Source organism: Aquitalea sp. USM4, assembly GCF_004328945.1.
Lineage (GTDB): Bacteria > Pseudomonadota > Gammaproteobacteria > Burkholderiales > Chromobacteriaceae > Aquitalea > Aquitalea pelogenes.
The window spans coordinates 1,607,355-1,662,706 of sequence record NZ_CP029539.1; the positions used below are offsets into that span (position 1 = coordinate 1,607,355).

At 60.7% G+C, this 55,352-nt stretch carries 58 protein-coding genes and 1 riboswitch (2 of these 59 cut by a window edge); of the genes, 36 read left to right on the forward strand and 22 right to left on the reverse strand.

All coding sequences use genetic code 11. The annotated features are described in order from the left end of the window. On the forward strand, positions 1-746 hold the 3' portion of the coding sequence (locus tag DKK66_RS07610) for a cation:proton antiporter (RefSeq protein ID WP_052693845.1). The gene continues 469 nt to the left of window position 1, outside the view; the window shows 746 of its 1,215 coding nt (coding positions 470-1,215); its start codon lies beyond the left edge, outside the window; the stop codon is at positions 744-746. A 30-nt stretch (positions 747-776) separates the two neighbouring features. On the opposite strand, the gene DKK66_RS07615 is transcribed toward DKK66_RS07610, so the two are convergent. The 4 genes from DKK66_RS07615 to DKK66_RS07630 all read right to left on the reverse strand — a co-directional run bounded on the left by DKK66_RS07615 (position 777) and on the right by DKK66_RS07630 (position 4,065). Further along, positions 777-2,096: a hemolysin family protein gene (locus tag DKK66_RS07615; protein ID WP_082086355.1), complete on the reverse strand. Its 1,320-nt coding sequence runs from the start codon at positions 2,094-2,096 to the stop codon at positions 777-779. A gap of 113 nt (positions 2,097-2,209) precedes the next feature. Next, the gene (gene ung / locus DKK66_RS07620; RefSeq protein WP_242673586.1) at positions 2,210-2,938 is read right to left on the reverse strand and encodes a uracil-DNA glycosylase; all 729 of its coding nucleotides are present in this window, start codon (positions 2,936-2,938) and stop codon (positions 2,210-2,212) included. Positions 2,939-3,079: 141 nt separating this feature from the next. Further along, positions 3,080-3,409: a rhodanese-like domain-containing protein gene (locus tag DKK66_RS07625; protein ID WP_370302995.1), complete on the reverse strand. Its 330-nt coding sequence runs from the start codon at positions 3,407-3,409 to the stop codon at positions 3,080-3,082. Then, positions 3,406-4,065 carry a protein-L-isoaspartate O-methyltransferase gene (locus DKK66_RS07630; RefSeq protein ID WP_131356798.1) on the reverse strand — a complete coding sequence of 220 codons (660 nt, stop codon included), beginning with the start codon at positions 4,063-4,065 and terminating at the stop codon, positions 3,406-3,408. Before DKK66_RS07630 ends, DKK66_RS07625 begins: the two co-directional genes overlap by 4 nt. A 118-nt stretch (positions 4,066-4,183) precedes the next feature. Continuing rightward, a riboswitch (TPP riboswitch) is annotated at positions 4,184-4,331 on the forward strand. A gap of 73 nt (positions 4,332-4,404) precedes the next feature. Between DKK66_RS07630 and thiC the strand changes: the two genes are divergently transcribed. The 3 genes from thiC (at position 4,405) to DKK66_RS07645 (ending at position 7,500) form a co-directional block, all read left to right on the forward strand. Beyond that, positions 4,405-6,315, forward strand: coding sequence for a phosphomethylpyrimidine synthase ThiC (gene thiC, locus DKK66_RS07635; protein ID WP_131356801.1), 1,911 nt, complete (start codon positions 4,405-4,407; stop codon positions 6,313-6,315). Positions 6,316-6,673: 358 nt separating this feature from the next. Further along, entirely contained in the window at positions 6,674-7,126 is a 453-nt protein-coding gene (locus tag DKK66_RS07640) for a GNAT family N-acetyltransferase (protein WP_131356804.1), read from the forward strand. Between the two features lie 59 nt (positions 7,127-7,185). After that, positions 7,186-7,500 (forward strand): EthD family reductase, encoded by a 315-nt coding sequence (locus tag DKK66_RS07645; RefSeq protein ID WP_131356807.1) that lies wholly within the window; start codon positions 7,186-7,188, stop codon positions 7,498-7,500. Here the strand turns inward: DKK66_RS07645 and DKK66_RS07650 are convergent. Beyond that, a complete protein-coding gene (locus tag DKK66_RS07650; protein WP_131356810.1) occupies positions 7,497-8,708 on the reverse strand; it encodes a winged helix-turn-helix domain-containing protein in 1,212 nt (403 codons plus the stop codon). The two genes, DKK66_RS07645 and DKK66_RS07650, sit on opposite strands and share 4 nt — an antisense overlap. Positions 8,709-8,911: 203 nt before the next feature. On the opposite strand from DKK66_RS07650, the gene DKK66_RS07655 reads away from it, so the two are divergent. Next, positions 8,912-9,145 carry a DUF2789 domain-containing protein gene (locus DKK66_RS07655; protein WP_045846003.1) on the forward strand — a complete coding sequence of 78 codons (234 nt, stop codon included), beginning with the start codon at positions 8,912-8,914 and terminating at the stop codon, positions 9,143-9,145. 78 nt (positions 9,146-9,223) lie between these two features. Here the strand turns inward: DKK66_RS07655 and DKK66_RS07660 are convergent, their stop codons facing one another. Next, positions 9,224-10,921, reverse strand: coding sequence for a methyl-accepting chemotaxis protein (locus DKK66_RS07660; protein WP_131356813.1), 1,698 nt, complete (start codon positions 10,919-10,921; stop codon positions 9,224-9,226). Between the two features lie 291 nt (positions 10,922-11,212). Between DKK66_RS07660 and DKK66_RS07665 the strand changes: the two genes are divergently transcribed. From DKK66_RS07665 to DKK66_RS07675, 3 genes are read left to right on the forward strand one after another with little or no spacing between them, the layout of a single operon-like run. Continuing rightward, on the forward strand, positions 11,213-13,189 hold the full coding sequence (locus DKK66_RS07665; protein WP_131356816.1) for a U32 family peptidase: 1,977 nt from the start codon (positions 11,213-11,215) through the stop codon (positions 13,187-13,189). A gap of 10 nt (positions 13,190-13,199) precedes the next feature. Beyond that, positions 13,200-13,613: a YkgJ family cysteine cluster protein gene (locus DKK66_RS07670; protein WP_045845938.1), complete on the forward strand. Its 414-nt coding sequence runs from the start codon at positions 13,200-13,202 to the stop codon at positions 13,611-13,613. Between the two features lie 52 nt (positions 13,614-13,665). After that, positions 13,666-14,130: a DMT family transporter gene (locus DKK66_RS07675; RefSeq protein WP_131356819.1), complete on the forward strand. Its 465-nt coding sequence runs from the start codon at positions 13,666-13,668 to the stop codon at positions 14,128-14,130. 71 nt (positions 14,131-14,201) lie between these two features. Here the strand turns inward: DKK66_RS07675 and DKK66_RS07680 are convergent, their stop codons facing one another. The 3 genes from DKK66_RS07680 to DKK66_RS07690 form a co-directional block, all read right to left on the reverse strand. After that, positions 14,202-14,660: a glycine zipper family protein gene (locus DKK66_RS07680; RefSeq protein ID WP_131356822.1), complete on the reverse strand. Its 459-nt coding sequence runs from the start codon at positions 14,658-14,660 to the stop codon at positions 14,202-14,204. Positions 14,661-14,676: 16 nt separating this feature from the next. Continuing rightward, positions 14,677-15,099, reverse strand: coding sequence for a hypothetical protein (locus DKK66_RS07685; protein ID WP_131356825.1), 423 nt, complete (start codon positions 15,097-15,099; stop codon positions 14,677-14,679). An 83-nt stretch (positions 15,100-15,182) separates the two neighbouring features. Then, positions 15,183-15,677, reverse strand: coding sequence for a Spy/CpxP family protein refolding chaperone (locus DKK66_RS07690; protein WP_165494123.1), 495 nt, complete (start codon positions 15,675-15,677; stop codon positions 15,183-15,185). Positions 15,678-15,890: 213 nt separating this feature from the next. Between DKK66_RS07690 and DKK66_RS07695 the strand changes: the two genes are divergently transcribed. The 5 genes from DKK66_RS07695 to DKK66_RS07715 all read left to right on the forward strand — a co-directional run bounded on the left by DKK66_RS07695 (position 15,891) and on the right by DKK66_RS07715 (position 19,072). After that, complete coding sequence (locus tag DKK66_RS07695) at positions 15,891-16,169, forward strand: VF530 family DNA-binding protein (protein ID WP_131356831.1); 279 nt, start codon at positions 15,891-15,893, stop codon at positions 16,167-16,169. Between the two features lie 109 nt (positions 16,170-16,278). Then, entirely contained in the window at positions 16,279-16,890 is a 612-nt protein-coding gene (gene gstA / locus DKK66_RS07700) for a glutathione transferase GstA (RefSeq protein WP_131356833.1), read from the forward strand. Between the two features lie 103 nt (positions 16,891-16,993). Further along, the gene (locus tag DKK66_RS07705; RefSeq protein ID WP_131356836.1) at positions 16,994-17,347 is read left to right on the forward strand and encodes a nucleotide pyrophosphohydrolase; all 354 of its coding nucleotides are present in this window, start codon (positions 16,994-16,996) and stop codon (positions 17,345-17,347) included. 93 nt (positions 17,348-17,440) lie between these two features. Next, complete coding sequence (locus tag DKK66_RS07710) at positions 17,441-18,175, forward strand: NAD-dependent protein deacylase (protein WP_131356839.1); 735 nt, start codon at positions 17,441-17,443, stop codon at positions 18,173-18,175. Between the two features lie 93 nt (positions 18,176-18,268). Further along, positions 18,269-19,072 (forward strand): mechanosensitive ion channel family protein, encoded by an 804-nt coding sequence (locus DKK66_RS07715; RefSeq protein WP_131356842.1) that lies wholly within the window; start codon positions 18,269-18,271, stop codon positions 19,070-19,072. A 226-nt stretch (positions 19,073-19,298) separates the two neighbouring features. Here DKK66_RS07715 and DKK66_RS07720 read toward each other — a convergent pair whose 3' ends face one another. Next, positions 19,299-20,513: an HD-GYP domain-containing protein gene (locus DKK66_RS07720; protein ID WP_131356845.1), complete on the reverse strand. Its 1,215-nt coding sequence runs from the start codon at positions 20,511-20,513 to the stop codon at positions 19,299-19,301. A gap of 168 nt (positions 20,514-20,681) precedes the next feature. On the opposite strand from DKK66_RS07720, the gene DKK66_RS07725 reads away from it, so the two are divergent. From DKK66_RS07725 to pyrI, 4 genes are all read left to right on the forward strand, one after another. Next, positions 20,682-20,936 (forward strand): YkgJ family cysteine cluster protein, encoded by a 255-nt coding sequence (locus DKK66_RS07725; RefSeq protein WP_131356848.1) that lies wholly within the window; start codon positions 20,682-20,684, stop codon positions 20,934-20,936. A gap of 196 nt (positions 20,937-21,132) precedes the next feature. Next, a complete protein-coding gene (locus tag DKK66_RS07730; RefSeq protein ID WP_131356851.1) occupies positions 21,133-23,208 on the forward strand; it encodes a methyl-accepting chemotaxis protein in 2,076 nt (691 codons plus the stop codon). A 362-nt stretch (positions 23,209-23,570) separates the two neighbouring features. Then, on the forward strand, positions 23,571-24,491 hold the full coding sequence (gene pyrB / locus DKK66_RS07735; RefSeq protein WP_131356854.1) for an aspartate carbamoyltransferase: 921 nt from the start codon (positions 23,571-23,573) through the stop codon (positions 24,489-24,491). Positions 24,492-24,509: 18 nt separating this feature from the next. Further along, the gene (pyrI, locus tag DKK66_RS07740; protein WP_045845950.1) at positions 24,510-24,968 is read left to right on the forward strand and encodes an aspartate carbamoyltransferase regulatory subunit; all 459 of its coding nucleotides are present in this window, start codon (positions 24,510-24,512) and stop codon (positions 24,966-24,968) included. Between the two features lie 182 nt (positions 24,969-25,150). Here pyrI and DKK66_RS07745 read toward each other — a convergent pair whose 3' ends face one another. Together DKK66_RS07745 and DKK66_RS07750 are read right to left on the reverse strand one after the other, a co-directional pair. Then, positions 25,151-25,663: a GNAT family N-acetyltransferase gene (locus tag DKK66_RS07745; protein ID WP_045845951.1), complete on the reverse strand. Its 513-nt coding sequence runs from the start codon at positions 25,661-25,663 to the stop codon at positions 25,151-25,153. A 60-nt stretch (positions 25,664-25,723) separates the two neighbouring features. After that, positions 25,724-26,617: an NYN domain-containing protein gene (locus DKK66_RS07750; RefSeq protein ID WP_131356857.1), complete on the reverse strand. Its 894-nt coding sequence runs from the start codon at positions 26,615-26,617 to the stop codon at positions 25,724-25,726. 172 nt (positions 26,618-26,789) lie between these two features. On the opposite strand from DKK66_RS07750, the gene DKK66_RS07755 reads away from it, so the two are divergent. Beyond that, positions 26,790-27,029: a hypothetical protein gene (locus DKK66_RS07755; protein WP_045845953.1), complete on the forward strand. Its 240-nt coding sequence runs from the start codon at positions 26,790-26,792 to the stop codon at positions 27,027-27,029. A gap of 151 nt (positions 27,030-27,180) precedes the next feature. Here the strand turns inward: DKK66_RS07755 and DKK66_RS07760 are convergent, their stop codons facing one another. After that, positions 27,181-30,657 carry an indolepyruvate ferredoxin oxidoreductase family protein gene (locus DKK66_RS07760; protein ID WP_131356860.1) on the reverse strand — a complete coding sequence of 1,159 codons (3,477 nt, stop codon included), beginning with the start codon at positions 30,655-30,657 and terminating at the stop codon, positions 27,181-27,183. A gap of 391 nt (positions 30,658-31,048) precedes the next feature. Here DKK66_RS07760 and rarD point away from each other — a divergent pair, with 391 nt between their 5' ends. The 8 genes from rarD to gmhA all read left to right on the forward strand — a co-directional run bounded on the left by rarD (position 31,049) and on the right by gmhA (position 36,567). Continuing rightward, positions 31,049-31,963 carry an EamA family transporter RarD gene (gene rarD, locus DKK66_RS07765; RefSeq protein ID WP_062788950.1) on the forward strand — a complete coding sequence of 305 codons (915 nt, stop codon included), beginning with the start codon at positions 31,049-31,051 and terminating at the stop codon, positions 31,961-31,963. A 141-nt stretch (positions 31,964-32,104) separates the two neighbouring features. Further along, positions 32,105-32,305: a hypothetical protein gene (locus tag DKK66_RS07770; RefSeq protein WP_131356863.1), complete on the forward strand. Its 201-nt coding sequence runs from the start codon at positions 32,105-32,107 to the stop codon at positions 32,303-32,305. A gap of 165 nt (positions 32,306-32,470) precedes the next feature. Continuing rightward, on the forward strand, positions 32,471-32,935 hold the full coding sequence (locus tag DKK66_RS07775; RefSeq protein WP_131356866.1) for a GNAT family N-acetyltransferase: 465 nt from the start codon (positions 32,471-32,473) through the stop codon (positions 32,933-32,935). A gap of 5 nt (positions 32,936-32,940) precedes the next feature. Beyond that, positions 32,941-33,870, forward strand: a complete 930-nt coding sequence (locus DKK66_RS07780; RefSeq protein ID WP_131356869.1) for a class I SAM-dependent methyltransferase — start codon at positions 32,941-32,943, stop codon at positions 33,868-33,870. After that, complete coding sequence (locus tag DKK66_RS07785; RefSeq protein WP_131356872.1) at positions 33,867-34,520, forward strand: alanyl-tRNA editing protein; 654 nt, start codon at positions 33,867-33,869, stop codon at positions 34,518-34,520. Before DKK66_RS07780 ends, DKK66_RS07785 begins: the two co-directional genes overlap by 4 nt. Next, a complete protein-coding gene (locus tag DKK66_RS07790; protein ID WP_131356875.1) occupies positions 34,514-34,909 on the forward strand; it encodes a GFA family protein in 396 nt (131 codons plus the stop codon). Before DKK66_RS07785 ends, DKK66_RS07790 begins: the two co-directional genes overlap by 7 nt. A gap of 56 nt (positions 34,910-34,965) precedes the next feature. Further along, on the forward strand, positions 34,966-35,853 hold the full coding sequence (locus DKK66_RS07795; RefSeq protein ID WP_062788944.1) for a DMT family transporter: 888 nt from the start codon (positions 34,966-34,968) through the stop codon (positions 35,851-35,853). Positions 35,854-35,982: 129 nt separating this feature from the next. After that, positions 35,983-36,567, forward strand: coding sequence for a D-sedoheptulose 7-phosphate isomerase (gene gmhA / locus DKK66_RS07800; RefSeq protein WP_131356878.1), 585 nt, complete (start codon positions 35,983-35,985; stop codon positions 36,565-36,567). A gap of 50 nt (positions 36,568-36,617) precedes the next feature. Here the strand turns inward: gmhA and DKK66_RS07805 are convergent, their stop codons facing one another. Further along, complete coding sequence (locus tag DKK66_RS07805) at positions 36,618-37,403, reverse strand: inositol monophosphatase family protein (protein WP_045846006.1); 786 nt, start codon at positions 37,401-37,403, stop codon at positions 36,618-36,620. A 272-nt stretch (positions 37,404-37,675) separates the two neighbouring features. On the opposite strand from DKK66_RS07805, the gene DKK66_RS07810 reads away from it, so the two are divergent. Beyond that, positions 37,676-38,404 carry a 16S rRNA (uracil(1498)-N(3))-methyltransferase gene (locus DKK66_RS07810; protein WP_131356881.1) on the forward strand — a complete coding sequence of 243 codons (729 nt, stop codon included), beginning with the start codon at positions 37,676-37,678 and terminating at the stop codon, positions 38,402-38,404. 451 nt (positions 38,405-38,855) lie between these two features. Here DKK66_RS07810 and DKK66_RS07815 read toward each other — a convergent pair whose 3' ends face one another. Both DKK66_RS07815 and DKK66_RS07820 read right to left on the reverse strand, forming a co-directional pair. After that, positions 38,856-39,425 carry a hypothetical protein gene (locus tag DKK66_RS07815; protein ID WP_131356885.1) on the reverse strand — a complete coding sequence of 190 codons (570 nt, stop codon included), beginning with the start codon at positions 39,423-39,425 and terminating at the stop codon, positions 38,856-38,858. 88 nt (positions 39,426-39,513) lie between these two features. Continuing rightward, positions 39,514-40,446 carry a D-hexose-6-phosphate mutarotase gene (locus DKK66_RS07820; RefSeq protein ID WP_242673587.1) on the reverse strand — a complete coding sequence of 311 codons (933 nt, stop codon included), beginning with the start codon at positions 40,444-40,446 and terminating at the stop codon, positions 39,514-39,516. A 96-nt stretch (positions 40,447-40,542) separates the two neighbouring features. Between DKK66_RS07820 and hutC the strand changes: the two genes are divergently transcribed. The 6 genes from hutC (at position 40,543) to hutH (ending at position 48,088) form a co-directional block, all read left to right on the forward strand. Next, entirely contained in the window at positions 40,543-41,259 is a 717-nt protein-coding gene (gene hutC, locus DKK66_RS07825; protein ID WP_231588830.1) for a histidine utilization repressor, read from the forward strand. 123 nt (positions 41,260-41,382) lie between these two features. After that, entirely contained in the window at positions 41,383-42,207 is an 825-nt protein-coding gene (locus DKK66_RS07830; protein WP_045845965.1) for an undecaprenyl-diphosphate phosphatase, read from the forward strand. 198 nt (positions 42,208-42,405) lie between these two features. After that, positions 42,406-43,656: an imidazolonepropionase gene (gene hutI, locus DKK66_RS07835; protein ID WP_131356888.1), complete on the forward strand. Its 1,251-nt coding sequence runs from the start codon at positions 42,406-42,408 to the stop codon at positions 43,654-43,656. Further along, the gene (gene hutG / locus DKK66_RS07840; protein ID WP_131356891.1) at positions 43,653-44,594 is read left to right on the forward strand and encodes a formimidoylglutamase; all 942 of its coding nucleotides are present in this window, start codon (positions 43,653-43,655) and stop codon (positions 44,592-44,594) included. Before hutI ends, hutG begins: the two co-directional genes overlap by 4 nt. Positions 44,595-44,655: 61 nt before the next feature. After that, a complete protein-coding gene (gene hutU / locus DKK66_RS07845; protein WP_089082408.1) occupies positions 44,656-46,338 on the forward strand; it encodes a urocanate hydratase in 1,683 nt (560 codons plus the stop codon). A gap of 217 nt (positions 46,339-46,555) precedes the next feature. Further along, positions 46,556-48,088 carry a histidine ammonia-lyase gene (gene hutH / locus DKK66_RS07850; protein ID WP_131356894.1) on the forward strand — a complete coding sequence of 511 codons (1,533 nt, stop codon included), beginning with the start codon at positions 46,556-46,558 and terminating at the stop codon, positions 48,086-48,088. 79 nt (positions 48,089-48,167) lie between these two features. Here the strand turns inward: hutH and DKK66_RS07855 are convergent, their stop codons facing one another. The 4 genes from DKK66_RS07855 to DKK66_RS07870 form a co-directional block, all read right to left on the reverse strand. Next, positions 48,168-49,292, reverse strand: coding sequence for an SLC13 family permease (locus DKK66_RS07855; protein ID WP_131356897.1), 1,125 nt, complete (start codon positions 49,290-49,292; stop codon positions 48,168-48,170). Positions 49,293-49,346: 54 nt separating this feature from the next. Beyond that, on the reverse strand, positions 49,347-49,646 hold the full coding sequence (locus DKK66_RS07860) for a superinfection immunity protein (RefSeq protein WP_045845971.1): 300 nt from the start codon (positions 49,644-49,646) through the stop codon (positions 49,347-49,349). 40 nt (positions 49,647-49,686) lie between these two features. Next, positions 49,687-50,313: a LysE family translocator gene (locus DKK66_RS07865; protein ID WP_045845972.1), complete on the reverse strand. Its 627-nt coding sequence runs from the start codon at positions 50,311-50,313 to the stop codon at positions 49,687-49,689. An 81-nt stretch (positions 50,314-50,394) separates the two neighbouring features. After that, positions 50,395-51,288, reverse strand: a complete 894-nt coding sequence (locus DKK66_RS07870) for a DMT family transporter (protein WP_131356900.1) — start codon at positions 51,286-51,288, stop codon at positions 50,395-50,397. Between the two features lie 80 nt (positions 51,289-51,368). Here DKK66_RS07870 and DKK66_RS07875 point away from each other — a divergent pair, with 80 nt between their 5' ends. Continuing rightward, complete coding sequence (locus DKK66_RS07875; protein ID WP_062787184.1) at positions 51,369-51,965, forward strand: helix-turn-helix domain-containing protein; 597 nt, start codon at positions 51,369-51,371, stop codon at positions 51,963-51,965. Positions 51,966-52,010: 45 nt separating this feature from the next. On the opposite strand, the gene DKK66_RS07880 is transcribed toward DKK66_RS07875, so the two are convergent. Further along, positions 52,011-52,550 (reverse strand): DUF2059 domain-containing protein, encoded by a 540-nt coding sequence (locus DKK66_RS07880; RefSeq protein WP_045845975.1) that lies wholly within the window; start codon positions 52,548-52,550, stop codon positions 52,011-52,013. Between the two features lie 117 nt (positions 52,551-52,667). After that, the gene (locus DKK66_RS07885; protein ID WP_131356904.1) at positions 52,668-53,240 is read right to left on the reverse strand and encodes an alpha/beta hydrolase; all 573 of its coding nucleotides are present in this window, start codon (positions 53,238-53,240) and stop codon (positions 52,668-52,670) included. A gap of 227 nt (positions 53,241-53,467) precedes the next feature. Between DKK66_RS07885 and DKK66_RS07890 the strand changes: the two genes are divergently transcribed. Then, the gene (locus tag DKK66_RS07890; RefSeq protein ID WP_045845977.1) at positions 53,468-54,466 is read left to right on the forward strand and encodes a sulfate ABC transporter substrate-binding protein; all 999 of its coding nucleotides are present in this window, start codon (positions 53,468-53,470) and stop codon (positions 54,464-54,466) included. 337 nt (positions 54,467-54,803) lie between these two features. Beyond that, a protein-coding gene (locus tag DKK66_RS07895) for an alpha/beta fold hydrolase (RefSeq protein ID WP_131356907.1) crosses the window boundary here: on the forward strand, positions 54,804-55,352 show its 5' portion. 225 nt of this gene lie beyond the right edge of the window; 549 of the gene's 774 nt are visible here — the first part of the coding sequence; the start codon lies at positions 54,804-54,806; its stop codon lies beyond the right edge, outside the window.

Genomic DNA, 55,352 nt, shown 5'->3' on the forward strand with positions numbered 1-55,352 from the left:
AAGACCTGGTGATGGTGCTGACGCTGGTGTTGCTGCCCATCTTTGCCGGCGTGCTGGGTGGCAAGGGCGCGGATACGGTGATCAGTGGTAGTGCGGTGCTGTGGACCATCCTGCTGACGCTGGGCAAGGTGGCGGCCTTTGTCGCGCTGATGCTGGTGTTTGGCCGACGTTTTTTGCCGTGGATGCTGGAGCGCATTGTCTACACCGGCAGCCGCGAACTGTTTCGCCTCGCCGTGTTGTCCACCGCACTGGGTGTGGCCTACGGCGCATCCTTGCTGTTTGATGTGTCGTTTGCGCTGGGCGCATTCTTTGCCGGCATGGTGCTGGCCGAATCGCCACTGAGCCACCGTGCGGCCGAAGAATCACTGCCGCTGCGCGACGCTTTCTCCGTGCTGTTTTTTGTCTCGGTCGGCATGCTGCTCAACCCGTCGGTGTTGCTGCATAACTTCTGGGAAGTGCTGGGAACGCTGCTGATCATCGTGGTGGGCAAATCGCTGGGCGCTTACGGCATCGTGCGCCTGTTTGGCCGTAGCCCGGCCACAGCGCTTACCATTGCCGCCAGCCTGGCGCAGATTGGCGAGTTTTCTTTCATTCTGGCCGGGCTGGGTATTGCGCTGGGTCTGATGAACGAACACAGCCATTCGCTGATTCTGGCCGGAGCCATTCTGTCCATTCTGCTCAATCCGCTGTTGTTCTTGTGGACCGAGCGCTACCGCAAGCGTCTGGAACCGCAGCCCGGTCAATAAAAAACCGCCCTCGGGCGGTTTTTCACTTTCTTAGTTGTCGTTCTGCTCCAGGCGGCTGGAGGGCAGCCGGCTGACGAGGATTTTGTCCACCCGGGTCTTGTCCATGTCCATCACTTCAAAACTGAAGCCTTGCCAGTCAAAGCGGTCCGCCGCTGATGGCACCCGGCCCAGCTGGAACATCATCACGCCGCCCAGCGTGTGGATATTGCCGGTGTCTTCTCCCGGCAGTGACTGATCAACCTCAAAATACTGGCGGAAGCTGTCCAGCGTCACCATGCCGTCCACCAGATAGCTGCCATCCTCGCGCCGCACGATCTCGTCGTCTTCGCCATCGGCATGGATGGAAGGCAAATCGCCCACCACTGTTTCCAGCACATCATTCATGGTGACCAGGCCTTCCAGTTCGCCGTATTCGTCCACCACCAGTGCCAGATGGGTGTGGGCCAGACGGAACTGTTCCATCAGCTGCATCAGCGTTACTGTGGCCGGAACGTAGAGCGGTATTTGCAGGTCGGCAATGAAATCCACGCTTTGCCCGGCCAGTACCCGGTCCAGCATGCGTTTGGTGTCCAGAATGCCCAGTACATGTTCCATGCCGCCCTTGCACACCGGGAAATGGCTGTAAGCGTGCGATATCAGCAACTGGCGGTTGTCGTGTTGCTGGTCTTCGATATCAATGGAAACGATGTCCTTGCGCGGGGTCATCACCGCGGCAACCTTGCGATCGTCCAGCCGGAAGATGTTTTCCACCAGTTCCTGCTCGGCACGGTCGAATATGCCTTCGTCCGCGCCCTGTTCCATCAGCACCCGGATTTCTTCTTCGGTAATGGAAGGTTCATTGCTCTTGCGCGCGCCGATCAGTCGCAGCAGGGTGTCGGTCAGCCGTGACAGCAGGCGCACCAGCGGGGCGGCCAGGCGCGAGAGCAGCAGCATGGGCGGGGCCAGGGTGCTGGCGATGCCTTCCGGGTTCAGCATGGCCAGCCGCTTGGGTACCAGTTCGCCAAACACCAGCGACAAGGCGGTGATGGCGGCCACCATCAGTGCCACGGACAGCGGCTTGTTATAGGCATGCAGCTGCGGCAGGTTCATCTCCAGCCAGTCCTGCAAATGTTCGGACAGCGCCGCTTCACCGTACACGCCGGAGAAAATGCTGATGCTGGTGATGCCGATCTGCACCGTTGACAGGAAACGGGTGGGTTCCTCTGCCAGACGCAGTGCCGAGCGCGCCCCGCGACGCCCTTCTTCTGCCCATTGCTGCAGGCGGATCTTGCGCGAAGAAACAATCGCAATTTCAGACATGGCAAAGGCGCCATTCAGCACAATCAGTACAAACAGAAAGAAAATATCCACGATGGGCGGCGGGGAGAAAGATGACCCTTGCTAGCTTAGGGCAATGCTGACTGGCTGAAAAGCCGGGTTTTGCGCTGCAAGGTTGTGCTGGGCAACCCTGCAGCCATTCCGTATCAGAACAGGCTGTTCTGGCTGCTGGCGGGCATCCAGCGGATGGTGTCGCGGCCATGGGCGGCCAGCCAGGCATTGACCTGCGAGAAATGCTGACAGCCGTGAAAGCCGCGGCTGGCGGATAGCGGAGAGGGATGTGCTGCAGTCAGTACCAGGTGGCGGCCGGTATCAATCCGCTCGGCCTTGGTCTGTGCCCAGTTGCCCCATAGCAAGAATACACAGCCGGGGTTTTGCTGGTTGACCGCATCAATCAGCGCGTCGGTGATGGCCTGCCAGCCCAGCTTGCCGTGGCTGCCTGCCTTGTCCATTTCCACGGTCAGCACGCTGTTGAGCAACAGCACGCCTTGTTCGGCCCAGTGGGTCAGGTCGCCACTGGCCGGCATGCCGCCGCCCAGGTCTGCCACCAGTTCCTTGTAAATATTGCGCAGGCTGGGCGGAATACGTACGCCGGGCGGAACCGAAAAGGACAGGCCCATCGCTTCTCCTGCTCCGTGGTAAGGGTCCTGCCCCAGAATCACCACCTTGATGTCAGCCGGTGCCATGGTGCGCAGGCTGTTGAAAATGAGCGGCTGCGGCGGAAACAGCGTTTTGCCCTGACTGGCTTGCAGTTGCAGTTGCTGGTCGATCTGGCGCAGGCGGGCAAAGATGTCCGGCGTATTGAGGACGGCTTCCCAGGCCGGGTGTACCGGGGCCAGGGCCGGAGCAAGATAGGGGAGGGATTGCTGACTCAAAACGGATTCCATTTTGTCGGTTGATTGCCGGTTTGGATGTGGCAAACGGCGGCCGGTTCCAAAACAAAAGCCATTCCCGCTGGCAGGAATGGCTTGCTTGTGCTGCGATCTGTTGCTGCTGTCTGTACCGGACTGTCCGGCTCAGTAATGCGCCATGCCCGGGTCTACATCATTGGCCCAGGCTTCCACGCCGCCTTGCAGGCTCAGCACCTGTTCGAAACCGGCATTGGCCAGATACAGGCCAACCTGGAAGCTGCGTACGCCATGATGGCAGACGGTGACAATCGGCTGGTCATCCGGCAGTTCGCTCATGCGCAGCGGAATCAGGTTCATCGGGATGTGCAGCGAACCGGCAATGCTGGCCAGCTGCACTTCCCAGTCCTCGCGCACATCCAGCAACAACGGCTGTGCTGCTGTGCTGTCGGCGCGCCAGGCGGCCAGGTCGCGGGCGGAGATTTCGCGAATCATCAGAATACGAAACGTTCAGGCTCGATGGCTTCAGCCTTGGCCAGACGGGAAATACAGGTTTCGAACAGATTGGTTTCGCTGAAGGCGCTCTCGCTGACGCGCTTGATCAGCTTGCAGCTCATGGCCGGCAGGTCACCCACCACCACAATCATGCGGCCACCAACGGCCAGCTGGGCTTTCAGGGTTTCCGGCACCACCGGCAGCGAACCACCCACCACGATCACGTCGAACGGGGCTTGTTCCTTCAGGCCATCCAGGCCGTTGCCTTCCACCAGGGTGACATTGCCGATGCCGGCTTTTTTCAGGTTGGCGGCAGCCGCTTCGCGGGTGGCGGCATTAATCTCGACGCTATATACGTGGCGGCCCAGCTTGGCCAAGAGGGCGGTCAGGTAACCGGCGCCGGTGCCGACTTCCAGAATCTTGTCTTGCGGCTGTACGGCGACATCCTGTGCCAGACGTGCTTCCAGCTTCGGTTGCAGCATCTTGCCGCCATTGGGCAGCGGCAGTTCGGTGTCGACAAAGGCCAGCTGGCGCTTGTCGGCAGCGACGAAATCTTCGCGTTTCACGTGAAACAGCAGGTCCAGAATCTTGGGGTCAAGTACGTCCCACGGACGAATCTGCTGCTCGACCATGTTGAAACGGGCATTTTCAAAATCCATCAGCTTACTCCGAAGGGCTGGCTGCCAGCAGCAGTCAATCGGTATCCCGATAAACCGGCCGCCCGGACAGCGTGTCATGACGATAACTTGCGATTATCCCACATTTACCTTACCTTCACAGCATCGCTAGGGGTCCTGTGCGCTGTGTTGTGGTGTCCATATCCAGTCTGATTGTGGAATGTTGCCGCTTCATGTTGCACGGGTGAGAAATACCCTTGGAACCTGACCCGGTTAATCCCGGCGTAGGGAAGCGTCATCTGCTTGGTTCTCACCCCTTCCTTGCAGCCGGTCTTGCCGGATTTCGCTCCTTGCGCCGTTTCATCGCATGGAGGAAACCCGATGAACGCGCCCACCAAACTCAACGCAGCGATGACGGTAGATACTGCCGCCATCCAGCCGCTGCCCAATTCCCGCAAGATTTACGTGCAAGGCAGCCGTGCCGACATCCGCGTGCCGATGCGCGAAATCAGCCAGAGCGACACTCCCACCCAGTTTGGCGGCGAGCAAAACCCGCCCATCTATGTGTATGACACCAGCGGCATTTATTCCGACCCGGCCGCCAACATCGACATCCAGAGTGGCCTGCCTGCCTTGCGCGCTGCCTGGATTGCCGAACGAGCCGACACCGAGCAGCTGGCTGGCCTGTCCAGTGAATATGGTCGTGCCCGCGAGGCCGACAGCAAGCTGGACGACCTGCGCTTCAACCTGACCCGCAAGCCGCGTCGCGCTTTGCCGGGCAAAAATGTCAGCCAGATGCACTATGCGCGCCAGGGCATCATCACCCCGGAGATGGAATATGTCGCCATCCGCGAAAGCCTGAACCGTAAGGCCTATATCGAGAGCCTGCAAGCGGCGGGTGGCAAGAACGCCAAGCTGCTGGAACTGATGACCCGTCAGCACGCCGGTCACAGCTATGGCGCTGCGCTGCCGGAGGAAATCACCCCGGAATTCGTGCGTCAGGAAGTGGCCTCCGGCCGCGCCATCATTCCGTGCAACATCAACCACCCGGAATCCGAGCCGATGATCATTGGCCGTAACTTTCTGGTGAAAATCAACGGCAATATCGGCAATAGTGCGGTAACGTCGTCGATTTCCGAAGAGGTGGACAAGATGACCTGGGGCATCCGCTGGGGTGCCGACACCATCATGGATTTGTCCACCGGCAAGAACATCCACGAAACTCGCGAGTGGATTCTGCGCAACTCGCCGGTCCCTATCGGCACCGTGCCCATCTATCAGGCGCTGGAAAAGGTGAATGGCAAGGCCGAGGACCTGACCTGGGAAATCTTCAAGGACACGCTGATCGAGCAGGCCGAGCAGGGGGTGGACTACTTCACCATTCACGCCGGTGTGTTGCTGCGCTATGTACCGCTGACTGCCAACCGCATGACCGGCATCGTGTCGCGCGGTGGTTCCATCATGGCCAAGTGGTGTCTGGCGCATCATCAGGAAAACTTCCTGTACACGCACTTTGAAGAAATTTGCGAAATCATGAAGGCCTACGACGTGGCCTTCAGCCTGGGCGACGGCCTGCGTCCGGGCAGCGTGTGGGATGCCAACGATGCCGCCCAGCTGGGGGAACTGAAAACCCTGGGCGAGCTGACGCAGATTGCCTGGCAACACGATGTGCAGGTGATGATCGAAGGCCCCGGCCATGTGCCGATGCAGCTGATCAAGGAAAACATGGACAAGGAACTGGAGTGGTGCCACGAAGCGCCGTTCTACACCCTGGGCCCGCTGACCACCGACATCGCTCCGGGTTACGACCACATCACTTCCGCCATTGGCGCGGCGCAGATCGGCTGGTATGGCACCGCCATGCTGTGCTACGTCACCCAGAAGGAACATCTGGGCCTGCCCAACAAGGATGACGTCAAGGAAGGCATCATCACCTACAAGCTGGCCGCCCATGCCGCCGATCTGGCCAAGGGCCACCCCGGCGCACAGATTCGCGATAACGCCTTGTCCAAGGCGCGTTTCGAATTCCGCTGGGAAGACCAGTTCAATCTGGGCCTGGACCCGGACAAGGCGCGCAGCTTCCACGACGAAACCCTGCCCAAGGACAGTGCCAAGGTGGCGCACTTCTGTTCCATGTGCGGCCCGCATTTCTGCAGCATGAAAATTACCCAGGACGTGCGCGAATTCGCCGCCCAGCAGGGCATCAGCGATGAAGCCGCGCTGCAGAAGGGCATGGAAGTGAAGTCGGTGGAGTTTGTGAAGGGTGGGGCCAAGCTGTACGACAAGATCTGATCCTGTTCATCACCTGACTTATCCACAGGTCTGGAAAAAACGGCAGCTGCGGCTGCCGTTTTTTGTGTCCGGGATTTATCCACAACCATCGGCGATACGCGCAGCCTGCTGCTGGTGTTCAGTCTGCATTGCAAGAAAGAGTCGGGATTGCTGGACTTGCTGGTGTGCAGAATCAAATCCTTTTAATTTCAATATCTTGATGAATTAAGGCTGGCTGTGGATAAATGATAGCTCTGCATCTTGCTGTGGATAAGCAGCTTGCCACTTGGCAAAGTGGTTCCATCCATCTTGTGTTCACTGGCTCTGCCCATGGAGCCATAAGCCGTGCAGCATAATGGCTTATCCACAGGAGAGTGCCATGACCCAAGCCGTTTCCATCCGCCCGCTCGCCGCCGACGATTTTGCTGCCTGGCTGCCCTTGTGGCAGGGCTATCTGGATTTTTATCACAGCAGCCAGAGTAAAGCAGATACCGCCATTACCTGGCAGCGCTTTCTCGATGCGGCGGAACCGATGCAGGCCTGGCTGGCCTGGCAGGGTGAGCGCGCGGTGGGCCTGGTACATACGGTATTGCATCGCAGTAGCTGGACGCCGGGCAATTACTGTTATCTGCAGGATTTGTATGTACAGCCTGATGTGCGCGGCACGGGGGCCGGACGGGCGCTGATCGAGCAGGTGTATGCCTATGCGGCAGATGCCGGCTGCAGCCGGGTGTACTGGCTCACCCATGAAAGCAATGCCACGGCGCGCCAGCTATACGACCGGCTGGCAGAAAACCTGGGCTTCATCCAGTACCGCAAACAGGTGGGCTGAGGCTGGAGTGCCGGCTGCGATGCGATTATGCTGATGGCCTCACCACCAAGGACATGGTCATGATCAACGTCAGCATTCTCTATCCGTATAGCGCAACTGCCCGTTTCGATTTCGACTACTACCTGCAACAGCACATGCCGCTGGCCAGCAAGCTGCTGGCTCCGGCCTTGCTGGACATGCGGGTGGAGAAGGGCATCAGCGGCAGCGAGCCGGGCAGTACTCCCAGTTTCACCGCGCTGTGCCAGTTGCAGTTTGAATCGGTGGAGTCGTTTCTGGGTGCTTTCATGCCAATCGCGGATCAACTGCAGGGCGATATCGCCAATTACACCGATATCACGCCGCAGATCCAGTACAGCGAAATCCTGCTGGGCTAGTTTGTTTCAAGATAAGCGGCCAGTTCACCCGGGCCCTGCTGCAACACCAGCTGTGGTGTGCCATGCCAGGCGGCCAGTTTGTGCAGCATGGCTGCCAGATCGCGGCATAGCTGTGCGGTGGGCCTGATGCCGGGTTCCAGATACAGATTCCTGATTTCAAACACGCCTTGCTGACGGTGGGCCTTGGCATCCATGCGTCCCACCAGCCGGCCACGGTTGAGCAGTGGCAGCACGAAATAGCCAAAGCGGCGCTTGGCGGCCGGGGTATAGCATTCAATGCGGTAATCGAAGCCGAACAATTCGCTGGCCCGCTTGCGGTCCCACACCACCGGGTCAAACGGTGACAGCGCGGCGCTATGGCTGGATTTGAGCTTCCCTGCCGCAGCTTGTTGCAATTCGGCCTGCAGGCTGTGATGGACGAAAACATCGTGCTGCCAGCCTTCGATGCGGGCGGGAATCAGCTCTCCCTCATCCGCCAGCTGGTGTAGCAAAGCGTCGTACTTGCCCCGACGCAGCCGGTAGTAATCCGCCACCCAGCCCGCCTTGACCACACCTAGCGCCCGGCAGCTGTTGCGCACCATGTCGCGCTGTGCTGTGTCCTGGCTTGGCAGGTCGCGCGCATCATCCCAGTCCGGCATCACCCGTTCTGCCACATCGTAAACGCGCTGAAAGCTGCGTCGCTCCTTCACCATCAACTGCCCCAGCGTGAACAGCGCTTCCAGATGGCGTTTTTCCGGCTTCCAGTCCCACCAGCCATCTCCCTTGCCGCCACTGCGTTTGAAATCGGCAGAGCGCACCGGGCCGTGGGTGCGGATTGTCTGCAGCAGAGCGTCAACGGCTGGCTGGTGTTGCTCCAGCCAGCGCTGCGGGTATTTCCAGCCCATTTGCGTTGGGTCCAGCATGCGGTGGCGTAGCAGGCGGTAATCCTCGCCTGGCACAAAGCAGGCTTCGTGCGCCCAGTATTCGAACAGCTTGCCCGCTGCCAGGCAGTCATCCAGCCAGACAGGGTCGTACTGCCCCAAACGGCTGAACAGCACCAGATAAGGGCTGCGCGCCACCACGCTGATGGTATCTATCTGCAGCAAGGCCATGCGGCGGATGGCGGCCAGCACATCGGCAGACGTAGCTTTGCGCCGTGCTGGCTGTAACAGCCCCTGAGCAGCCAGATGCAGAAGTCGTGCCTGGGCGAGTGAAAGATGAAGGGTCATGAGGGGCGGCGTAAGTGGTGGGTGAACACACTATATCAAGGCGGTGCGGGTGATGGGGCCCGTGCTGTTGGTGCTTTGCCATCTGTCGGTAGCAGGCAACAACCCTTGCGCTGCATGGGTGCAGTCTGCATTTGTGCATTGCATGCCGGTGTGAAATGGGGCCATCCTGCACCTCTGCACTGGAGCAAGAGGAAAACAAGATCATGGATACCGGCAAGCATCAGCTGGAACAACTATTCGCCCAGCTTGGGCTGGATAACGACGTCACCGCCATCAAGGTGTTTCTGGCCCGCCACTGGCTGGAGCCAGGCCAGGCATTACCCGAGGCTGCATTCTGGAACCCGGCGCAGGCCGACTTTTTGCGTCAGGCGCTGGCCAGCGACGCCGAATGGGCCGAGGCAGTGGACGAACTGGCGGTATTGCTGAGCCAGAAATAAACCCTTGGCAAGTCAATCAAAGCGGGCAGTGGCCAGACGGCGACTGCCCGCTTTTGCATGCGGCCCGCGGTGTCAGCTTCAGCGGGACAGGGCAAGTTGTACCGCACCGGCTGGTGGCTGCTGCTGACGCAGCGGCTGGCCGGCTTGCGGCAGGGTGAAATAGCTGATGGCGGCTTGCAGTTCGTGTGCCATTTGCTCCATGGCACTCGCAGAACTGGCGGTCTGATTGGCCGCGGTACTGGTTTCTTCCGACATCTGTGCCACTTGCTCCACATTGCTGGCAATGCCGCTACCGGCTGCCTGCTGTTCGGCCAGTGCCACCGAAATGGCACTTACCGACTGCTTGATGCTGTTCACATTGTCGTTGATGCGGCTGACCGTATCCCTTGCCTGACCAGCCTGACGCAGCCCGGCTTCCATGCGTTCCACCGTGGCGTGCACATTGTTGATCACCAGTTCGCTGCTCTCCAGCATTTCGCGGATCATGCTGCTGATTTCGGTGGTGGACTGGCCGGTGCGCTCCGATAGCTTGCGCACTTCGTCGGCCACCACGGCAAAACCACGGCCCTGCTCGCCGGCGCGGGCGGCCTCGATGGCGGCATTGAGCGCCAAGAGGTTGGTCTGGTCTGCCACATCGCGGATCATCGCCACCACATTGGAAATCTTTTGCGAGCGGTCGCCCATCAGGTCGGCCTGTTGCTGCGATTGTTGCGCCAGCTCGGCCACCGACTGGATGGTGCCCAGTGTTTCCACAATCACCTGTTCACCCGCTTCTGCCAGTTCACCGGACATGCGGGCATCCTTGGCCACATCCTGGGAATTGTCGCTGACCGAGCAAATGCTGACCGACAACTGTTCCACCGAGGCGGACATGGACGAGGCGGCCCGGGTTTGCTCTTCGGCACTGACCGCCACCTGTTCGGATGCGCTGGCCAGTTCGCTGGCATGCACGGTGAGCTTGCCGGTGATGCCGTCGATATGGCGCACCAGGCGGATCAGCTCTGTCTGCATGTGGGCCATGGACGTCACGATGCTGCCCTGTCTGGCTTGATCCGTTTGCAGCTTTTCCGCCAGGTTGCCCTGGGCAATGCGGCTGGCCAGCGCCACCACATCACGCGGTTCCCCGCCCAGTTCCCCCAGCAGGCGGCGGATGATGATGGTGGCCACTACTGCACCTGCGACAATGCCACCGAACATCAGCAGCAAGGACAGGATGGAGAACTCGCGGGCGTGTTGTCGGGATTTGGCAAAGTTTTCTGCCGCCACGCGCAGTTGCAGGTCGATCAGCGCATCGATGCGGCTGGAGATGGGGTCGATGGCAGGGTAGAGGCTCTTGTCGACAAATTGCTGCAGTGCGGTCTGGTCGTGGCCTTGCACGATCTGGCGCAATTGCCGGATCTGTCCGTCGGCATTGTGCATGGCGGCTTCTGCGGCATCAGCCAGGCTTTTTTCTTCGTCGGTCAGGTAGGTGGCGCGATAACTGCCCCATTGCTGTTTCAGGGTTGCCTGTGCGGCATCCAGCCCGTGCAGGAAGTCGCTGTCGCTCATGCTGCCGGCGCGCAGTTTGTGGGCGGCATCGACAATATTGACCGCATAGCTGTCACCAGCCTGTTTCAGCTGCTTCAGGCATACCACCCTGTCGTTGTAGGTGGTGGCAAAGTCGGCAAGGATATTCTGCTGGGTCAGCCAGCCAAAGCTGCCGACGCCCAGCGTAACCAGTTGCAGCAACAGGATGAGGGCAAACAGTTTTTGCCCTATGGTGAGTCGGTCCAGCATGGTGAATCCCCTGAAAGCACCGTGGCGCGGTGAGTGGTGTTATTGTGGTATTTAGTTTTAGCGGCCAGTTTCATGTCATGCCAAGTGCTGTTTTGGCTTTAAGTAAGCGTACTTAGTAAGCCTGCGCAGCATGTCATCAGCCTGTCATTTCCCTTGCATGTTTCCTCAACATGGCTCCCGCCTTGCAATATGTTGCTGCTATCTATAAGCCACTGATTACGTTATAATTCCGCCCCTTCCTGCCACTGGTATTGCTTGCAGGAAAGCCCTTTTTACAAGTCAGGAATCGTCATGAGTCTGTTGTCGCACCAGATCGAGCTGCTGTCCCCCGCCAAAACTGCCGAAATCGGCCGTGAAGCCATCCTGCATGGCGCGGATGCGGTGTATATCGGCGGCCCCGGTTTCGGTGCCCGGCACAATGCCAGCAACAGCCTGGAAGACATTGCCGGACTGACGCAGTTTGCCCACCGCTACCATGCGCGCATTTTTGCCACGCTCAACACCATCCTGCATGACGCCGAGCTGGAAGCCGCGCGCAAGCTGATCTGGCAGCTGTACGACGCCGGAGTGGATGCGCTGATCATCCAGGACATGGGCATCCTGCAGATGGACCTGCCGCCCATCCAGCTGCATGCCTCCACCCAGTGCGATATCCGCGATGCCGACAAGGCGCGTTTTCTGGCCGATGCCGGCCTGTCGCAACTGGTGCTGGCACGCGAACTGAGCATTCCCGACATCAAGCGCATTGCCGCCCGTGTGGGCGATGCCGCCACCATCGAATACTTCATCCACGGCGCGCTGTGCGTGGCCTTCTCCGGCCAGTGCTACATCAGCCATGCCGACACCGGCCGCAGTGCCAACCGCGGTGATTGCTCGCAAGCCTGTCGCCTGCCTTACACCCTGACCGACAAGGACGGTGGTGTAGTAGCCTTCGACAAGCACTTGCTGTCGATGAAGGACAATAACCAGAGCAAGAACCTGGAAGCGCTGCTGGATGCCGGTGTGCGTTCGCTCAAGATCGAAGGCCGCTACAAGGATGTGAGTTATGTGAAGAACATCACCGCGCACTACCGTCTGCTATTGGATGAAATCATCGAACGCCGCCCGGAACTGGCGCGCGCCTCCAGCGGCAGCAGCGAAATCTTCTTCGCACCGGACCCGGACAAGACCTTCCACCGTGGCAGCACCGACTACTTTGCCACCGGCCGCAAGATCGACATCGGCGCCTTTGATTCACCCAAATTCGTTGGCGTGGCGCTGGGCGTGGTGCACAAGGTGGGGCCGGACTGGCTGGAGATTGCCACCCCGGAAACCATGAGCAATGGTGACGGCATCAACTTCATGAAAAAGCGTGAAGTGGTGGGCATGCAGCTCAATACCGTGAAGCAGATCGGCCATGTGCCGGGCGGCGACCTGCTGTGGCGTTGCCAGCCGAATGATCCGGCTTTGCTGCAAGGGCTCAAGCCGGGAACCGACCTGTGCCGCAACCGCGACCACGCCTGGGAGCTGGCGCTGCTGAAGAAGTCCGCCGAGCGCAAGGTAGGCGTGTGGCTGACCCTGGACGAACAGGCCGACGGCCTGCGCCTGACCGTGACCGATGAGGATGGCTGTAGCGCCAGCGCCAGCGCGCTGCTGGCACTGGAACCGGCCAAGGATGCCGCCAAGGCGGAAAGCGGCCTGCGTGACAACCTGGCCAAGCTGGGCAACACCATGTTCGTGGCCAATGATGTGGCACTCAACCTGAGCCAGCCGTGGTTTGTACCCGCGTCCGCCATCAATGGCTTGCGCCGCGAGGCCATCGAGCAGCTGGAACAGGCCCGCCTGAGCGCCTGGGTGCGTCCGCCGCGCAAGCTGGCGGTGGAGCCGCCGGTGGAATATCCGGAAAAGACGCTGAGCTATCTGGCCAATGTCTACAACCAGCTGGCCTGGCAGTTCTACCGCAAGCACGGTGTGGAGGTGATCGACGCCGCCTACGAGGCGCATCAGGAAGAGGGCGAAGTCAGCCTGATGATTACCAAGCACTGCCTGCGCTTCTCCTACAATCTGTGCCCCAAGCAGGCCAAGGGCGTGAAGGGGGTGATGGGTCAGGTGCGCGCCGAGCCGATGACGTTGAAATCCGGCAATGAAACCTACACGCTGAAGTTTGAGTGCCGCCCCTGTGAAATGCATGTGATGGGCAAGATGAAAAAGCACATCCTGAAAGCACCGGCCCCCAGCGAAGTGCCGTATACCGCACCGCTGACTTTCTTCAAGCAACGTCCGCAATAAGGCAGGCAAGATGGCGGATATCGAAAGACTGGAAACCTGGGTCAAGTACAAGAATGGCCTGTGCAGCGATTGCATGGGCAGTTGCTGCTCGATGCCGGTGGAAGTGCGCCTGCCGGACCTGGTACGCATGGGCGTGGTGGACGAATTCGAGCTGGAAGAGCCGATCAAGAACATTGCCAAGCGGCTGGAAAAGCAGCGGGTGATCCAGCATTTCAATTTCAAGCACGGCATTTTCACCCTGGCACGGCGTGCCAATGGTGATTGCCAGTATCTGGACCAGCAAACCCGTTTGTGCACCATCTACGAGCGGCGACCCAATACCTGCCGCAACCATCCCAAGGTCGGCCCCAAGCCGGGCTTTTGCGCCTACACCCGTAATCCCAAGGCCGCCCGCCCGGTACAGGCGGTGAAGCTATCTGGCTGATGTGGCAGCGGTTTCACGTGAAACCGCGCTCGTTTCCAAGCAAAGGACAGACATGAATCCGGTTTTTGCCCTGATGGCCTTTGCCATCGGTGTGGTGGTGCCCTTGCAGGCTGCGGTCAACAATCAGCTCAAGCTGTTGCTGGGCGGCAGTACGATACTGGCGGCGATGATTTCCTTTGCGGTCGGCACCATCAGCCTGGCCTTGCTGGCCGTGTTCAGCGGGCAGAAATTCAGCGGCCTGAGCCAGCTGGCACGCGGCGAGTGGTGGATGTTCATCGGCGGTCTGCTGGGCGCGTTTTTCGTATTCGGCACCACCTTGCTGGCACCCCGGCTGGGCGTGGCGGCCATGCTGTCGCTGATCATTGCCGGGCAGGTGTGCGCGTCCTTGCTGTTCGACCGCTTTGGCTGGCTGGCCATGCCGCTGCGTGACATCAACCTGCCGCGGCTGGCGGGCGCGGCGCTGGTGGTGGCTGGTGTGCTGCTGGTGAACTTTGGCGACAAATGGTTCAGCCGCTGATGTGCTGAGCCGGTGTGAAATGGGAAAGGGGCTGGTCTGACAGACCAGCCCCTTTGTCTTTTACTGCCAGATCAGGGCAGACGCGGTGGTGGATAGTAGGGCGAGCTGTAACCCTGCTGACCGGGAACCTGATTGCCCTTGGCATACATGCACTGGCTGTAAGCCAGGTTGTAGCGATACTGGGCATCGTGGCCGCTGTAGCGTGCTTCACCGCTACCGGCTGCCGTGCCGGCAATCAGCCCCGCGCCTGCGCCGACACCGGCACCCTGATGGCCACCCATCAGCGCACCTGCGGCAGCGCCGACAACCGTGCCCAGCGCCATATTGCCGGCCATGGCACTGGTGGAGGCATCGGCGCTGCTGCCGCCGCTGCTTGCCTCCGCATACTGGCGGCATTGCTGTTCTTCCTGGGCAAACACATCAAAGGGTTTGCCGGGGGCAGGCATCACCGCCACTGTCGGACCAAGCGGCACGGTACTGCATGCCGTCAGCCCGATTGCCGTCAATGGCAACCACAGCAGTTTGTTCATGATCTTGCTTCCTGGATTATTTGGGTGGCTGCGCCGGGACAGTCTTCCAGCCACCGGGACATTCGCTGACATAGGGGTAGTACTGCCTGGCCGTCTTGCAGTAGTACCAGACCTGGGCTGGCGGCGGGCTGGGTATTTCCTGCACCGGGGCAGGTGCCGGAGGCGCTGGTGGTACCGCCGGGGCAGCCACCACCACGGCAGGCGGATAGGGTGCCGGATAGGGGTAGACCGGTGCGTCATACCAGTACCACACGCCACCGGCTATCCACCACCAGCCCAGTTGGCCGTGGTAATAGCCGTGATGCCAGTAGCCGTCATGCCAATGGTTGATCAGCGGTGGGCCTTCATAAAAGCGCGGGTGTGCTTGCGCGACCGGGATGCCGCTGATGGCACAGCCCAGCAGCAAGGCCAGGCTTGCCATGCGCGCTAGCGTTGTCATATTGCTTTCCTCATGCGCAAGGCTGGCGGGCAGACCAGCTGCCGTACACGCTACCGGGGCTGGTCTGTTCCATCCGCGCGTTTTCAGTTGTTCGGCATGGGAGCGGATGCCGGACGGTGATGCGGCATGCGGCGCTGCATGCCTTCATGCATGCGCCGGGCTTCCTGGTCGAACAGCTTTTGCTGTTCCGGGCTCAGCTTCTGGTACAGCGCCTTGGTGGCAGCGGCATGCTGCTGCATCATGTCCAAGTGTTGCTGCATCATCTTGATGCGGCCATCCAGCTGCTCGGGCAGGGTGGCATCCGGTTTGGCTGGCGGCATGGCAGGCATGGCGGCCGGTTTCAGGGCATCGACATAGCTTTTCCAGCTGGCTTCCTGGGCCGGCTGGATTTTCAGCCTGTCATGCAGCATGTGCAGATGTTGTTCCATCATGGCCTGACGTTTGGCCGGGTCCATCTGCCACATGTGTGCGGACATGTCCTTGCCGCCCATCGGACAATCATTGCCCATGGCATGAACGGTGGTGGCAGCTGCGCCGCCCAGGAGGCCGACAATCAACAGCGATTTGATCAGTTTCATGATGCGTTTCCTCGTGCAGGTCATTGTTGACGTTTGCAGTATCAGACACAGATGTCAGCCAAATATTGCCTGCCATCAGCCAATTGTTAGCAATGATGAAACATGCAAATTCGTGTCAAGCAGCAGTCTGCTGGCTGTTTGTCGCGGGCGGGGCTACACTGCGTCGGTTTCTCTGGCAGCAGCGTGTTTGCTGTCCATAACAGGATGATAGGCATGAGTGAAAAACAGTCCGCCGACCCGATGCACGGCATGACGCTGGAAAAGATACTGCAGGCGCTGGTGGAACATTTTGGCTGGCCGGAACTGGGGCGGCGCATCGCCATCCGTTGTTTCAATCATGAGCCCAGCATCAAGTCCAGCCTGGTTTTCCTGCGCCGCACGCCGTGGGCGCGCAGCCAGGTGGAAGCCTTGTTTGTCGAAATGAAAACCCGCCCGTCCAGCACGGCCGGCAAGGACATGCGGCCCAGGCTGTTTTCGGCGCGACAGAAGTGATGACGGCATGGCAGCTTGAAAATGAGGCGAAGCTGCCCCAATTGCAGTAGATGGCGGTGCCGCTACCGTAATGGCACCTTGTTGCGCGTTCTGTTGATCAGGAGATGGGATGAAACTCTACTACTCGCCGGGAGCCTGCTCCCTGTCGCCACATATCGTGCTGCATGCCAGCGGTCTGCCGTTTTCGGTGGAAAAGGTGAATCTGCGCGTTAACCCGCACCTGACCGCCAGCGGTGTCGAGTTTGCCAGTATCAATGCCAAGGGCTATGTACCGGCCTTGCAGCTGGAAGACGGCACGGTGCTGAGCGAAGGGGTGGCCATTGTGCAGTACCTGGCCGACCTGGTGCCGGAACGCAAACTGGCTCCAGCCAATGGCACGCTGGCACGTTACCGTCTGCAAGAATGGCTGAACTACACCGCCACCGAGATTCACAAGAGTTTCTCTCCGCTGTTCTATCCGGGCAGCGATGAGGTGAAGAATGCCGCCTGGGACAAGCTGCGTGGCCGCTTTGGTGTGATTGAAGCCCAGCTGGCAAAAACGCCTTATCTGCTGGGCGATGACTTCAGCGTGGCGGATGCCTACCTGTTTACCTGCCTGAACTGGGCGCACATGGTGCATCGTTCGCTGGAAGACTTCCCGGCCATCAGCGCCTTCATGAACCGGGTTCATGCACTACCGGCGGTACAGGCTGCGCTGAAGGACGAAGGCCTGCTGCGCTGAACCCACGGTAGCAAACCCAGGTACGCCCGCAATTTGCTGCGGGCGTTTTGTTTTGATATGGCAGTGCGGTTTCACGTGAAACCGTCATTGCAGGAGCAAGCGCATGGCACAACCGCCTCTGATAGAAACCGCCGCACTGGAAGCCGCCTTGCAGCGTTTTGCCGACGAACGCGACTGGCAGCGCTTTCACACCCCGCGCAACCTGATGCTGGCCCTGACCGGGGAGGTGGGTGAGCTGGCGGAAATCTTCCAGTGGCTGACCGACGAGGAAGTGGACCGACTGGCAGACGACCCGGCCCGCTTCACCCATTTGCAGGAAGAGGTGGCCGATGTGCTGCTGTATCTGGTGCGGCTGGCCAGCGTGCTGAAGCTGGATATCAATGCTGCCGTGCGCGACAAATTGCAAAAGAACGCCATCAAGTACCCGGCACCGGCGGCAGATGCCCCAGCGGCTTGATGTCGGGCAAGCTTGCTGCATTGGATTTTTGCCTGTGACAGCAATGCACGACTAAGCTTGGCAACAATAAAAAGCAGGTGCAGGAGACAGTAAATGCAGCAGGACATCATGCAACTGGCCAGTGCCATCCGGCAGGCTGGGCATATCGTGGTACTGAGTGGTGCCGGCATGAGCACCGAATCGGGCATTCCGGACTTCCGCTCGGCCAAGGGCTTGTGGCAGCAGGGCATGCAGCTGGAGGAGCTGGTGTCCATCGATTACTTCCGTGCCGACCCCGAAGCCTTCTGGCATAGCTTCAAGCAGTTGTTCCACACCAAGCTGCTGGGCAATTACCAGCCCAATGCCGGACACCGGTTTCTGGCCTGGCTGGAAGAAACCGGCAAGCAGGTGTCGGTACTGACGCAGAATATCGACGGCCTGCACGGCGTGGCGGGCAGCCGTCATGTTTCCGAGTTGCACGGCACCTTGCGCATGGCCAGCTGCCCGTCCTGCGGGCGACAGCAAGGGCTGGAATACATCAATCACCATGTGCTGCCGCTGTGTACTTACTGCATGGACGTGCTCAAGCCGGACGTGGTGCTGTATGGCGAGCCGGTACCGCTGATCGAGCATGCTTTTGACGTGGCCGTGTCGGCGGATCTGCTGCTGGTGCTGGGTTCGTCACTGGAAGTTTCCCCGGTCAACCATATCCCGCTGGAAGCCGCCCATGCCGGGGTGATGACGGCGCTGATCAACTACACGCCCACCCGCATGGACCGGGTGTTCGACCTGACCATACAGGCCGGTATTGGCGATACCTGCCAGCAACTGCGCAGCCTGTTGCCATAAGCCATTCTCACGGCCAGACCGTGCTGGCTGGCATTTTGTCGGCGCTCATTCTATTTTTAAGTGTTTTCTACCAACAGCTTAAATAGGATAGCCATGACAGACATCAACTGGACTCACTGGGGTGATCTGGCGGTACAAGCCGGCATCAATATCGTTTCGGCCATCGTGCTGTGGGTGGTGGGCCGCTGGTTCATCGGCCTGGCAGGCCGCCTGATGGATGAACAGCTGGTGGCGCGCAAACTGGACCCCACCTTGCGCCGTTACGCGCATTCCTTCCTGTCCGTCAGCCTGACCGTGGTCTTGGTGATTGCCATGCTGGGCTTCTTTGGCGTACAGACGGCCAGCTTTGCCGCCATCATCGGCGCTGCCGGCGTGGCGATTGGTCTCGCCTGGAGTGGCTTGCTGGCCAATTTTGCCGCCGGCATCTTCCTGGTGGTGCTGCGTCCCTTCAAGGTGGGCGATGTGGTGAGTGTGGCCGGCATCAGCGGCACGGTGCGTGAGGTGGGCTTGTTTTCCACCATCATCGACACCCCCGACAATGTGATGACCCTGATCGGCAACAACAAGATCTTCTCCGACAATATCCAGAATTTCAGCGCCAACAACTATCGCCGGGTGGATCTGAAAGCCCAGCTGGCCGGCAGTGCCGATCATGGCCAGGCCATCAGCCTGCTGCGGGAAAAGATTGCCGCCATTCCCAATGTGCTGGCCGAGCCTGCGCCCACGGTTGCCCTGCTTGAATTCACCAACCTGGGCCCGGTACTGGCCGTGCGTCCCTATTGCCAGCCTGCCAACTACTGGCAGGTGTATTTCGACAGCAACCGGGTAATTCGCGAAGCGCTGGCCGAGGCCGGTTTCCCCAGCCCCGAGCACGCGATGGTGGTGCGTCAGGGCTGAATATGATTCCGGGCTTCTGATGATTGACAAACACTTCTCGCTTTCTGAAAAGAAAGCGAGGCACCCCTTCTTCAATTGGCCGGGAAAGGGCGGGGGAAAGGGAACAGATGGGAAGGCTGCGGAAGTAATCACTCCGTCGGAAGGCCCGGCTTTGCCGGGTCCAGTACATTTGCACCAGAACCTTGTTGGCAGCCTGATGCCCTGATGATTCAGGGCTTTTTTGCGTTCACAGAAAACGCAGCGGGTCGATACGCCACTTGGTGGGCGATTCGTGGCTGACAATCTTGTCTGCCCCGCCGGCCCCCATGCTGCGCGACAGGTCCACCACCTCCGGCGGGATGTAGGTATTGCTCTTGGTGCTGAAAAACACCTTCACCTTGGGCGATACCAGATTATTGTCATTCTGTTCGATCACCACGCCCAGTTTGCCGCTTTCCAGCCGCACCAGGGTGCCGATGGGATAAATGCCGATACAGCGCATGAAGGCCTGCACCAGCACGGGGTTGAAGTGGAACTTGGACCACTCGAAAATCTTGCGCAGGGCATCAGTTGGCGACATGCCCTTGTGGTAGCAGCGGTCCGAAGTCAGCGCATCGTACACATCGACAATGGCTGCCATCTGGCCCAGCTGGGAGATTTCCTCGCCTTTCAGCCCTTCGGGGTAGCCGCTGCCATCGTGCCGTTCGTGGTGCTGGGCGGCTACTTTCACCGCGGTATCGGAGATGCCCTGGGTAGAGAGCAGGATTTGCTTGCTCTCCACCACATGGCATTTCATTACCGCAAATTCCTGTTCGGTCAGCTTGCCTGGCTTGTTGAGAATGCTGTCCGGTACTTTCATCTTGCCGATATCGTGCAGCATGCCGCCAATGCCGGCATGGTGAATCACCTCACGGCTCATGTTCATTGCATTGCAAAAGCTCACCATCAGGGCGCCGACGCTGACCGAATGCTGGAAGGTGTAATTGTCCTTGTCCTTGATGCGGCACAGCGACAGCAGCGCACCGCCATTGCGCAGGATGGAGGAGGTCATCTTTTCGATGGACGGCTCCACCATTTCCAGCTGCACCTGCTTGCCCAGGCGCACATCCTGCAAGATGCTGCGCACGATCAGGTTGGCTTCGTTGTGAATCAGCTGTGCGCGGCCGTATTCGGCTGCGGCATCCACCCGGCGTTCGGTTGGCACTTCGCGGCTGGCCAGGTCGATGATTTCCTGTTCCAGCTTGTGTTTGACTTCGGAAATGGTGGGGGCATGAGGCAGGTCCAGGCCTTTGTCGGTATCGATGTAGACTTCGTGGATACCCGCATCGGCAATCTTGCGGATTGCGGCTTCATCCTTGACCAGAAAACGTTTCAGCAGAAACGGGTGAGACATCCAGTCGCAGTTCAGGTCGTGAATGTACATGCCAACCTTGAGGTCGGACACGTCGATGCACTTGATCATTTCGTGTGCTCTAAACTTGTTGGCAGCGGGAGGCTGTTGCTTGGTGTTCCGTAAATCGCGGAAAGATGTTTTTCGTTATTGTAAATTATCTGTGTCCGATTGACAGTTGGCTTGCATCTGCTTTGTGGTATGGTGGCCCGTTTTCCTGCCCCTGTACCCCCTGTTTCCATGCAATGCCGTCTCCATTGCGGTGCCTGCTGCATCGCACCGTCCATTTCCTCTCCCATTCCGGGCATGCCTTCGGGCAAGCCTGCAGGCGTACGTTGCATCCAGTTGAGCGCGGACAATCTGTGCCTGCTGTTCGGTCATCCGGAGCGGCCCGCCGTTTGCGCCGGCCTCCAGCCATCTGCTGAAATGTGCGGAGAAAGCAACAGCCAGGCCATGCACTGGCTGACCGAACTGGAAGCCAGAACCGCGCCCTAATTCTTTGTTATCAATATGTAAATCAATTTGTCATTAATAAGGCAGGGCCGTGCTATGCCGATGTGATTTATAGGTTTATGATCACAAATTACGGCAGCAAAGATGGTTTTACCCCATTATGCTAGAGGGTATGCGACTAAAAACATGCAGCTAAACAGCCAGCGCAACCATCACAACTGGATTCGGGGAAACGAGTATGGCGACGGAAAAGTGGGGTCATCTGAGTACACGCATCATCGTGGTGGCTGCGGCAGCCATCGCGGTGGGTTTTGCGGTGATGATAGGCCTGATTGCATGGCAAAGTTATTCGGCAGCCGTTGATGTGGGCTACAAGCTGGCTTCCGAGCAGGCCAGCAGTTACGCCAAGGATGCCGAAGGCGATTTCAATCAGGGCTTCACCCTGCCACATCATCTGGCCGACAGCATTCTGGGTATCAAGCGGGTGGCCGCGCCAGACCGCAAGCTGGCTGACAACATGATCCAGCAATTGCTGGATGGTGCCCCGCACTCGGTTGGCCTGTGGATGTTGTGGGAACCGAATGCCTTTGATGGCAACGATAATGCCTTCCGCCTGGACTGGCCGCGCCATGACCCTACCGGGCGCTATCAGCCTTACATCACCAAGAATGCCCAGGGCAAGGCCCAGATGGACGTGATGATGTCGGCCGACCGGGTAAAGGAATTTCCCAAGTTCAAGGACCACCCGGAAACCTATCAGCCGGACTACGAAAAATCGGGCTGGGGTGATTTCTACTTCGTGCCCAAACAGCGTGGCCGCGACACCATTACCGAGCCTTACCCTTATGAAGTACAGGGCAAGATGGTGCTGGAAAGCTCGCTGGCCGTGGTGATGAAGGATGCCGCCGGCAAGATGCTCGGCGTATCGGCCACCGACGTGGCACTGGACCAGCTGCAAAAGCGCTTTGGCGCCATCCACCCGTTTGAAACCGGCTATGTGCGCATGGTGTCCGAAGGCGGGCTGTACGTGGTGTCCGACAAGCCCGATCTCCTGGGTAAGCCCGTGCCCAAGGAAGATGCGCTGGCCAGCCATCTGGATCAGATCAAGAAGGGCGAGTCCTTTATTTTTGAGCATGGCGGCTTCACCCATTTCTTCCAGCCAGTCAAAGTAGGCGATACCGGCCAGTTCTGGACGCTGGGTGTTTCCATCCCCACGGCAGCCATTACTGCCGATGCGAAAAAGCAATCGCTGACGGCCATCCTGATTGGCGTGGTGGCACTGGTGGTGATCCTGCTGGTATTGACCGCCGTGGTCCGCACCCTGACCCGGCCGCTCAACAAACTGGCCGACACCATGGACCAGCTGGCCTCCGGCCGTGGCGACCTGACCGTGCGCATGCAGATTGCCAACCGCGATGAAATCGGACGTACTGCCGATGCCTTCAACCGCTTCATCGACAGCCTGCGCGAGATGTTCATCGAAGTGCGCCAGCAAAGCCACGAAGTCAGCGTGGCTGCTGCCAGCCTGGCCGAATCCGCCAGCCAGGTGCAGCAGGCGTCCGCCAGCCAGACCGATGCCGCCAGTGCCACGGCGGCCGGGGTTGAGCAGGTTACCGTGAGCGTGCACCATATTGCCGATACCGCCGAAGAAGCCGAGCACACCGCGCGTGAAACCGGCGAGCTGACCACGCAAAGCGTGGCTACGGTCACCCGCATCACCGGCGAGATCGAGCGCATGACAAGCAGCATGCAAGCGCTGGCCGAACGCATGAACGGGCTGGGCGAACGCTCCGAAGAAGTCAGCACCATCGTACGGGTGATCAAGGACATCGCAGACCAGACCAATCTGTTGGCGCTGAACGCAGCCATTGAAGCCGCACGTGCTGGCGAAATGGGCCGCGGCTTTGCCGTGGTGGCCGACGAGGTGCGTAACCTGGCGGGCCGTACTGCCGAAGCCACGGTGCAGATCTCCCGCATCGTCAATGCCATCAGCAGCGAAACGCGCGACGCAGTGGCAGATGTGAAAAACAGCCGCGATCAGGTCAGCCAGAGCGTGGAGATTGCCGCCGAAGCCAATGCGGCGATGAATACCGTGCTGGGTCGCAGCCAGGGTCTGGTGGCCAGCATTGTGGACATTGCCGCTTCCACCCGTGAGCAATCCTCGGCCAGCCAGGAAATTGCCCAGAACGTGGAACGCATCAGCGCCATGGCACAAAGTAATGCCGATGTGGTGCAGCAGGTGTCCGATTCGGTGACGCAATTGCGCGAGCTGTCCGCCAACCTGGAAAGCCTGGTCAGCCACTTCAAGCTCTAGTTGCTGATTGCCGGCCGATGATGACAACGCCACCTTCCGGGGTGGCGTTTTGTTTGAGCGCTGAATTGGCCGATCAACATGCCTGGGGTCATGGAATTGGCAAAATGCGACACCGCTCTTATCAAGCGCAAGGTTTGGGATTAGAATCGCGGGGTTTGTTCGGAGGAGCCGTCTTGTCGCCATTTGCAGTTGTTGTCACCCGCCTCACCACCACCCGCGACGGTGGCGCAAAAGCGTTGCTGCAAGGCCTGACTGTTCCCGAACCCCGGCTATTCCAGAAAAAAAGCTCCTGATTGCTCAGGGGCTTTTTTTTTATGGGCAAAACAACATTCGCAGAATTCGCAGAACCAAGGACCCCTATCATGGCAAACCCGCTCTATCGGAAACACATCATTTCCATCCCGGATTTCTCACGCGAGGAGCTTGAGCTCGTGGTTGAAACGGCGGGCAAGCTCAAACGCAATCCACGCAACGACCTGCTGCAAGGCAAGCTGGTGGGCAGCTGTTTCTTCGAGCCGTCCACCCGTACCCGCCTGTCCTTCGAAACCGCGGTACAGCGCCTGGGTGGCGATATCATCGGCTTTGCCGACGGTGGCAATACCAGCGCCAAGAAGGGCGAAACCCTGGCCGACTCCATCAAGATCATCAGCTCCTATGCCGATGCCGTGGTGATGCGCCACCCCAAGGAAGGCGCGGCGCGACTGGCCAGCGAGTTCTCCAGCGTACCGGTGATCAACGGTGGCGACGGCTCCAACCAGCACCCCACGCAAACCCTGCTGGACCTGTTCACCATTCGTGAAACCCAGGGCACGCTGGAAAACCTCACCATCGCCTTTGTCGGCGACCTGAAATACGGCCGCACCGTGCATTCGCTGACCCAGGCACTGTCGCTGTTTAGCGCGCGCTTCTACTTTGTTGCGCCGGAACAGCTGGCCATGCCGGACTACATCTGCGAAGAGCTGGACGAAAAGGGCATTGAATACACCCTGGTGGACAGCCTGGACGATGTGATTCCGCTGGTGGACATCATGTACATGACCCGCGTGCAGCGCGAGCGCTTTGACGAAGCCGAGTTCAAGAAAATCCAGGGCCAGTTCGTGCTGCGTGCCGACATGCTGAAGACCGCGCGTACCAATATGAAGGTGATGCACCCGCTGCCGCGTGTGGATGAAATCACCGTGGATGTGGATGCCACCCCGCATGCCTATTACTTCGAGCAGGCCAAGAACGGTGTGTATGCCCGTCAGGCGCTGCTGTCGCTGGTACTGAACGAAACCGTCTAAATCAGGGAAGGAAACATCATGCAATACACCCGTACCGTCGAAGCCCTGAAACAAGGCACCGTCATCGACCACATCCCGGCCGGGCAGGGCGTCAACATCCTGCGTCTGTTCAAGCTGGCCGAAACCGGCGAGCGCATTACCGTTGGCCTGAACCTGTCCTCGCGCCACATGGGTGCCAAGGACATCATCAAGGTGGAAAACGTGGCGCTGACCGAAGAGCAGGCCAACGAACTGGCCCTGTTTGCCCCCAAGGCCACGGTGAACGTGATCGACAACTTCGAAGTGGTGAAGAAGCACAAGCTGGAATTGCCGGAAAGCATCGAAGGCATTTTTGCCTGCCCCAACTCCAATTGCATCTCGCATGCCGAACCGGTGAAGAGCTTTTTCTCGGTACGCGCACAATCCAAGGACGTGAAAATGAAATGCAAGTATTGCGAAAAGGTGTTCAGTAAGGATATTGTTGCAGTCGTGCGCTAAGTCGTGCAGAGGCAGAGAATAGAGAACTTCAAGAACGGACGCTGTTTCAACAGCGCAGTAGCAGAACAGAAAACGCCGCAGGAAACTGCGGCGTTTTTCTTTATTCCCGCCTCCCTTACAGGGCAAGGGCGGGAGAAAGGGAGTAGACGGGAAAGCTGCCTGCCAGGCAGCCAGCTTGTTGATCAGGCCGGGCCTTCGCTCTGGCCGTCGATGAATTTCTGCATGTAGACCAGGTCCAGCCAGCGGCCAAACTTGAAGCCCACCTGCGGCAGTACACCCACCTTGATGAAGCCCAGTTTCTCGTGAAAGCGGATCGAGCCTTCATTGGCGGCATCCACCGCGCCCAGCATGGTGTGCTTGCCCAGCGCCTGCGCGCGCGGGAACAGGGCGCTGACCAGAGCGCTGCCAATGCCCTTGCCACGGGCGGCCGGGGCCAGGTGCACGCTGTGCTCCACGGTAAAGCGGAAACCGGGGCGCGGGCGGAAATCGCCAAAACTGGAAAAGCCCAGGATTTCGCCGTTTTCTTCGGCTACCAGCACCGGATAGCCTGCGGCCAGACGGTCCTGGAACCAGACGGCAAACTCGCCGGGATTGAGCGGGTCGTCATTGTAGATGGCGGTGGAGGTGGCAATCACCTCGTTGTAGATATCCAGGATGACGGCCAGATCTTCCAGCTTGGCATCACGAATTTGCATGGTTTCTCCTCTTGCTTGCTTGGTGGCCGGGCAGGGCAGTGCCACGGCCGATAGTCTGTTTCAGCCTTGTTCGGCCGGGGTATCGGTTTTCTTGCGCGGGCTGCGTTTTTTACGCACGCTGGCCGGCTTGCCGGTGCTGGCTGACTCTGGGCTGTCCGGCTTTGCCGCCGTGTTGTTGGCCGTCTCGCTGCTGTCGATTTCCTTGAGCCGGATTTCACTGTGCAGCTTGGAGCCGTTGCGCTGCTCCTGCACGGTGAGGAAATCCAGTTTTTTCACCATTTGCGACAGGCGCGAATGGCCGTAATTGCGCGGGTCGAACGAAGGGTCGTTCTTGGCGATGTAAGACCCAACTGCTGATAATTCTGCCCAGCCGCTTTCCCGTGCCACCGCGTCGATGGCAGAGGTGAACATGGCCTGCAGCGGGTGGATGTCCCTGGGTGCTGCGGGTTTGCTCTTGCTTTGGCGCGTGCTGCGTGCCTTGGGCTTGTCGCTGCTGACTGCCACCTCCGGTGTTTTTTCCGGACGCAGGATTTCGGTAAACACGAACTTGTCGCAGGCGGCGATGAAGGGGCGCGGTGTCTTGGATTTTTCGCCGATGCCGATGACAGTGAGCCCGCCTTCGCGCAGGCGGGTGGCCAGCCGGGTGAAGTCGCTGTCGGATGACACCAGGCAGAAGCCATCGAAGTTGCCGGTGTACAGCAAATCCATGGCGTCGATGATGAGGGCCGAGTCGGTGGAGTTCTTGCCGCTGGTGTAGGCAAACTGCTGAATGGGGTGAATGGCGTGTTTGTGCAGTACCTCTTTCCAGCTCTTGAGCTGGGTGGTGGTCCAGTCGCCATAGGCGCGCTTGACAATGGCCGTGCCGTATTTGGCCACTTCGGCCAAGAGTTCGGCGGTGAGGCTGGCCTGGGCATTGTCGGCGTCAATCAGTACAGCGAGTTTGCGGTTTTCCATGCACGCGGTTCCCGTGGGGCAATGGGTCATGCTAAGCCGCAGGCAAGCGGACGTCAAAAACTGTGCAGCTTGTGATCAGACGGCTGCGCTGGCTTTTCATGTTGCCTTGCACAAAGCTGGCACGGCATTTGCTGTACCAACAGTGGCATATCGCCCAACAGGAGGTTTCGCCATGCCCTTCTTTTCAAGCCCGCGCAAGCATACCCCCGCTGTGCAAAAAACCAGTGATATCGTGATGTTCAACTACCGTCGTCCGGTGCGTGCCCGTCAGGTGGCACTGGGCAGCAATGGCCGGCTGTGGCTGGTGGAGGCGCTGGATGCGGTTCATGGCATCTGGGTCTGGCAGGATGAATACAATGGTGTGGACCAGGCGCTGGATGAAGCGCGCCGCCTGAGCCTGATGCTGTCCTGATGGCCCAGCGAGGCTTTTGTCGCATCGGCACTGCCTTGAAACAGTGCAGTGATTCACCAGAACCGGGATTTTTTGATCAAAAAAAGGGCGCGGATGATGTCATCCGCGCCTGAACCACCCTCTCTTTACTGCTACAACACTCACAAATCCATCAGGCTACCTTGCGTTTGCCTGCCTGCTGGCGAAACTGCTCCAGCAAGGTTTTCTGTTTGTCACTGGCCTGACGATAGGCCGCTTCCTTGATATGACCAAAGCCACGCACGCCTTCGTATAGCTTCACCAGCTCGGTAGCCGTTGCCAGATTGTCCAGTGTGAGCCCAGACAGCAGGCCGTCAACCAGCTGCTCGAACTCGGCAATCAGCCGGCGTTCCAGTTTGCGGTCGCTCTGCCAGCCAAACGGGTCCAGTGCAGTGCCACGCAAAAAGCGCAGCTTGGCCAGCAACTTCATGCCCTTGAGCAGCCAGGGGCCGAAGGCGATTTTCTTGGCCACGCCACCGGTCACCCAGCTGGCACCAATATGGAAACGCAGCTGGTAATCACCGTCGAACTGGCTGGCAAGCTCGCGCAGGAAGTCGCCATCGGTGTACAGGCGGGCCACTTCGTATTCGTCCTTGTAGGCCAGCACATGGAAGTAGGCACGGGCCACCGCCAGCGACAGGCTGCTGCTGGCCGGGTTCAGCGCCTGTTCCGCTGCCTGAACCTTGCCCACCAGCGCTTTGTAACGCTCGGCCAGCGCCTGGTTCTGGTAGTTCAGCAGTTCCTTGGCGCGGTGATGCAGTACGCCATCCAGCGTTTCACGTGGAACAAACTGCACCACGGAAGACGGGTTGGTCAGTGCTTCCACCCTGCCCGGATCGTGGGCGGCATGACGCCCCCAGATAAAGGCCTGCTGATTGAATTTCACCGCAGCGCCATTCAGGCGGATGGCTTCCATCAGCGCTTCTTCGCTCACCGGCACCAGGCCCTTCTGCCAGGCGTAACCCAGCATGAACATATTGCTGGCGATGGCATCGCCCATCAGCGCGGTGGCCAGGCGGGTGGCATTGACTTCCCAGAAGCGGCCGGCACCGACCGATTCGATCACCGCATCCTTCATGGCACGGCTGGGGAAGCGTACGTCCGGGTTCTTCAGGAAGGCGCTGGTAGGGGATTCGTAGCTGTTGACGATGGCGTGGCTGAAGCCCTCGCGCATCTTGGCCAGCGCTTCCTCCGCGGCGGTGACCACCAGGTCACAGCCCAGCACCAGGTTGGCATCGCCAGCGGCAATGCGCACGGCATGCAGTTGCTGCTGGCTGTTGGCAATACGCACGTGCGACCACACCGAGCCGCCTTTTTGTGCGAGGCCTGCCATGTCCAGTACGGTAACGCCCTTGTTGTCCAGATAGGCAGCCATGCCCAGTACCTGACCGATGGTGACCACACCGGTGCCGCCCACGCCGGTAATCATGATGCTGAACGGGTCTTCAAGCGCCGGAATATGCGGTGCAGGCAGGGCGGGCATGCTGTCCAGCGTGGCAGCGGCACCGCTTTGCTTTTTCAGTTTGCCGCCCTCGACGGTGACAAAGCTGGGGCAGAAGCCTTCCACACAGGAGTAGTCCTTGTTGCAGCTGGACTGGTCGATCTTGCGTTTGCGTCCCAGTGCCGTTTCCACCGGCAGCACCGACAGGCAGCCGGATTTCTTGCTGCAGTCGCCACAGCCTTCGCACACCTTTTCGTTGATGAAGGCGCGCTTGGCCGGGTCGGGGAATTCACCGCGTTTGCGACGGCGGCGCTTTTCTGCGGCGCAGGTCTGGTCGTGAATCAGCACGGTGGTGCCTTCGGTTTCACGCAGCTCTTTTTGCAGGCGGTCCAGTTCGCGGCGGTGGAACACGTCCACGCCGGGAGCCAGGCCTTGCACGCTCTGGTATTTGTCCGGGTCGTCACTGGTGATGACGATGCGTTTGACGCCTTCGGCCGCCAGCTGGCGGGTAATCATCGGTACGTCCAGATAACCATCCACATGCTGGCCGCCGGTCATGGCCACCGCGTCGTTGTACAGCAGCTTGTAGGTAATGTTGACCTTGGCCGCCACCGCCGCGCGGATGGCCAGCAGGCCGGAGTGGAAGTAGGTGCCGTCACCCAGGTTGGTGAAAATGTGTCTGGTATTGGTGAACGGTGCCTGGCCTACCCAGGTAATGCCCTCGCCACCCATCTGGGTGAAGGTTTTGGTGCTGTCGCCTTCAATCCAGTGCGCCATGTAGTGACAGCCGATGCCGGCCACGGCGCGGCTGCCTTCCGGCACGCGGGTGCTGGTGTTGTGCGGACAGCCGGAGCAGTAATGCGGCACGCGGGCAATGGCTTCGCGCGGCTTCACCAGCTGGGCTTCTTTTTCGTCGTAGAACTTCAGCCGGTCGTGAATCACCGGGCTGTCGAAAATCAGCGCCAGGCGGCTGGCAATGGCGCGGGCAATCATGGCCGGAGTCAGCTCGCCGGCAGCGGGCAGCAGCCAGTCGCCGTGCGGCAATGCCCATTCGCCTTTTTCGGCAAACTTGCCCACCACGCGCGGGCGCACATCGTCACGCCAGTTGTATAGCTGTTCCTTCAACTGGTATTCGATGATCTGGCGTTTTTCTTCTACCACCAGGATTTCATCCAGCCCTTCGGCAAAGTGGCGCACGCCTTCCGGTTCCAGCGGCCATACCATGCCCACCTTGAAGATGCGCAGGCCGATGTCGGCAGCCAGGGCTTCGTCGATGCCTAGGTCGTCCAGCGCCTGCATCACGTCCAGATAGCTCTTGCCACAGGTAATGATGCCCAGACGCGGCTTGGGCGAATCCAGCGTGATGTGGTTGAGCTTGTTGGCGCGGGCATAAGCCAGCGCGGCATACAGGCGGTGGTGCAGCACGCGTTTTTCCTGCACCAGCGGCGGGTCCGGCCAGCGGATGGACAGGCCGCCTTCCGGAATGGGGAAGTCCTGCGGAATGACAAAGTTGAAGCGTTCCGGCGAAATGTCCACTACCGCCGAGCTTTCTATGGTGTCGGAAATGGCCTTGATGGAAACCCAGCAGCCGGAGTAGCGGCTCATCGCCCAGCCGTGCAGGCCGAAGTCGATCACTTCCTGTACGCCGGACGGGGACAGTACCGGAATCATGCTGGCAGCCAGGATGTGGTCGGACTGGTGCGGAAAGGTGGAGGACTTGGCCGCATGGTCGTCACCGGCTACCAGCAGCACACCTCCCTTGGCACTGGTGCCGGCCACGTTGCCGTGCTTGATCACGTCGCCGGAGCGGTCCACGCCGGGGCCCTTGCCGTACCACATGGCGTACACGCCATCGTACTTGGCCCCTTCGAACATGTTGACCTGTTGCGTACCCCACACCGCGGTGGCGGCCAGGTCTTCGTTCAGGCCGGGATGAAACACCACATTGTGTTGCTTGAGGTAGGGCTCGGCCTTCTGCATGGTCTGGTCGACATTGCCCAGGGGCGAGCCACGATAGCCGGTGACATAGCCTGCGGTATTCAGCCCGGCTGCACGGTCCAGCTCCTGTTGCAGCATGGGCAGGCGAACCAGCGCCTGGATGCCTGTCATCAGCACCTGGCCGGTGGGGGCGGTGTATTTCTCTTCCAGATCAACATGACGGATCGACATGGTTTCTCCTCCTGCCGCTCAGGTCCTGTCCGGTAAGGTGGCCGGTACGGCCTGCGGCTTGTTTTCGCTTGTGGCGGGGGCGGGTTTTCCGGCAAGAAAGCACCCGCCTTTCATTATGTTGTAGGCCGTTTTGCTGCCAGAGAGCAGCCTTTTGGCAGGCACAGTGGCAGGGGCTTCATGTGGCGGACTGTAGCTTACGTTTACGTCAACGTCAAAGGTATTGACGGACAGGCAGGGCAACTGCGGCGATTGTGCCAGTGCAGCATGGTCTGGCCGTGTTGCCGCGGCCGATTGTTTGTCTGGCAGAACAGCATGTTATGGTAGCCATGGTTTTTCTGCGCGGCAGAAGCCGTTAAGCTGCACAATCAAAAAACCAGCCATCGAGCGTGTCATGTCCGCTATCCCTTCCCGTCAGGATGCCACCCGTGGTGTCCTGTTTGCGTTTATTGCTTTCGTCATCTGGGGCCTGTTTCCGCTGTACTGGAAGCCGCTGCACCAGGTGCCGGCCTTGCAGATTCTCTGTCACCGCATTGTCTGGTCTGCCGTGTTTGTGGCCGGCATCCTCACCGTGCGTCACAACTGGGCCTGGCTGGGCGAGGCAGTGCGCCAGCCGCAAAAGCTGGCCATCTTCGGCTTGTCCTCGCTGATGCTGTCGCTGAACTGGCTGATTTACATCTGGGCGGTGAATGCCGGCCACGTGGTGGAAGCCAGCCTGGGTTATTTCATCAACCCGCTGTTCAATGTCTTGCTCGGGCGTCTGTTCCTGGCGGAGAAGCTCACGCCCATCCAGCGTACGGCGGTGGCACTGGCTGCGGCCGGAGTGGCCTGGATTACCTGGTGTACCGGCACCTTGCCGCTGATTGCCCTGTCGCTGGCCGCCACCTTCGGCCTGTATGGCCTGCTGCGCAAGAAAGCACCGCTGGCCTCGCTGGAGGGACTGGCGCTGGAAACCTTCCTGATGGCACCGCTGGCCTTGCTGGCGCTGGGCTGGTTTCAATGGCAGGGGCAGGGTGCTTTCCTGCATCAGGCGCTGTCGCTGGATGTGCTGCTGGTGGGTGCCGGCGTGGTGACTGCCATCCCGCTGTTGCTGTTTGCCGCCGGCGCGCGACGGCTGAAGCTGGCCACGGTGGGATTGATCCAGTACATCGGCCCCACCATTCAGCTGGCGCTGGGCGTGCTGTTGTTTGGTGAGCCCTTCGATAGCGGCAAGCTGTTCGGTTTCAGCCTGATCTGGCTGGCCTTGCTGCTGTATTCGGCCGCCGGCCTGCTGCAAATGCGGGCCGACAAGCGGACAGCTGCCGCCTGATGTCTCTCTGAGTACCAGCTGAGCAGCAATAGGTAATCACCACGACTTGGCACTGTAATGACTTTGGCATTAAATGTGCAAATCATGGCCTGTCATATTTTATTCCCAGTCAGGCCGGGTTTTTGCACAGGAAATGTCAGCATGGTACGCATCTTTTCCCGGGTGAAGCATAGGCGGCAAGCCCAGCCTTCCCCCTTGTCCGAAGAGCTGTCGGCGCATGAATATGCCCGCCTGAGCCAGACCTCAGGCGAAGTGCCCCCAGCGGTGGCGGCACATGCCACCCCGGATAGCTGGCTGCAACGCTGCTGGCAATACTGTAAACAGCGCATGCACCGTGAATAGCCGTTGACCGCAAACGGCTTCCGGTCGACACTGCCAGCTGGCCTGACCGGCGCGTCCATACCGCCTTGTCGGGCAGCAATGCCTTGATCCGGCAACCATTGCCGTGGCATTGAATGCAGACACCGTGCCAGCCTCACCCGGCACCGACCATTACGGAGCGTGCGCATGCCTCAGTCGCTGCCACTGGAATTTGATTGTGATCCGGCCCGGCTGGACCGCGACATGATTCACCATTACCTCAGCCAGCAGTCCTACTGGGCTGCCGGGTTGCCGCGTGATATTTTCGAGCGCTCGCTGGCCGGCTCGCTGTGCTTCGGTGCCTATGCCGACGGTCAGCAAGTGGCCTTTGCCCGCATGATTACCGACCAGGCCACCTTTGCCTATCTGGCCGATGTTTTTGTGCTGCCCCAGTGGCGCGGGCAGGGCATCAGCAAGGCCTTGATGAATTTCGTCATGGCGCATCCCGGCTTGCAGAACCTGCGGCGCATGATGCTGGCCACGGCGGATGCGCATGGCCTGTATGCGCAATATGGCTTTACCGCGCTATCCAGCCCGGAGCGCATGATGGAAAAGCTGGATCAGCAGGTCTATCAACGGCTATCCGCTGAATTGAGCGCGCAACAAGGATAGGAATCATGGAACTGGCAACTCAGTATTTGCAGGGCAAGGGAATCGAGCTGGGGCGCGGCGCGCATAATCCGCTGGCTCCGGCCGACTGCATCAGCGTGGCGCCGTGTGACGGGGTGCGCTATGTGGATGAACGCGACCTGGCCGACTACCGGGTGTATGCCGCCGAACAGCAGCGGCATGGCCGCGGGGTGGATCAGGTGGATGTGGTGGCCGAGGCTACCGACCTGCCGTTTGCCAATGGCGAGCTGGACTACGTGGCCAGTTCGCATGTGCTGGAGCACCTGCCAGCCATCTTTACCGCCTGGCAGGAATGGTTGCGGGTGCTACGTCCGGGCGGCATCAATTTCATGATCGTCCCCAAGCGCGATGCGCTGGTGGAGGACAGCGTGCGGCCGATTACCGGCTTGCAGGCCCATGTCGAGGCCTTCGAGCAAAGGGTGACGCCGCAATCCCTGCTACCGGAACTGCCCTGGCGCACGCATTATCACGTGTTCACCCTGCAAGGCCTGTTCGATGCACTCAACTGGTTCAACCAGCAAGGGCTGGGCGGCTACTGGCTGCTGGAAGCGCAGGAGGAAAGCGACAGTAATGTCGGCAACGGCCATACCCTGGTGCTGAGCAAGCAAACCAGCTTGCCGGTACTGGAAGGCAGCGTTGGCCAGCTGGGCAGCGCCTTCAGCAGCGAACGCTATGAGGAGGCGGCCTTGCTGGCCCGCCAGGCCCTGTCGCTGAATTTCCGCATTCATGAAGCCTGGTTCATCCTGGCCATGTCCCAGCTGCAACTGGGCGATTCGCGCGCGGCCGTGCAGTCGCTGACCCAGGCACTGGTCTTGCAGCCCAAGCATGCCGAGTACCGCAATGTGTACCAGCAACTGCTGGGCCAGCCATTCAGCTACCCGATGAGCCTGGTCGACTACCTGGCGCGCATGCTGTGACCGGCAAGCTGTTCTGGACTGATCCCTACCAGACCACGCTCACCACCACGGTGGCGCGGGTGGACGGCCAGCAGCTATGGCTGCAGGACACCATCTTCTATGCCTTTTCCGGCGGGCAGGAAAGCGATGCCGGCACCATTGCCGGCTGGCCTGTCGAACTGGCGGAAAAACAGGGACAGGACATTGTCTACACCCTACCGCCGGAGCATGGCCTGACTGCCGGGGCGCAGGTGACGGTGGCCATTGACTGGCCGCGCCGCTACCGCCTGATGCGCTTGCACTTTGCCGCCGAACTGACGCTGGAAACCATTTACCGCGACTTTGCCGGGGTGGAGAAAATCGGCGCACACATTGCGGCGGACAAGGCGCGCATCGACTTTGCCCTGCCCGAACCCATCACCCCGCATCTGCCCGCCATCACGGCCAGCGTGCAGCGCCTGATAGATGCTGACAGCGAGATTGTCAGCGCCTTCTCCGACCTGGAAGCCCAGCGGCGTTACTGGGAAGTACCCGGCTACTGCCGGGTGCCCTGTGGTGGCACGCACTTGCGCCGTACCGGCGAGGTGGGCCGCATTGCGCTCAAGCGCAAGAATATCGGCAAGGGCAAGGAGCGGGTGGAAATCACCCTGCTGGACGGGGCGCCATGCTAGGCAGCTGTCTGTGCGGTGCCATCACGTATGAAGCGGATCAACCGGACCTGCCCGTCAGCCATTGTCATTGCCACACTTGCCAGAAAGCCCATGCCGCACCCTTTGTGCCAACGGCCGGGGTACTGCGCCAGCATTTCCGTTGGCTGCGCGGCGTGGACCAACTGGGCAGTTTTCAGTCCTCGCCCGGCAAGCTGCGCCATTTCTGCCGCCAGTGTGGCAGCCATCTGCTGGCCGAGCGCGAGGGCAGCCCTTATGTCATCCTGCGCGTGGCCACGCTGGACGAAGCACCGGCACAGCAGGCCAGCCAGCATATCTGGACCAGCCATGACCGGCCCTGGCTACTCGCCGACACGGCGCCGCGCTGGCCGGAGTGGCCGCCGGGCAGGTAAGCTGGCGCTTTTCCCAACACCTATCCGGCCCTGCGCCGGGGACTGACTGGATTGTCATGTGGTACGACCTTGCCGCCGTGGGCGCGGCAGCCTGCTGGGCCTGGGGCGCCATTCTGGGTGCCGGCCCGGCCATGCATTTTGGCCCCTTCACCTTTACCCGCCTGCGGCTAAGCCTGATGACGCTGCTGTTGGGCGGCATCAGCCTGGCCATTGGCGGCTGGCACAGCATGCAGTGGGCCAATGTGCTGCCCGCCTTGCTCTCCGGCCTGACCGGCATTTTCCTGGGCGACACCCTGTATTTTTCTGCGATGAACCGGCTGGGGCCGCGGCGTTCCGGCCTGCTGTTTGCCACGCACTCGGTATTTTCCGTACTGCTGGGCATGTTGTTTCTGCAGGAAAAGCTCAGCCTGCTGGCCTTTGTCGGCAGCGTGATGGTGTTTGGCGGTGTGATGCTGGCAGTGGCATTTGGCCGTGGCAAGCAGCAAGGCAAGGCCTGGGAGCATCCGGCCCATTTCAAGCTGGGCGTGGCACTGGGCATGGCGGCAGCACTGTGCCAGGCCTTGGGCACCTTCTTTGCCAAACCGGCCATTGCCGGCGGGCTGGAGCCGGTCACCGCCTCGGCCATCCGCATGGGTGTGGCCTGTCTTGCGCACAACGTGCTGTGGCTGGGTGGCCTGCCGCTGGCCAGGAGCCGTGGGCCTTATACATTGCGCATGCTGGGGCAGACGGGGCTGAACGGCGTGGTGGCGCTAGGCCTGGGCATGACGCTGATCATGCTGGCACTGCAACATGCCAATGTGGCCACGGTGGGCATGCTCTCCGCGCTCAGCCCGGTGTTGATCCTGCCCATGCTGTGGTGGGTGAACAAGCAGCCGCCGGCGCTGGTGGCCTGGCTGGGTGCTTTTGTCAGCTGTGCCGGTACGGCCTTGATCGTGCTTCGCTGAAATTTACCCGCCTGCCATTTCCTGTGGCAGAAGGCCTCGGGGTATGATGTCGGGGCTGGCACAAGAGCCAGCCCTGTTTACTGGTGGCAATGGCAGTGTGCCTTTGCCCGCAAGCATGATGGATCGCTGATGATTTCCCATATCCAGTCCAGCCTGACTGAAGCGCAAACTGCACTGAACAACTTGCTGGCCAATCCAGAGGCGCTGGCCAGCATCGAGGCCGCTGCGCAGCAACTGATTGCCAGCCTGGCCGCCGGTGGCCGCATCTTTTCCTGCGGCAATGGCGGCTCCATGTGCGATGCCATGCACTTTGCCGAAGAGCTGACCGGCCGTTACCGCAACAACCGGCGCGGCATGGCGGCCATTGCCATTTCCGACCCCAGCCACATGAGCTGCGTGGCCAACGACTTTGGCTACGAACACGTGTTTTCGCGCTATCTGGAAAGCCATGGCCGGGCTGGCGATGTGCTGATCGGCATCAGCACCAGCGGCAATAGCCAGACCATCGTCAACGCCGCCACGGTGGCGCGTGAGCTGGGCATGAAGGTGATCATCCTCACCGGCCGTGCGACAACCAGGCTGGAACCGCTGGCCGATGTCTACGTCAACACCCCGGGCGGCCAGTATGCCGACCGCGTGCAGGAGCTGCACATCAAGGTGCTGCACATCCTGATCGAGCTGGTGGAACGGCATTTCTGCCCGGAAAACTACTGATTGCTGCATTGTTGGATCGGTAATGGAAAACGGCCCTGACGGGCCGTTTTTTACTGATTCGCCCGCACCCAGCGGTGCCACTGGCAGTACAGCTCGGGATCGATGGCGGCAATCACCGAACGTTTCCACACGGTATCCGTCCAGTAGTCGTCGGTATTCAGGCTGGCCAGCCGGCCGCCGGCTTCTTCCAGGATGACCGCGCCGGCAGCGTAATCCCACAGCCGCTGACCGCCATGCAGGTAGAGGTCGTAACGGCCTGCTGCCAGAAAGCACCAGTCCAGCGTGCTGGAACCCATGCTGCGCTGGCTGCCGAACGGTGCCACGCTGCTCATGCGTGCCGCCAGTTTGCCGGAGCGCAGGTATTTCACTTCCACCGCAGCAATGGCATCGCCCATGCTGTTGCGGGTGGTTTTCAAGGGCAGGCGACGACCGTTGAGCCAGGCCCCCTGGCCGCGGCGGGCATAGAACATTTCGTCGGACACCGGGTTGTAGATCACCCCCAGCTCGCTGACGCCGCGCACCACCAGTGCAACGGAAATGGCAAAGTAGGGCAGGCCGTTGACGAAGTTGGTGGTGCCGTCGATGGGGTCCACCACCCACAAGCCGTCAGGGTTGTCCTGCCACAGCGCATCCTGCTCTTCGCGCGTCATTTCCTCACCCAGCACCGGGTGCGGCAACACGCGCGGCAGCAGTTCGCCCAGCGCCTGCTGGCAGGCCATGTCGGCTTCGGTAAACAGCGAGCCGTCGTCCTTGCGCGTTTTACCCACGCGCAAAAAGCGCGGCATCACCTCCTGGCGTGCCACGTCACGGACAACCTGCATCACCTGTTCAACCACCTGCATTATGTTCTCCTGGGTCCCGCTGTTATCGGTCAGCCGGTGCGGGCAAGGTAGGGTAAGCTTGGCTCACTCTGGAAGAATAGTTGCAAATCCGGCATGCCATGCCCCCATTCAATGGTGGTGCTCATCAGGAATGCGGACGCGTCATGCGTCGTCAGGGCCGGGCCTGGCGGGAAAAGCTGTCAGAATAGCCACTTGCCAAAGACGAGTTGTTGCAACTGCAGCAAACAAAGCAAAATACCGTTATCACCACGGACTTTCAATACGCCATGCCAAGGTTTTTTATCGAAACAGCCCTGGCGGCAGGCCAAACCCTGTCGCTGCCCGATGCCGTTGTCCGTCACATCCAGGTGCTGCGCCTGAAGGAAGGCGACAGCCTGACCCTGTTCAACGGACAGGGCGGGGAATACCAGGCCAGCTTGCTGTCACTGCAAAAGCGCGATGCCAGCTGTGAAATCACCCGTTTTGACGACATCAGCCGCGAATCGCCCATCTGGCTGGGCCTGGCGCAGGCCATTTCCAGTGGCGACCGCATGGAGTTCACCCTGCAAAAAGGGGTGGAAATGGGCGTATCGCTGTTTCAGCCGATTGCCGCCGAACGCTCGGTGGTGAAGCTGTCTGGCGATCGGGCCGACAAGCGGGTGCAGCGCTGGCAGGAAATCGTGCAATCGGCCTGTGAGCAGTGCGGCCGCAATACCTTGCCGCAGGTGCTGCCCATCCTCAGCCTGAATGAATGGCTGCAGCAGCAACAGCAGGCAGATGCGCGCCTGATCCTGTCGCCCCTGGGGACGCAGAAGCTGGCGGATATCGCCAGCGCACCCAAGCGGGCCTGGCTGATGGCCGGGCCGGAAGGTGGTTATTCCGCCCACGAGGAAAGTGCCGCGCTGGATGCCGGCTGGACCCCGCTGAAACTGGGCCCGCGCATCCTGCGTACCGAAACCGCTGCGCTGGCGGCGGTGGCGGCGGTGCAGGCGGTGTGGGGGGATTACTGTATCTAGAGCTTGGTTGGTAGCGCCATTCCCATCGTGTTTGGAAATATGGCGAACCGCTTCGCGGTGATGTTTTTCATGGTGGGGCTGCAACAAGAGTGGTCGTCATTACGCTCACGATGCATGACATTCCCCGTGGCGCGCGCCGTCGGAGCTGCGTTGGGCAAGGTTTTAAGCCGCTGCATGTTTGAGCCATTCGACGTTAGCGAATGGCGAGTTCGGCGGCGCCTTGCCCGGCGCAGATACGGCGGAAATACGCGCAACCCGGGGTCGCCTAGGGGTGCAGGGGAGCTGGCGACGCAGCTCCCCTGCCTGCATGGCGGGCAGCACCGCCATGTAAACATCACCGCGCAGCGGACAACCGTCGTTTAGAGGCCAGACCCAGAACATACCCGGCGTTGCAGCCAACAAAAAGCCCGGCTAGGCCGGGCTGGTGTCAGGTATCCACATACCGGCCATCTCAAGCCGTGGTGGCGATTTCCTGCTGCCGGTAAATCAGCGCACCGGCCAGCAGCAACTCATGTTCGCTCAGGGAAAACTGACCGGGCGGCGCGGCGCGTTCGAACAGGAAGCGGCGGCCTTCGTATTCCACCCAGGCGCTGATGGTCTGGTCGTGAAAACGCCCCAGGATTTCACTGGAGTGCGTCACCGCATTCACATCCGGCACCACAATGCCCACCGGCAGCGGCACTTCCTCGGCCACTTCCCAGTTTTCCCGCGCCGGCAGCTGCGGGCTGTTGCGGGTGGCTAGTTGCAGCCACAGGCGGTAAGCCCACAAGGGCAGCATCACGCGGTGTACCCGTTTGTCGTCGGTGATGATGCAGGCAATGGGAAAGCGATGATGGCACGCCGGGCAGGTGCCTTTGGCGGCCAGAAACAGCTTGTCCTGCTGCAGGCTGGCCAGTCCGGACATGTGTTCGCACCCTACCATGGCATGGCAATGCGGGCAGTGCTTGCCAAAGCGGCGCACCCGGTTGCCATTGGAAAAGGTGACGGGGAGATAACTGGAAATCGTGTTCTGTCTTGCCATTGACTACCTGTCCACTACAACGCCAAGCATGGCGCGATGCTATGCAGTATACCCTGTCCACCGGGATGGGGGCATCGGGAAGCCGGCTTCAGTCGGCCCGTATCTGGCAGCCCAGTGTATGGCTGCTGCCTGGTTCCAGCGTGTAGCTGTCCTCACCCGCATTGGCTGCCTCGATGCAGACAAAGTCATGCCAGCCCTCGTCCGGCAGGTCGGCCAGCCGTGCCGCCTTGTCCTGCCAGGGGTTCCACAACACCACGCTGCCAGAACCGCTGCGGCTGATGCGCAGGCGGCGCTGCCATTGCGGGTCGTGCAGGATGACATCGGCCTCGCTGTAGACAATGGCATCGAACTCGCCATTCAGCTGTAGCGGGCTTGATGGCAAGCGACTGTAGCGAGCGGCTACCTTGTCTTCGAAAACGGCTTCTTCCACCCCTGTCAGCTGAATGCGGCTGCTGTCGCTGACCGCGAGATAACTGTGCAGCGCTGTGCTCACCGTGTGTGGCTGCTGGCTGTGATTATGGGTGTGCAGCTGCATGGCAATGTGGTCGGACAGGGTGTATTCCAGCTCAACATCCAGCCCTTGCCAGTGCGGGCCTTGCAGTTTCACGTGAAACGCATCGCCATCCTGCTCCACTGACAGCAGCTGCCAGTCTTGCTGCCGCGCCACACCATGGGCCGGAGCGGCAGTGTCGGTCGGGTGCGAGCCAAACCAGGGCCAGCAAACCGGCACGCCACCACGAATGGCCTTGCCCTGTTGCAGCATGGCTTGTGGCGACATGTACAGCCAGGGTTGTTGCCCATAGGGCTGGAAGGAAAGCAATTGCCCACCCAGCAAGGACAGGGTGGCGGAGAAACTGCCGCCATCCAGTTGCAGCAGGGTGAGTGCATTGCCAAGCGGAATCAGCTGGGCGGCGGGAGGCAGGGAAATGGACATTCGGATGTCTCGCTGGCGGGAAATGGATAAATCATAACTCAAGGCGGCCGTGACAACTGCCTGGCGGGTGATGGGCAGAGCGGCCATGGCTGTTGTACTTTGGCTGAACTCTGCGCTGGATCAGCCACAACCGCCGCAGTCCGGTCTAGAATGCCTCATCTTAACGTTTGCATGGAATACAAGGTGTCTGCCACAGCTCAACCGCGCTATTTGCGTATCAAGGAATACATTCTGGAAGGCATCCGCAAGAAGGAGTTCCTGCCAGGCTGCAAGATTCCGCCCGAGCTGGAACTGGCCAGCCAGTTTTCCGTGTCGCGCATGACCGTCAACAAGGCGGTGCGCGACCTGGCCGAGGCCGGCATCCTGCTGCGCTTTGCCGGGGACGGTACTTATGTGGCCGAGCGCAAGGCTGAATCGCCGCTGCTGGACATCAACAATATCGCCGCCGAAGTGGCGGCGCGCGGCCATACCCACAGCGCCGACGTGCACCAGCTGGAAACCATTGCCGCAGGCGAGGAAATCGCCCTGCAACTGGGGGTGAAGGTGGGCACGCCGATTTATCACTCCATTCTGGTGCATCGCGAAGACGGCCTGCCCATTCAGCTGGAAGACCGCTATGTGAACCCGGCCTGGGCACCGGATTACATCCTGCAGGATTTCACCCGCCGCACGCCCAATGAATACCTGATGGAAACCTGCCCGCTGACCGATATCGAGCACAGCGTGGAAGCCATTTTGCCGGATGCTCGCGAGCTGGCCATGCTGGATATCGCCGCTGGTGAGCCCTGCCTGCTGGTATTGCGCCGCACCTGGTCGTACAAGAATCTGGTGACTTTTGCCCGGCTGGTGCATCCGGGCGGACGTTACAAGCTGCGCTCGCAAAGCCGGGTGAAGAAATAAGGCTGGCTGCGTGCATCAGTACGGCACTGCACATCAGTTGTGATTCTGTCATCGCGACAGGTTATGCTAGCGGATTATTTCACTGCTTCTTCCTTTTAACCCGCCCACATCATCAATCACATCATGGACACACTGCTTTTGCTCAAGGCAGCCATTCTCGGCATTGTCGAGGGGCTGACCGAATTCCTGCCCATTTCCTCCACCGGCCACCTGATCCTGGCTGGCGAGTTGCTCAAGTTCAATGACGAGCGCGGCAAGCTGTTTGAAATCGTCATCCAGTCCGGTGCCATCCTGGCGGTGATCTGGGAATACCGCGCGCGCATCGCCGCCGTGGTCGGTGGTGCACGTCATGATGCGGCAGCCCGTCGCCTCATCCTCAACCTGGCCATCGCCTTCTGCCCGGCCGCGGCACTGGGCTTTCTGTTCAGCAAGGCCATCAAGGCCCACCTGTTCAACGCGCCGGTGGTGGCCAGCATGTTCATCATCGGTGCGCTGGTCATCATGTGGGCCGAGCGCCGCCAGCACAGCATCCGGGTGCAGACGGTAGAGGAAATGAGCCCGCTGGATGCGCTCAAGGTGGGCTGCGCCCAGGCCTTTGCGCTGGTGCCGGGTACTTCGCGTTCCGGTGCCACCATCATCGGCGGCATGCTGTTTGGTCTGTCGCGCAAGGCGGCCACCGAGTTTTCCTTCTTCCTGGCCATTCCCACGCTGATCATCGCCTCGCTGTATTCGCTGTATAAAGACCGCGCGCTGCTGGCAGCGGACGATCTGGGCATCTGGGCGGTGGGCCTGCTGTTTTCCTTTGTCTCGGCCTTCTTCTGCGTGCGCTGGCTGCTGCGCTTCATTTCCAGCCACAGCTTCATGGTGTTTGCCTGGTACCGCATCGTGTTCGGCATCATCGTATTGCTGACCTGGCAGTACGGCTGGGTGAACTGGGTGGATAGCTGAAAGTCGTCAGTAAACAATTGACTATACAAATACTGTTGGATTTTTGATGCACAAAGGGAGCCGTTGGCTCCCTTTTTTATTTGCACAAATAATTGATAAATAAAGACTTTTGTGCAAATACATATTGTATGCAATGTTGGATCGTGGTTGACAAGCATCAATGCAGGGTTTATTTGTATATACAAATCAGGAGCAAACATGAGCAAGCCTATCAACCGCACCCGCAGCCTGTGGCTCAATGCCCGGCTGGCCACCATGGATACGCAGCACCCCGCGCCCTACGGCGCGCTGCACGACCACGTGCTGGTGGTGGAGCTGGGTCGTATTGCCGCTATCCTGCCGCAAGGCCAGCTGAACCCGGCCAGTTTTGATGGCGAGGTGGTGGACGTGGCCGGCCGCTGGATCACCCCCGGCTTTATCGACTGCCACACCCATCTGGTGTACGGCGGCAACCGGGCGGCGGAATGGGAACAGCGTTTGCTGGGCGTGCCGTATCAGCAGATTGCCGCGCAAGGCGGTGGCATTGTCTCCACCGTGCGCGCCACCCGTGCACTGAGCCAGGCGCAACTGGCCGCTGCCAGCCTGCCGCGCTTGCAGGCGCTGATGGCCGAGGGCGTCACCACGCTGGAATCCAAGTCCGGCTATGGCCTGAACCTGGAAGACGAAATCAAGCAATTGCGGGTAGCCCGCCAGCTGGCAGACCGCCAGCCGGTGGAGATTGCCCCCACCTTGCTGTCCGCCCATGCCTTGCCGCCGGAATTTGCCGGTGACGCCGATGGCTATATCCAGCACGTCTGCCAAGACATTCTGCCCACCGTGGCAGAACAAGGCCTGGCCGAAGCGGTGGATGTGTTCTGCGAAAGCGTGGGCTTTTCCCCGGCGCAAACCCGCCGCGTGTTTGAAGCCGCGCAACAACACGGCCTGCGGGTGAAGGGCCATGTCGAGCAGCTGTCCAATCTGCAGGGTGCTGCGCTGGTGGCCGAATTCGGCGGCCTGTCGGCCGACCATATCGAATACCTGGACGCTGCCGGTGTGGAGGCCATGCGTGCGGCAGGCACGGTAGCGGTATTGTTGCCCGGCGCATTTTACTTCCTGCGCGAAACGCAAAAGCCGCCAGTCGAACTGCTGCGTGCGGCCGGTGTGCCGATGGCGGTGTCCACCGATCTGAACCCCGGCACCAGCCCGTTTGCCTCCATCCGGCTGGCGATGAACCAGGCCTGCGTGCTGTTCGGCCTGTCGCCGGAAGAAGCACTGGCCGGTACTACCCGCCATGCCGCCCAGGCACTGGGCCGTGGCCACAGCCACGGCAAGCTGGCGCTGGATCATGTCGCCGACCTGCTGCTGTGGGATATCGAACACCCTGCCGAAATCGTCTACGGACTCGGCGTCAACCCGCTGGCCGAACGGGTATTCCGTGGCCAGCGTCCGGGCAAGGAAACAACACAATGACTCCAGACATGAAGCTGTGGACCGGCCGTGTGGACGCCGGTGAAGGCGAACTGGCGCGCCGCTGGCACCAGCTGGCCACGCCGTTTGCACCCGGCCTGCCGGCAGGCATCGGCATTGCCGGTTTTGCCTGCGACGAAGGCGTGCGCCGCAATCAGGGCCGTGTCGGCGCAGCGGCAGCCCCCGCTGTCATCCGCAAGGCGCTGGCCAATCTGGCCTGGCATCAGGCCTATCCGCTGTGCGATATGGGCGATGTGGCCTGTAGCGATGGCGATCTGGATGCCGCCCACCTGCGGCTGGCTGCGGCGGTGGAGCAACTGGCGCGTGCCGGGCACTTTCCGCTGGTGCTGGGTGGTGGCCACGAAACCGCCTACGGCACCTGGCGCGGCCTTGCCGCAGCGCATCCGGAGAAGGTAATCGGCATCATCAATTTCGACGCCCACTTCGACATCCGCGAGGCAGCCGAGGCCACTTCCGGCACGCCGTTTGCGCAGATTGCCGCTGACTGTGCCACGACTGGCCGTCCCTTCCATTACCTGTGCCTGGGCGTGGCCGAGCCCTCCAACACCCAGGCGCTGTTTGCCCGTGCCGGGCAGCTGGGCGTGCAGTGGCTGCTGGACAGCGCACTGAACCAGGCGGGCCTCCCCAATGCCCAGCGTACGGTGCAGGACTTCATCGACCAGGTGGACATGGTTTATCTCACCATCGATCTGGATGTCCTGCCCGCCAGCGTGATGCCCGCCGTATCCGCCCCTGCCGCCATGGGAGTGGAGCTGCCGGTGGTGGAAGCACTGGTCACCGCCATTGCCGCCAGCGGCAAGCTGGCCGGGGCAGACCTGGTGGAGCTGAACCCGCAATTCGATATCGACAGCCACGGCGCGAAGACGGCGGCCCGGCTGGCGTGGAGTATCACCCGTCATCTGGCCACAGGTTCTTTCTGAGCCACGCCACACCGAATTCAGGGCAGTTGCCCGACAACATGGCAGTACCTAGGAGACAGCAATGAGCGCAGCACAACAAGACAGCCGTTTCGACCCGACCCGTGTGATCCGCGCCCCGCGCGGCACCGAACTTTCCTGCAAAAGCTGGCTGACCGAAGCCGTCTACCGCATGATCCAGAACAATCTGGACCCGGAAGTGGCCGAGCATCCGCAAAGCCTGGTGGTATATGGCGGCATCGGCCGCGCCGCCCGCAACTGGGAATGTTTCGACACCATCCTGGACGTGCTCAAGCGTCTGGAAGACGACCAGACCCTGCTGATCCAGTCCGGCAAGCCGGTGGGCGTGTTCAACACCCACGCCGATGCGCCGCGCGTGCTGATTGCCAACTCCAACCTGGTACCGCACTGGGCCAACTGGGAACACTTCAACGAGCTGGATAAGAAGGGCCTGATGATGTACGGCCAGATGACCGCGGGTTCCTGGATCTACATCGGCTCGCAAGGCATCGTGCAGGGGACTTACGAAACCTTCTTTGCCGTGGCCAACCAGCACTTTGACGGCAAGCCGCAAGGCCGCTGGATCCTGACCGGTGGTCTGGGTGGCATGGGTGGTGCGCAGCCGCTGGCCGCCACCATGGCCGGCTTCAGCATGATTGCCGTCGAGTGTGATGAAACCCGCATCGACTTCCGCCTGAAAACCCGTTACGTGGACCGCAAGGCCACATCGCTTGACGAGGCGCTGGCCATCATCGAAGACGCCAAGCAAAGCGGCAAGGCGGTGTCCGTCGGCCTGCTGGGCAATGCCGCCGACGTGTTCACCGAGCTGGTGAACCGTGGCATCACCCCGGACGTGGTGACCGACCAGACCTCCGCTCACGACCCGGTACACGGCTATCTGCCGCAAGGCTGGACGGTGGAACAATGGCGCGCCAAGCAAAAGACCGACGCCGCTGAAATCACCGCTGCCGCCAAGAAGTCCATGGCCGTGCAAGTGCGCGCCATGCTGACCCTGCAACAGCGCGGTGCCGCCACGCTGGACTACGGTAACAACATCCGCCAGATGGCGCTGGAAGAGGGCGTAGAGAATGCCTTCGACTTCCCCGGTTTTGTCCCGGCCTATGTGCGCCCGCTGTTCTGCGAAGGCATCGGCCCCTTCCGCTGGGTGGCGCTGTCCGGCGACCCGGAAGACATCTACAAGACCGATGCCAAGGTGAAGGAACTGATTCCGGATGACCCGCACCTGCACAACTGGCTGGACATGGCGCGTGAGCGCATCAGCTTCCAGGGCTTGCCGGCACGTATCTGCTGGGTGGGCCTGAAAGACCGCGCCCGTCTGGGTGCAGCTTTCAACGAAATGGTGAAGAATGGCGAACTCAAGGCGCCGATCGTGATTGGCCGCGACCATCTGGACTCCGGCTCGGTGGCTTCGCCCAACCGCGAAACCGAATCCATGCTGGATGGTTCGGATGCCGTGTCCGACTGGCCGCTGCTCAACGCCCTGCTGAATACCGCTGGCGGTGCCACCTGGGTGTCCTTGCACCACGGTGGTGGCGTGGGCATGGGCTTCTCGCAGCACTCCGGTGTGGTGATTGTGTGTGATGGTACCGACGAAGCCGCCAAGCGCGTGGGCCGTGTACTGCGTAACGACCCGGGTACCGGTGTAATGCGTCATGCCGATGCCGGTTACGACATCGCCAAAAACTGCGCGCGCGAGCAGGGCCTGGACCTGCCGATGCTGAAATAAGCCGGGTAGAGCATGCCCGATCCAGCGTTGCGCCGCCTTGACGTACGCCATGTACTGTCTGCGTCGGCGCGCCTTGACTCGGCCATTCTCTGTGCAGGCATCACGCTATTTAGTGCCATCACCCTGCCTGCTTAGGCAGGGCAGGCGCTACAACAAGAACATGGCTGGCCGCGCCTGCGGGCGTGAGGCCAGCTGACAATCAATAGAGACTGAAACCATGAGCATTCTCAATATCGTACCGGGCCAACTGACACTGGCCGACCTGCGCCGCGTTTCACGTGAAACCGGCCTCAAGTTGCAACTGGACCCGTCCTGCCACGCCGGCATCGACGCTTCCGCCGCCACCGTGGCACGCGTGCTGTCCGAAGGCCGCACCGCCTACGGCATCAACACCGGCTTTGGCCTGCTGGCCAATACCCGCATTGCACCGGACGAGCTGGAACTGCTGCAACGTTCCATCGTGCTGTCGCACGCTGCCGGTATTGGCGCGCCGATGGACGATTCCACCGTGCGTCTGGTGATGGCACTGAAAATCAACTCGCTGGCACGTGGTTTCTCCGGCATCCGCCGTCAGGTGATCGAAGCGCTGGTCACGCTGTTCAACCACGGCATCTACCCGGTGATTCCGCAAAAGGGTTCGGTGGGCGCGTCCGGCGACCTGGCCCCGCTGTCGCACATGAGCGCAGTGCTGATCGGCGAGGGCGAAGCCTTCGTCAACGGCCAGCGCGTACATGGCCGTGAAGCCATGCAGGCGGCCGGTCTGGAACCCATCACCCTGGCCCCGAAAGAGGGCCTCGCCCTGCTCAACGGCACGCAAGCGTCCACCGCCTTTGCGCTGGAAGGCCTGTTTGCCGCGGAAGACCTGTTTGCCTCTGCCGTGGTGGCGGGCTCCATGTCGGTGGAAGCCGCGCAGGGCAGCCGCACCCCGTTTGATGCCCGTATCCACGCTGTGCGCGGCCATGCCGGCCAGATCGACGCCGCCAGCGCCTACCGCGCGCTGCTGGAACACAGCGAAATCGAACACTCGCACGAAAACTGCGGCAAGGTGCAGGACCCGTACAGCCTGCGCTGCCAGCCGCAGGTGATGGGTGCCTGCCTGACGCAGATCCGCCACTCCGCCAGCGTGCTGCAAGTGGAAGCCAACTCGGTATCGGACAACCCGCTGGTGTTTGCCGACGACAACGACATCCTGTCTGGCGGCAACTTCCACGCCGAGCCGGTGGCCTTTGCCGCCGACAATCTGGCGCTGGCGCTGGCGGAAATCGGCTCGCTGTCCGAGCGCCGCATGGCACTGTTGATCGACAGCAACCTGTCCAAGCTGCCGCCCTTCCTGGTGAAAAACGGCGGGGTGAACTCCGGCTTCATGATTGCCCAGGTCACCGGCGCGGCACTGGCTTCGGAAAACAAATCGCTGGCGCACCCGGCCTCGGTGGACAGCCTGCCGACTTCAGCCAACCAGGAAGACCATGTGTCGATGGCCACCTTTGCCGGTCGCCGTCTGCGCGACATGGCCGGTAACACTGCCGGCATTCTGGCGGTGGAGCTGCTGGCCGCCTGCCAGGGTGTGGACTTCCGCGCCCCGCACAAGGCCAGCGCCAAGCTGGAAGAAGCCAAGGCCGAACTGCGTGCGCAAGTGCCGTTCTACGACAAGGACCGCTACTTCGCACCGGATATCGAGAAGGCCGCTGCGCTGGTGGCCAGCGGCAGTTACAACCGCTTTGTCGCGGCTGGCTTGCTGCCCTCTTTGTAAGCACGGCTAGTCATCAGGAGCTTGGCCCGGCACCGTCACGGTGACCGGGCTTTTTTGCGTGGAATGGCGGGACGCGATGTCAGAGCAGGCAGTAGCCCAGCACGCCTGCCAGCAGCAGGGCGGGCAGGGAATACAGATGAAAACGCAGCCAGATGCCGCGCTCGCCCGCCATGCGCAGGGCAATCAGGTTGGCCAGCGAACCCAGTACGCAGCCAAAGCCACCGGCATTCACCGCATAAGCCAGCACCTTGTAGGCGCTGCTGTATTTCACCAGCAGGATGGTGGCAGGCACATTGCTGATCAGCTGCGAACCCAGCAGGGCGGTCAGGTACAGGCCGCCGCTACTCAGCCCGGCCACGGCATCGGTCCAGTGGCGTACCAGCGGTAGCCCGGTCAGCAGGCGGATATCGACAAACATCAGCATGAACACGGCAATCAGGCTCCAGTCCACCGCCAGCAGCAGGGCCGGGCGCAACAGGGCCATGCCGGCCAGCACCGCAGCCAGACCCCACAGCGCATGACCGGATTCCAGCGCCACGATAAAGCCGATGTACAACAAGGCGCAGCTCCACAACAGACCGGGCTGATAGCCGCTGGCGTCGTCGTGCAGTTCGGCATGAATGCGCTGGCCGGGAAACGCCAGTGCGGTGGCCAGCAGCAGCAGTGCCATGCTGCCCAGTGCCAGCGGGGCCATCTGCCAGGTAAACGCAGCAAAGGACTGGCCGGACAGCTGCCACAGCAAGATGTTCTGCGGGTTGCCGATCGGGGTGAGCAGCGAACCGGCATTCACCGCCAGCGCTTCGAATATCACCAGCCGGCCAATGGGCAGGCCGGCAATGCCACGCAGGCTGAGGGTGAGCGGCACCACGATGAACAGCGCCACATCATTGGTGAGCACGGTGGACAGCAGGGCGGACATGCCCACCAGAAACAGCGCCAGCGATCTTTCCCGCGTCAGCCGGTTGATGATGAGGCGACCCAGATGACTCAGATAACCGCTTGCTTCCACGCCCTTGGTCAGCAACAGCAGGCCGGACAGGGTGGTGATGGTGGGCCAGTCTATCCAGTGGACAAACTGGCTGGCCGCCGCGGGCTGTGGCAGCCATAGCAGCAGCATCAGCAACAGCAGCACATGCAGCAGCCGGTCGTGCAAGAACGGAGCGAGCAAGGCGGCCAGACGAGAGGGGGAGGTGTGTGCAGACATGGCGGCAGCTTACGGGAAGGCTGCCGCCGTCATCAAGCTGCGTGCACGGCGGCGTCAGTCCTCGGTGCGCAAATCGTCACGCTTGATGGCCATGCCCATGGCCACGATCCACGGCAGCAACAGCCAGCCGCCCAGCACATTGATGAGAACCACTTTTTGCAGACGGGGGCTTTTCACCAGCCAGCCGGTGATGCTGGGAATCAGATAAGCCGGAATCATCACCAGCGCGTCGCCCATCCACATGGCGGTGGTGACGAACAGCGGCTGATTGTTGAAGGTGCCATACAGCCACAGCAGCACGGCCAGCGCCAGCACGATGATGAACAGGCCTTTGAGCAGATCGACGATTTTCATGACAGACAAACAGGGGTGATCAGGTAAGCGGCTAGGGTAATCACGCCTTTGCCGCCTTGGCAAACCCCACGGACAAACCTGCTGCAATAAACGCCAGACCGGCACTGATATTCAGCCCGGCAATCAGGCGGGGCCGGGCGGCTATCCAGCGCGCCAGATGGCTGGCACTGATGCCCATCAGGCCAAAACCCAATGTTGTCAGCAAGGCAAACCAGCCGCCCAGCAACATCATCTGCCCGGCCACACTGCCCTGACCGGTGCTGATGAATTGCGGCACGAAGGCCATGATGAAGATGCCCACCTTGGGGTTGAGGCTGCCGGACAGAAAGCCGCTGCGGAACACCTGCCACAGCGGCAAGGGGTCGATACGGGAAAAACGCACCAGGGTGCGGTGGCGGATGGCCTGCCAGCCGAGGTAGACCAGATAGCAGCCACCAGCCAGTTTCACCAGCAGGAAGGCAGTGGCCGAGGCCTGCAACAGTGCGGTCAGCCCCAGCGATGCCGCGGTGACATGCACGAAGATGGCACAGCCGGAGGCGAGCGCCGACATGGCCGCTGCCCGCTTGCCCTGCGACAGGCCACGGGCAATGGCCAGCAGATTGTCCGGGCCCGGTGCCGCCACCAGGGCCAGGCAGGTGAGGGTATACAGCAAAAACGTGTGCGACATGGTTGGCACCTTGCTGGGCACAAAACGCCTATTAAAGCGACAATACCCAGCAAAAACAACTATTTGTGCATTGTTTTCCGCCTAATGGCCCTGACGCCCGCCCAACTGGCTGATCAGCACGCTGGCCACAATCAGTGCGGCACCGCTGATGGCCATCAAGCCCAGCTGTTCGCCGGCCAGTGCGCCAAGCAGGCCCGCCCATACCGGCTCCATCGCATAAATCACGGTGGCCCGTGTGGCGGGGACGGTTTTTTGCGCCCAGTTCATGGCGATCTGGATGACGGCGGTGGCCAGGCCCATGCCCAGCAGGCTGACAAGCAATACCGGATGCGGCTGTGGCGCGGCTTCGCCACTCAGTTGCCAGCCCAGTGCGGCCAGCAAGGACACGGTCAGCAATTGCACCACCGCCACCCGGCGCGGGTGACACTGGCCGGCAAAGCGGCCCACCAGGCTGATTTCCAGCGCAATCATGGCGGCCCCGGCCACAGTCAGCCATTCGCCTGCGCCGAAATTGAATTGCAGGCCACGCGGGTCGGACAACAGCACCAGCCCGCCAAAGGCCACGATGATGCCCAGCCAGGCCGCCAGCCGTGGCCGGTGGCGGAACAGCAGCAGCTGGAACAAGGGCACCAGTGGTACATACAGGCCGGTGAGAAAGGCTGACTTGCTGCTGGGAATCAGCTGCAAACCCAGCGTCTGCAGGCTGTAGCTGCCAAACAGCACGCTGCCTACCAGTGCGCCGGTCAGCAGCTCGCGCCGGGTCAGGCCGTGTAGCTCGCGCCAGCTCAGTAGCAGGGCAATCAGGCCGGCCACGCCAAAGCGCAGGCTGACAAAGCTGAAGGGGCCAGCCCATTGCAGCGCGTGCTGCACCACCAGAAAGGTAAAGCCCCAGATCATGGTGACGCCGATCAGCACCAGGTCTGGCAGGCGGGATGGGCCGGGTGGCAGGCCGGCGGTGGCGGTCAGCGATGTCATGGACGTGCTCTCGTTGCGGGTGGGGAGTCTGTGAAATATAATGCACAAATCACCATTTGGGCAATATATTGCACATGGCCATGAGCAAGGAAGCAAACGGTTCGCTGCAAGTCATGCAAAACGTGGCAGACAATCTGCGTCTGGCACGCCTGCAGCAAGGCTACAGTCAGGAAGTGCTGGCCACGCGGGCGGGCATCAGCCGCCGCATGCTGGTGAATATCGAGGCCGGGGAAAGCAATGCCAGCATTGCGACGGTGGACAAGCTGGCCTCGGCACTGGGGCTGAGTTTTGTCGACGTGGTGCGCCCGCCGTCGTCAAGCGACAAGGCCCGGGCCTTGCCGCTGCGCATCTGGCAGGGCGAGCAGGCCGACAGCCATGCCAGCCTGCTGGAGTCGGTGGTCAAACCCGGTGTGACACTGGAGCTGTGGCGTTGGCAGCTGGCGGCCGGTGACAGCTATCACGCCGAAGCCGATGCGCCCGGCTGCCACGAAGTGCTGTATGTGCTGCAAGGCAGCCTGCAAGTACAACTGGCGCAGCAAAGCCACACGCTGCAAACCGGTCAGTCACTGACTTTTGCCTCGGACCAGGTGTACAGCTATCACAACCGCGACGCGGTGGCATGCGCCTTTACCAAGAACATCCTGATGTATCCACACGGCACGCAGTCGGCGGAATAACAAAAAACGGCCCCGCAGGGCCGTTTTTCATTGTCATGCGCGACCTTATTTGCTGATGGACTTGCCGTAGGTTTCGGCGGCCGTGCGCATTTTCGGCAGCAGGGTCTTTTCGGCGGCAGTCAGCATGTTCTTCATGATGTTGTCGATCACCACCGGCTGTTGCTTCATCAGCTTCTGGCCGGCCGGGGTCTTGTAGAAGGCCACGATCTGCTGCATTTCCGCGGCAGAGAACTGCGCGCTGTAGCTCTTGACCACTTCCTGCTCGAACTGCTTTTTCACAGCGGCAGAGTTGAAATAGTCAGCGGCAGTCTTGTGCACGCCATCAGCATAGGTCTTGAAGCCGTCCTGGGCCTTCTTTTGCTGTTCCGGGCTCAGGTTGACCTTGTTCTTCACCAGATATTCCTGCAGCAGCGGGCCGGCAGAAGCGGTGGTGCGGTTGGCCAGATCATTCGGCATATTGTTCAGGCCGATCACCTGGGCCAGTTCCTTGGCGGCGGCATCCTGTGCGGCATCGGCATGGGCCAGCATCGGCAGGGTCAGTGCAAGGGCGGCAATGGCGGTCTTGATCGGGCTAGCAGCAAACATGGGACATCCTTTTCGGCAATGGCATCTGGGACACAAGGCTGGCAGTGTGACACCGCCAGAGAGTGTGGTCAAAGCTGCTTTGAGGATGTTCGGTCAATGACAGTTCCCGGTCCGGCCTCAGGCCGCCAGGCTGCCCTGGGCGCGGGCACGCTCCAGCAAGGGCGGCAGCAGGGCCAGTCCTTCCTCCCATTGCTGATGGCCGGAGGCCACATTGATATGCCCGGCTTGCCGCAGCCAGGTAAGCGGGCTTTGCCAGTAACCTGCCATGCGTGCGGCGCGGGCAGACTTGCAGAACGGGTCGTTGTCGCTGGCCACCACGCGGCTGACAAAGGGCAGTGGCTGGCGCGGCAACGGGGCAAACGGCATCAGTTCGCGCGGCACGAAGGGTCTTTCCACATCGGCCGGGGCCACCAGCAATGCACCGGCAATCCGTCCCGGCTGCAAGCGGGCATAGTGCGCCACGGTAATGCAGCCCAGGCTGTGGGCAATCACGATGGCCGGGCGGCGTGCCTGCGACAGGGCGTTGTCCAGTCCGGTCAGCCAGCTGTCCAGGTCCGGCTGTTCCCAGTTGTCGTTTTGCACGCGGATGGCGTTGAGGCGCTGTTCCCAGTGGCTTTGCCAGTGATCGGCCGCGCTGCCCCTCCAGCCTGGCTGGATGATGAAATCGAAGTCGTCGGCAATGGTGGTCATGACAGGTTCCCGGAAACAGATGCAGCCACTATAAGTCAGAATCTATAGCCTAAAAAGTGATAAATAATTGTTTTTATATTTCATTTGGTAATTTGATGCGCATGAAAGTGTCGTGGTTTATTAGACTGATTTTGAATAACAGAATAAGAAACAATCATTTCTAGTGCTAAGCAAATCCTGATTACAGTGTGCCCATCAAACGACGCACATCGCCTCAGGAGCCACTCATGACTATCCGCACCAATCTGAAAGCGCTGGCAGCCGTGCTGCTGCTGGCTGTGACACCGCTGAAGGCAGCCGAACTGCTGAATGTGTCCTACGACCCCACCCGCGAGCTGTATCAGGATGTGAACAAGGCCTTTGCCGAGCAATGGAAGAAAAAGACCGGCGAAGAGCTCACCATCAAGCAGTCGCATGGCGGTTCGGGCAAGCAGTCGCTGTCCATCCAGCATGGTCTGGCTGCCGACGTGGCCACCCTAGCCCTGGCTTACGATATTGATGTGCTGGCCGATGAAGGCTTGCTGCCGAAAAACTGGCAAACCCGCCTGCCGGACAACAGCTCGCCCTACACCTCCACCATCGTGTTCCTGGTGAAGAAGGGCAACCCGAAGAACATCAAGGACTGGAATGACCTGGTGCGCAATGACGTGCAGGTGATCACGCCGAACCCGAAAACCTCCGGTGGCGCACGCTGGAACTATCTGGCGGCCTGGGGTTATGCGCTGAAGAAGAACGGTGGCAACGAAGCCAAGGCCCGTGCCTATGTGGCCGAGCTGTACAAGCACGTACCGGTACTGGATTCCGGCGCACGTGGTGCCACGCTCACCTTCACCCAGCGCGGTCTGGGCGATGTATTGCTGGCCTGGGAAAACGAAGCCGTGCTGGCGGTAAAGGAAATGGGCCCGGACAAGTTTGACATCGTCACCCCGTCCATCTCCATTTTGGCCGAGCCGCCAGTGGCCGTGGTGGACAAGGTGGTGGACAAGAAAGGCACCCGCAAGCAGGCCGAGGCCTATCTGAAGTTCCTGTACACCCCGGAAGGCCAGACCATTGCAGCAGAAAACTACTACCGCCCGCGTGACCCCAAGATTGCGGCCAAATACGCCAGCCAGTTCCCCAAGGTGAAGCTGTTCACCCTCAAGGACGTGTTTGGCGACTGGCGCAGCGCGCAGAAAAAACACTTTGCCGATGGCGGCGTGTTTGACCAGATCTACAGCAAGAACTGATTTTCTCCAGCAAGGATGAACCATGACAGGCCGCACGATGCGGCCTGTCTGATTTTGATTGCCTCACTCGCTTTCTGAAAGAAAAGCGAGGCACCCTTACAGGGTAAGGGCGGGGGGATAGGGAATAGATGGAAAGGCTGCGGAATCAGTCACTTCATCGAAAGGCCCGGCTTTGCCGGGTCCAGTAGGTTCGACACGAATCACTGTGTCAGCAGTCTGACAGGCCGCACGATGCGGCCTGTTTTGCATTCCGTTTCCATTCTGTCTGCATCTGCCGCTTGTCACATGGCTGCGGTAGACTGAGCGACGCTCAATTCATCTGTTTCCCGCCATCCGCATGCAAGTATTTCACAGCCCTCATGGGGCATTGCGTTATCACGACCTGCCCGGCAGCGGCGTGCCGCTGCTGTTTGTGCATGGCCTGGGCTGTGCCGCTTCCAGCGACTTTCCCCGCGTGGCGGCTGATCCTGCGCTGGCCGGGCGCAGGCGTCTGCTGCTGGATTTGCTGGGTGCCGGTTTTTCCGACCGGCCGGACGACTTTGCCTACAGCGTGGCCGCGCATGCCGAAACCGTGGCGGGCCTGATCGATCATCTCGGCCTGCCGCAGCTGGACATCGTCGGCCACAGCATGGGCGGGGCCGTATCCATTAACGCCAGCAGCCTGCGCCCGGACAAGGTGGCGCGGCTGGTGTTGCTGGAGCCGAATCTGGATGCCGGCGGCGGCGTGTTCAGCCGCGCACTGGCGGCCATGAGCGAGCAGGAATTCGTCAGCCGTGGCCAGCGCCGCATGGCGCGGCTGGCCAGCCGTGAAGGCAGCCCGCTATGGGCGGGGTCGCTCTCTGCCAGTCATGCGCCTGCCGTGCACCGTGCGGCGGTATCGCTGGTA

Coding starts and splice junctions, on each gene's coding strand:
- DKK66_RS07715 (WP_131356842.1), top strand. CDS start 18,269: ATGACAGACATCAACTGGACTCACTGGGGTGATCTGGCGGTACAAGCC.
- DKK66_RS07745 (WP_045845951.1), bottom strand. CDS start 25,663: ATGCAAATTCGTGATGCCAAGCTGGAAGATCTGGCCGTCATCCTGGAT.
- DKK66_RS07795 (WP_062788944.1), top strand. CDS start 34,966: ATGTGGTACGACCTTGCCGCCGTGGGCGCGGCAGCCTGCTGGGCCTGG.
- DKK66_RS07640 (WP_131356804.1), top strand. CDS start 6,674: ATGACCCAAGCCGTTTCCATCCGCCCGCTCGCCGCCGACGATTTTGCT.
- pyrI (WP_045845950.1), top strand. CDS start 24,510: ATGCAATACACCCGTACCGTCGAAGCCCTGAAACAAGGCACCGTCATC.
- DKK66_RS07630 (WP_131356798.1), bottom strand. CDS start 4,065: ATGGATTTTGAAAATGCCCGTTTCAACATGGTCGAGCAGCAGATTCGT.
- DKK66_RS07730 (WP_131356851.1), top strand. CDS start 21,133: ATGGCGACGGAAAAGTGGGGTCATCTGAGTACACGCATCATCGTGGTG.
- DKK66_RS07820 (WP_242673587.1), bottom strand. CDS start 40,446: ATGGCCGCTCTGCCCATCACCCGCCAGGCAGTTGTCACGGCCGCCTTG.
- DKK66_RS07695 (WP_131356831.1), top strand. CDS start 15,891: ATGAGTGAAAAACAGTCCGCCGACCCGATGCACGGCATGACGCTGGAA.
- DKK66_RS07830 (WP_045845965.1), top strand. CDS start 41,383: ATGGACACACTGCTTTTGCTCAAGGCAGCCATTCTCGGCATTGTCGAG.
- DKK66_RS07720 (WP_131356845.1), bottom strand. CDS start 20,513: ATGATCAAGTGCATCGACGTGTCCGACCTCAAGGTTGGCATGTACATT.
- DKK66_RS07870 (WP_131356900.1), bottom strand. CDS start 51,288: ATGACATCGCTGACCGCCACCGCCGGCCTGCCACCCGGCCCATCCCGC.
- DKK66_RS07750 (WP_131356857.1), bottom strand. CDS start 26,617: ATGGAAAACCGCAAACTCGCTGTACTGATTGACGCCGACAATGCCCAG.
- DKK66_RS07885 (WP_131356904.1), bottom strand. CDS start 53,240: ATGACCACCATTGCCGACGACTTCGATTTCATCATCCAGCCAGGCTGG.
- DKK66_RS07890 (WP_045845977.1), top strand. CDS start 53,468: ATGACTATCCGCACCAATCTGAAAGCGCTGGCAGCCGTGCTGCTGCTG.
- hutG (WP_131356891.1), top strand. CDS start 43,653: ATGACTCCAGACATGAAGCTGTGGACCGGCCGTGTGGACGCCGGTGAA.
- DKK66_RS07655 (WP_045846003.1), top strand. CDS start 8,912: ATGGATACCGGCAAGCATCAGCTGGAACAACTATTCGCCCAGCTTGGG.
- hutH (WP_131356894.1), top strand. CDS start 46,556: ATGAGCATTCTCAATATCGTACCGGGCCAACTGACACTGGCCGACCTG.
- DKK66_RS07860 (WP_045845971.1), bottom strand. CDS start 49,646: ATGAAAATCGTCGATCTGCTCAAAGGCCTGTTCATCATCGTGCTGGCG.
- gstA (WP_131356833.1), top strand. CDS start 16,279: ATGAAACTCTACTACTCGCCGGGAGCCTGCTCCCTGTCGCCACATATC.
- rarD (WP_062788950.1), top strand. CDS start 31,049: ATGTCCGCTATCCCTTCCCGTCAGGATGCCACCCGTGGTGTCCTGTTT.
- DKK66_RS07710 (WP_131356839.1), top strand. CDS start 17,441: ATGCAGCAGGACATCATGCAACTGGCCAGTGCCATCCGGCAGGCTGGG.
- DKK66_RS07650 (WP_131356810.1), bottom strand. CDS start 8,708: ATGACCCTTCATCTTTCACTCGCCCAGGCACGACTTCTGCATCTGGCT.
- DKK66_RS07770 (WP_131356863.1), top strand. CDS start 32,105: ATGGTACGCATCTTTTCCCGGGTGAAGCATAGGCGGCAAGCCCAGCCT.
- DKK66_RS07665 (WP_131356816.1), top strand. CDS start 11,213: ATGAGTCTGTTGTCGCACCAGATCGAGCTGCTGTCCCCCGCCAAAACT.
- DKK66_RS07660 (WP_131356813.1), bottom strand. CDS start 10,921: ATGCTGGACCGACTCACCATAGGGCAAAAACTGTTTGCCCTCATCCTG.
- DKK66_RS07780 (WP_131356869.1), top strand. CDS start 32,941: ATGGAACTGGCAACTCAGTATTTGCAGGGCAAGGGAATCGAGCTGGGG.
- DKK66_RS07865 (WP_045845972.1), bottom strand. CDS start 50,313: ATGTCGCACACGTTTTTGCTGTATACCCTCACCTGCCTGGCCCTGGTG.
- DKK66_RS07855 (WP_131356897.1), bottom strand. CDS start 49,292: ATGTCTGCACACACCTCCCCCTCTCGTCTGGCCGCCTTGCTCGCTCCG.
- DKK66_RS07790 (WP_131356875.1), top strand. CDS start 34,514: ATGCTAGGCAGCTGTCTGTGCGGTGCCATCACGTATGAAGCGGATCAA.
- DKK66_RS07760 (WP_131356860.1), bottom strand. CDS start 30,657: ATGTCGATCCGTCATGTTGATCTGGAAGAGAAATACACCGCCCCCACC.
- DKK66_RS07675 (WP_131356819.1), top strand. CDS start 13,666: ATGAATCCGGTTTTTGCCCTGATGGCCTTTGCCATCGGTGTGGTGGTG.
- DKK66_RS07815 (WP_131356885.1), bottom strand. CDS start 39,425: ATGGCAAGACAGAACACGATTTCCAGTTATCTCCCCGTCACCTTTTCC.
- hutU (WP_089082408.1), top strand. CDS start 44,656: ATGAGCGCAGCACAACAAGACAGCCGTTTCGACCCGACCCGTGTGATC.
- DKK66_RS07685 (WP_131356825.1), bottom strand. CDS start 15,099: ATGACAACGCTAGCGCGCATGGCAAGCCTGGCCTTGCTGCTGGGCTGT.
- DKK66_RS07880 (WP_045845975.1), bottom strand. CDS start 52,550: ATGTTTGCTGCTAGCCCGATCAAGACCGCCATTGCCGCCCTTGCACTG.
- DKK66_RS07875 (WP_062787184.1), top strand. CDS start 51,369: ATGAGCAAGGAAGCAAACGGTTCGCTGCAAGTCATGCAAAACGTGGCA.
- DKK66_RS07680 (WP_131356822.1), bottom strand. CDS start 14,660: ATGAACAAACTGCTGTGGTTGCCATTGACGGCAATCGGGCTGACGGCA.
- thiC (WP_131356801.1), top strand. CDS start 4,405: ATGAACGCGCCCACCAAACTCAACGCAGCGATGACGGTAGATACTGCC.
- DKK66_RS07690 (WP_165494123.1), bottom strand. CDS start 15,677: ATGAAACTGATCAAATCGCTGTTGATTGTCGGCCTCCTGGGCGGCGCA.
- DKK66_RS07670 (WP_045845938.1), top strand. CDS start 13,200: ATGGCGGATATCGAAAGACTGGAAACCTGGGTCAAGTACAAGAATGGC.
- pyrB (WP_131356854.1), top strand. CDS start 23,571: ATGGCAAACCCGCTCTATCGGAAACACATCATTTCCATCCCGGATTTC.
- DKK66_RS07705 (WP_131356836.1), top strand. CDS start 16,994: ATGGCACAACCGCCTCTGATAGAAACCGCCGCACTGGAAGCCGCCTTG.
- DKK66_RS07755 (WP_045845953.1), top strand. CDS start 26,790: ATGCCCTTCTTTTCAAGCCCGCGCAAGCATACCCCCGCTGTGCAAAAA.
- DKK66_RS07775 (WP_131356866.1), top strand. CDS start 32,471: ATGCCTCAGTCGCTGCCACTGGAATTTGATTGTGATCCGGCCCGGCTG.
- gmhA (WP_131356878.1), top strand. CDS start 35,983: ATGATTTCCCATATCCAGTCCAGCCTGACTGAAGCGCAAACTGCACTG.
- DKK66_RS07725 (WP_131356848.1), top strand. CDS start 20,682: ATGCAATGCCGTCTCCATTGCGGTGCCTGCTGCATCGCACCGTCCATT.
- DKK66_RS07645 (WP_131356807.1), top strand. CDS start 7,186: ATGATCAACGTCAGCATTCTCTATCCGTATAGCGCAACTGCCCGTTTC.
- DKK66_RS07810 (WP_131356881.1), top strand. CDS start 37,676: ATGCCAAGGTTTTTTATCGAAACAGCCCTGGCGGCAGGCCAAACCCTG.
- hutI (WP_131356888.1), top strand. CDS start 42,406: ATGAGCAAGCCTATCAACCGCACCCGCAGCCTGTGGCTCAATGCCCGG.